Genomic DNA, 57671 nt, shown 5'->3' with positions numbered 1-57671 from the left:
ATACAATGTTTTTTACATCATATATTGGCTTTACGCTTATACCTTCTTGAATATTCACTTGTTTAGCTTCACGTTGCTCAATATTTTTAAGCATATTATTTATAACGCTCATAACCACTGCCTCCATACCCATATGGCAGCAATAGCTAAAACACTAAACATTAACGCGCTGTAGCTCCAATATTGACCGGTTCGATATTTTGCGCAGTCTTCGGTATCTTTTATGGCAAGCTGAATATGGCGATTTGTTATTGTATTTAACCCTTCCCCATAAGCTTGTAATAGTGCTTTGTGGCATAAAATATTAACTAACCTAGGAATTCCACGGCTTGCTCTGGCAATCTTAAGCCCCATACTATTATTAAATAAAGGAGGCCTATTAAATCCTGCAACTTGTAAGCGATGATTAATATAATAAACAACCTCAGCGCCAGTCATCGCCCGTAACTTATACGAAAAACTAATACGTTGGCGTAACTGCCTTACTTTATTGTTTGCCAGTTTTTCATCAAGTTCAGGTTGCCCAAATAACACAACTTGAATCAACTTTTCGCTTTCTGTTTCTAAGTTTGTAAATAATCTAAGCGCCTCTAGTGTCTCCCAACTCAAGCATTGCGCCTCATCTATCAAAAGCACTACGCGCTCATTATCTTCTTGTAAGTCGAGTAAGTGATGATTTATAAGCTGCCCTAGTGCTTGTTGATCCAATGCTTTATCTACATCCATACCCAGCTCAATTGCAATCGCCCATCTAAGCTCTTCAGGGCTTAAATAAGAGTTAGGCAAATAAGCCACAATGTAATCTGGCTCAAGTTGGTTTAATAGCTTTCTACAAAGCAACGTTTTACCTGTCCCAACTTCACCGGTGACTTTAATAAACCCTTCACCCATTTCAATGGCTGTTGTTAGCACTTGCATCGCTTCGTGGTGCGGTTCAAGTGCACAAAAAAATTGTGTGTTAGGGGTTAATGTGAAAGGCATTTCACTTAAATTAAAAAAGCTTAAATACATAGTTAGTTTTCATACCATGTTTTTAAAAGCTGACGGCTTTCACCTTGTTGTTTTTTCCAAGTATCGGGCATAACAACGGTTGGTTTGATTAAAATAATTAGTTCTTTTTTCTCTTGGCGTTTACGAATACTTTTGAATAAGTTGCCAAATATGGGGATATCACCCAGCACGGGTGTTTTTGATTCTTCATCCTGTGTTGACGTTTGCATCAAACCACCAATAACAACTATTTCGCCACTTTGAGCGCGAATAACGGTATCTGACTCTCGAATGTTGCTTTGCGCTAGAGGTAACTCAAAACGTTGATCGTCTAAAGTAATTACCTTTAGCTGCTCTTCTGTTTCAGTTACTGAAGGGTGAACATGCAAGATGACTGAGCCGTACTTGTCAATTTGCGGCGTTACATCAAGCGCAATACCAGAAAAGAACGGTGTTAAATCAATCTCAGGCGAGGTAGTTGTAGCAGTACCAGTTACCGTCGTACTTGATACATTAGTAACAAAGTATTCGTCTTGCCCTACTTTTATAACTGCTTTTTGGTTGTTTGTAGCCGTAACGCGAGGGTTAGATAACATTTGCACATCACCTTGGGTTTCTAGCAAATTAATAACCCCATTAAAGTCACCCTTTTGAATTGTCAGCGATGACGCTCCGCCAATGGCAGCCGAAATACTATTGCTAATTGTAGAACCCGCTGTTGTAGCAAACGAAATACCGCCTTCTAAACCACTGGCTATGCGCTCCCAGTTGACCCCTTGTTGGTACTCATCTTTTAAGGTTACTTCTATTATTTTTGCTTCTAGAATAACTTGGCGTTGTAGGTTTTCTTGGCTTTGACGTAAAAACTCTTTTAGCTGACTAATTTCGCTTGGTAATGCATTTACGGTTACCAAACTAGCTTGTGGGCTTGCAACAACATAGCGCCCATCGCTTGCGCCAATTAAAGACTTAAGGGCAACTTCTAATTCCTTCCAAAAATCGTTTTTATTAATTGTTTGGATTCGAGAACCATTCAAATCTAAGCTTTGATTATCGCCGCCAAATTCACTATTTTGCTGGTTACTATTACCTGAACTTGAACCACTCGAACCACTGCCACTTTGTGCAAATTGACTCACCCCACCAGCAACAACACTCACTGTAGACTGACCATGGCGTTGCATCATTAAATAATTTACAGGTATTGTTTCTGTGCGCATTTTGGCTGGTAGTACTTGTACAATTCGTCCTTCATTAACAATATCTAAAGGATACATACGCTTAATAACATTAATGACTTCATTAAACGTAACGCTTTTAAGATTTAAATTAATTGTGCCATTTACCTCAGGATGCACAGCAACACTAAAAGGGGTATCGTCTGTTAAGCCTGCAAAAAAAGCGCCTATTTCAACATCATTTGCTGCGACATCAAAACGCTTTATAGATAAATCATCACTTATAGTTTGCTCATTATTTATAGATGACAATAAGCTTTGTGTAAGTTCGCTTGGCATTTGTAAAGGCACAATTACTTTAGGCTCTGTAGGTCTTTCAGATAACTCTTGCTCTATATGATTTTTAACCTCTTTACCTGGTTTAAAGCTATGGCACGCAGTTAAAAATGTAGGTAACAATAGAAGAACAAGCCACGGATGAGATAAATTATTTTTTAATTTCATAGTCATATAATTCTAATTTTATTTGTTTATCATCATTTGCTAACACAACCTGTTTTGAGTTAATGCTTAGCACCCGAAAATCATCTACAGCATCACCAACTCGATAAATATGGCCTGAAATAATGGCCTTAAATGCTGTACTGTTTTTAATAATAGATTGCAATTTAAGTTCTGTACTTTGCTTAACTGGACTATTGTTACTCACAAACATATTTGGCTGAGTCGGATCGCGAAGTTGCGCAAGCGCACTCGGCGCAATAATGTAAAAAGCCAAAGTACAAATACTATAACGCGATAAATTTTTCATTAGCGCTCACTGTAGCAATTTGTAAAGTTAATTCAGCCTGAGGGTACTCTAGTACCTGATAACTAAACTCTTGTATTAATAACTTATCTTGATTATTTTTTAATGCGGCTAAATATTTTTGTAAGCTAAAGTAGCTACCTTGCAAAGTAACTACCATCTGATGCTCAAAAAATAATGTTTGCGTATCATGTTCACCTAGTTTTTCTACATCGATAGCCCGTGCTGGTTTTACATTAAAGCTACTCACTTTTACGTCGCTACTATCTACGAGCAAATCTTTTAAAACGGCAGGTACATTTTTAGCAGCTACAAAGCCTTGGCTAAAACTATTAAGTTGATTATTTATTTCGGCTAATTCATCTCTGGTTTGTGCAATTTGACCGCGTAAAACCTTAGTGTAGTCGTAGTTTAGTGCTTGGTTTAACATGGAGAGTTGCGCATTTATCTGCTGTAACTCTTGCAGCGTTGTATTGTGCTTTGAACGTATGTTGGCAACTTCATCTTGCTGTGGAAAAATAACGAACCAGAGACCGAGGTAAATCACTATAAACAAACCAACAAATAAGGTGGAATACTTCTCACGTTTTTGCAGCGATGCAAACTGAGCTTGGTATTTGACCCATAATGGCCAACCTTTATTTTTATTATTCTGGCTACTTGTTGTTTGGCTCATGGCTTATCGCCCTCATCACTAAGGTCTGTCGCTACATTAAATTCACTCACACCTGCTTGCGTAGATAACTCTAAAACTGAAAACTCTTTATCAATAAAAAATGGCGACTGTTTTAAATTATCAAACCAAATTGGTAAGAATTTTGATTGCGATGTTTGACCTTGAAGCGTCACACTTTGCCCTACAAACTTAATGTGGGTCAGCCAAATATTAGGTTCATGATACTTAGCTAAATCGTGCATTACCTGTGCGTAATCGGTTGCAGACTGATCTGAACTTTGCTCTAAATAGCTAAATATTTGCTGCTTGTGCAAAACCTCTTGCTGAAGTGTTTTTAGCTCATTAATAAAGAGTGTTTTATTTTGTTTCTCTGCTAACTGCTGTTTTACAACTTCTAACTGAGCTTTTCCTTGTTTTAGGTACTGCCTATTTTGTTCTAAATCAAGCTCACTAGAATATGTTTTATAACTGTAAAAAGCCCACGTGATTGCAATAATTAATAGCGCACCTAACCATAACGTAATCATTCCAGACAAAGGGACTGGGTCTCGCCGTACGCGTAAGGTTTTTTGATAAAAGTTAATCCGGGTTTTCATAGCACAGACTCAGGATCTGTTAATTGATAGGCTGCCCCAAGCGCATAATAAAAATTTGGCTCTAATTGCTGCGCTAATTCTAAGTTAGGCTCAAAATCTACAACTTTTACTTGTAAAAACTCTGCAAGCCCGGCTCTAAGAGTTAATGAGGATAAATCATCGCACTGTAACTGAATGCTGCGAATTGGTGGTTGCTTGAGCTGGCTTTCAAAAAAGTCCATAGAACGCTGAATTTCTAATCCTAACGCTTCTACCAATTCTTGATTTTGATCCTTATCTGAAATACCCAAAAAACCATTTAATCGCCTAGCTAATACTAATTGCCCATCACGAATAATTAAGATTCGAGGTTCATGATTAGCATGTTGCACAATCAGCATATGCGCCTCTTTGTATGAGCCAAACAAGGTAACTAAAACCATTTCTTCAGAGGTCATTGCACGCAAAACAGGTTTAGTTTGTTCAAAACTGTCTATAAACGGAAGTAGTTGCAGCTTATTCGTAATAAACACATTCATTTTACTGCTTTGCATCGGTAACGTTATTGGATAATCGATAAAATCAGCCACAATATTTTCAGAAGCTATATCAACTAAATCTTTTGTAGTCCAAGGGAGTGACTGAATAATTTCTTCATCACTAAGGTTTGGTTTATCCATTTGCACTATTTGATAAAAGTAGTGCGGTATGACTAAATTAACTGCACAAATATCAGTAGAAACCTCATTTGTACAAGCAACAATTGCAGCGGTATAATCGGTTTGCTCAGACACATTTACACTGTGAGAACTGTGAACCATCCATTGGTCGCGTTGTTTTTTTAAACATACTGCGTTAACAGTATCTGCGTAAGTTGCAACACCAATAGCTGTATTTGGATCTAAACTACGATTTAACCATGAAAACAGCTTTTCTTTCATATAGCTACTATTGTTAATTGTGTATGAAATAAGTGTCGTACATTTTAACTACTTTGCCAAATTGAAAACCAACAAAATGCATGAAATATTCAAAATAGATGAAAATAACTATATTCAACAAATAGATAGCTCGTTTCTAAAAAAGAGAAATCTTTATTTAGGTATAAAACGTGATGATTTGCTCCATCCGCTAATAAGTGGCAATAAATGGCGTAAATTGAAATATAATTTAGCGTACATGCAAAAGATAAATAAAACAGAACTTCTGACTTTTGGTGGTGCGTTTTCAAACCATATTCACGCCTGTGCAGCTGCCGGAAAAGAATTTAATATAAAAACTCGCGCGATTATTCGCGGACCTGAACTGGATAACAACAATCCAACAATCCAATTTGCAAAACATTGTGGTATGAACCTACATGTAGTTAATCGTATAGAGTATCGAAAACGCCACGACACCGATTACCTTAATGCTCTGCAAGAGCACTTTCCAAATGCTCATATTATTCCTGAAGGTGGTACAAACGAGCACGCCTTATTAGGGTGTAAAGAGTTAGTACAAAGCTTACCTGAGCATAACTACTTAGTGTGCCCTACCGGTAGTGGTGGCACGCTTGCTGGATTAATAGAAGGCAGTGCTTCAACAACACAAGTGATTGGTGTAGCAGTATTAAAACAAGCTAATTATTTAAAAGAAGAAATAAAAAAGCTGAGCGCTAAAGCTAATAATCAAAACAACTGGCAGTTACTCACAGAGTTTCATGGTGGCGGCTATGGTAAGTTTTCACCTGAGTTATGGCAGTTTTGCCAAGATATGAGCCGCACACATAATCTACCACTTGAGCCTATTTATAGCGGGAAAATGATGTATGCATTATGGCAGCTTATTGAGCAAGATTATTTCCCATCTGGGAGTAAAATTATTGCGGTTCATACTGGCGGGCTTCAGGGGCTAAATGGACTTAAATATAGAGGATTAATTTAATTAAATACCGCTTGCGTAAACTCTTGAAGTGGCTCTGAAAAGTAAAACCCTTGAGCTCCCACCACTCCCAATTTGGCAAGCGTAAACAACTCTTTTTGAGTCTCTACGCCAACTGCATACACAGGTAAATTTAAAAGGTTTGCGGCTTCAACTATCTTTTTTATTCGCCTTTGATTTTGAGTTTTTTCATTTAATAAATGAATTAGTTCGTATGATAATTTAAGTCCGCATACTTGATTATAATTAGCTAATACAGCTACTTTCTCACTACTTTTTACATTATCAATCACAACTTGTGAACGGCTTTTTTTAATTACATTAAGTGCATTAGTTATCGATTCTCTATGAGTAAAAAATTCTGCCTCACTTATTTCAAATTGTAATTTAGTATTTAACTTAAGCTCTGCCATTTGATTGGCTAACCACTCCCAAAATACAGTATTAAACCAATTTTTAGGGTGTAGATTTACACTAACTGTTAAGGCCGAAGGTTCACTCAGCATTAGCTTTTTAACTTGTGTTATTACTGCTTTATCTAATATTAAAGCGTCTTGATTACTATAAACCTGATTAATAAAATAACGAGCAGCTAGTAAACCAAGTTGGCTATGCCTAACCCTGATAAGAGCTTCATGTTCTAAAATTTCCCCGCTAGAGAGCTCAAATAAAGGCTGGAAGAATAATATAAATTTATTCTTTTTAATATTTTCGATAACTTGCTTACTAGAAAGTGGTTTTTCTTGACAGTAATTTAACGCTAAGCGGTGAAAGTGCTGTACTGAGCTGTTTTGCGATAGCATAAGTGCTGATTTTGCTAACTGATAAACCGCAATTTTATCTGCGCCTAATCGATAGTCGCACGCACCTATTTTAATGTTTTTATGAGTCATACTTTTTTGATAATTTTGGCATAGTAAAAACACGCTCTGATGGAGCTTTTCAACGTAGCTGTCTAACTCGGGAGTAGGAATATGTGGCAAGGTGACGGCCAAGTAACTGGAATTTAGTATTTTTACCGACACATCTTTAAATTCAGTCAATTTTCTAGTGATTAACACTTTAAAAATAGCTTCTTGATCAGTTTTCTTATCAAAGTCACATTCAATGAGTAAAAATAAGCTATGTGATGCTCTATTAACCCCATACAAAGAACTTAATTCACATTTTTTTACTTGTTTAATTAATCGTATTTTATTTTGTTTTTGTTTAATAATTTTAGTAGGTTGTATCATTGTATTTTTGGGCGTAATTCTACGGCTTACATTCAATAAGCCCCACCAACGATAAGACCAGCCAGCGGCGCCTAATATGATCAAGTTTAGCAATATAAATAAGTAACTTTGTGTTACCCAAGCAGGATAGTGATAGAGGCTCAAGCTTAATGTTTTGTAAGAAAAAACTTCGCGCTCTATATTCACTAAATGCCTAACATGCTCTGCAGGCTTTGGCACCTCCAACACAAAACCTTCACTTTTAGCTAATGCAGCCAACACTTCATTGTTTATAGAAGGGGATAAATTCAGCTCGTAAACGTGTTTAACGAACTGCTGCCCAGAAGCATGAACTTTTTGATGTAATGCATCATTTAAAACGAAATTAAAACTAATAAGCATCATTAAAAATAAGACAAAAGAGATACCTTTGAAGTACTTGAAAAGCCAGATTTTACTCTTTTGCATAGCCTGCCACCCGTTAAATTATTAACTAAAGTGTTGTTCAATATCTATAGAAGTACAAGGCTATAAACTAAGTTTAAACGTTTATTAATAGCACTAAACAAAAAAGCCCAAAATAAACGAGAACTTACAAAAACAAACAACTATGCCCTTTCTTTTATAAATAGATTAAATTTAACTCCTCAGGCTTAAGTTAATATTAGATGTTTCGCAATTGAAACCATCCAGCATAGCAATCATGCTCTAGCCCTAGTTAAACCAATGACGTGTTTTGTTAGCAAAATACACTAAGCTTAGCATTACAGGGACTTCAACTAACACACCTACTACGGTTGCAAGTGCAGCACCAGAGTGTAAACCAAACAATGAAATAGCCACTGCAACTGCTAACTCAAAAAAATTAGATGTTGCGATCATGCACGCTGGCGCAGCTATATTGTGCTCTAGCTTCATTTTTTTTGCGGCAAAATAAGCAATAGCAAAAATACCATAGGTTTGAATCAGTAGCGGAATAGCTATAAGTACAATCGCTTCGGGGTTGGCTAAGATAGTTTGTGACTGAAAACCAAATAATAAAGCGACTGTCGCTAATAAACCCACAATAGAATAGGGCTTCATAATGCTCAAAAACTGATTGAGTCGAGAATGATCCCCGGCTTTATCTAGCTTTTTACGCGTAACCGCCCCTAAAATTAACGGTATAAGTACATATAACACCACAGATAAAAATAACGTATCCCATGGTACTGTTATATCGGTTACACCCAGCAATAAACCTGCTATGGGTGCAAATGCAAATATCATAATAATATCGTTAATAGATACCTGCACTAGCGTATAGTTAGCGTCGCCTTTAGTCAGTTGGCTCCAAATAAAAACCATAGCCGTACATGGCGCAACACCTAGTAAAATCATGCCTGCAATATATTCAGTTGCAGTTTTTGGGTCGACCCAGTCTGCAAATATACCCTTAAAAAATAGCCAACCTAAAAACGCCATTGTAAATGGTTTAATAAGCCAATTAAGTACAACGGTTAGTAATAGTCCTTTTGGTTTTTTACCTACGTCTTTAATAGATGAAAAATCAATTTGAACCATCATTGGGTAAATCATTAGCCAAATAAGTACCGCTATTACTATATTTACATGCGCATATTCAAAGCCTGCTATGAGTATAAATAGCTCTGGTATTATTGAGCCTGTAAAAATACCAACAGCGATTGCTAAGGCTACCCAAACAGAAAGATACCGCTCAAATAATCCCATTTATCTCCCCTAAATAGAGCGTTGATTAACGCGTTGGCTAAGATCTTCTGCAGATTCCACTCGTTCAGAATAGCGATCTACAAAGTAATCTTTTTGATCTCGCAATAATAAAGTGAATTTAATCAGCTCTTCCATAACATCAACAATCCGATTGTAGAGCGCAGAGGGTTTCATCCGTCCATTTTCTTCAAACTCTAAGTGCGCTTGTGGCACTGACGACTGATTAGGTATTGTTACCATGCGCATCCAACGCCCTAATACTCGTAGTTGGTTCACCACATTGAATGATTGCGAACCGCCACTAACTTGCAACACAGCTAATGTTTTACCTTGCGTTGGCCTTACACCTCCTAGGTTAAGAGGGATCCAATCAATTTGATTTTTGAATATACTCGTCATTGAGCCATGACGTTCTGGTGAGCACCATACCTGCCCTTCTGACCAAAGCATTAAATCTCGCAACTCTTGTACTTTAGGGTGTGATTCATCTTCACTATCGGTTTGAGGTAAACCTTCAGGGTTAAAAATTTTAACCTCAGCACCAAAATGCGTTAATAAACGAGCGCTCTCCTCTATAACTAACTTGCTATAAGAACGCGCTCTTAATGAGCCATATAACAATAAAATTTTAGGTTTATGCTCAGAAAAACTAACGTTAAAATTTGATGTGAGTGGAACAACACTGTGTGCTTTATTTGTATTTAGTAACCCATTAACTTCTGACATTGATAACTCAACCTTTGGTAAAAATAAGTATATGGAAAATCGTATATATGAAATTTCACACATAAAGACCTATGAGTCAAACTCTATTTTATAAAATTTACTTTTAAGTTATTTAAAATTAGCTCAAGACAATGGGAGGTATTATGGTAGATATTTGATATAGTTAATTTTAATGGCTCAACTATTTACTCAAGCAGAGGATTATAGTTTCACATAATTTTTGCGCTTTAATTGGTTTTGCAACATGGGCATTCATGCCAATGGATAAGTATCGTGTAATATCATCTTTCATAACGTTAGCTGTTAAGGCGATTATTGGGATGTTTGCGATAGTTTCGTCATTATCACTACGAATAATTTGACTCGCCTCAACACCATCCATTATAGGCATATGAATATCCATCAAAATAATATCAAACGCTTCCGATTTTACTATTTGAATACATTCCAATCCATTGTCGACCAAATGAATTTGGGCACCAGCATTTTCAAGTATATTTGTAACGATTATTCTGTTGATCGAGTTATCTTCCACAACTAATATTTTGATACCCGCCAGTGACTTTTCACTGACGATATTGGCTACAGGTGCTTTATTTATAGAGCCCACCACTTTACGTTCAATCGCCTCATACAAAACACTCGTATATACAGGTTTATGCAAAATAGTTTGTATACTGACTTTCTTGCCTGCATCATTAATTAAACTTTCATCACTCATTGTAAGTACGATAATCTTGCTATAAAGCTGGGGGCTAATACTATGAATACGTATTAAAAAGGTTTCGCAACTCATCGCTGGCATTGCCCAGTCAACAATAATGGCTTTAAATTTTTCTTTATTCTGCTCAATAATATCAATAGCTTGTTTAGCAGATTGACAGGCCGTACATACCAGCCCCATAGCCGTTAGCTGATTTTCAATTACCTTAAGATCATCTTCATTATCATCTACAATTAATACCTCAAACGGATCAGTAAAAGTTAGGTCGGGAGTGTTATCAATCAACGCTTGGTTATTCAATTTCACCTTAATCGAAGCTATAAATTCACTACCTACACCTTGAGTACTTTTTACCGTTATATCCCCACCCATCGATTGGCATAAACGCTTACTTATAGTTAAACCTAAACCTGTGCCGCCAAACTTCCTGGTTGTAGAGCTGTCAGCTTGAGTAAAAGATTCAAATAAATCGGTAAGGCTTTGCTCAGCAATCCCAATACCGGAATCCTTAACAATGAAATACAAACAAACGCTCTTAGGATCAGCTAACGATCTTTTTGATTCTATTAATACAGATACAAAGCCGTGTGTAGTAAATTTAATTGCGTTAGAGCATAAATTTAGCAGTACTTGGTTTATTCGAACTACATCACCTATTAAATCAAGTTTAACCTCTTTACCAATGACAATATCAAATGTAATCCCTTTGCTTTGAGCTAGCTCATCAAAAGTTGCTTTTATGTAGTCAACAACCGAATTTACAGAAAAAGGAAATTCCTCAAGGTTAATATTTCCAGACTCAATTTTTGAAAAGTCTAAAATATCGTTAATTACAATGAGCAGCTGGTCAGAAGAATATTTTATTTTATCTAAATACTGTTTTTGTTCTGGTGGTAAATTGCTGTCTAATAAAATATTAGTAAGTCCAATAACACCATTCATTGGAGTTCTAATTTCATGGCTCATATTAGCTAAAAAGTCTGATTTTATTGACGCTGAATGTTCAGCTTCATTTTTTGCAATTAACAACTCTTCCGTTCGCTGCTCAACTCTATATTCTAATTTAAGTTTTTCGCTATCAAGTTCCTTTAATAATTGAACCCGCTTACTATTTAAAAGTAGTACAAAAGCTAAAAAACCACTCAATATTGTGATTACTGCAATTGCGCTATAAATAAGCATTTTATTTTGTTCGAAATATGAAGGTTGATTATTAATAATAATGGAATGTTCAGGAAGGTTTTGGGGGGCTATCTCAAACTTTTTTAATTGTTTAAAATCATAATAGTAAGTACTTAACTGATCGCTATCTACCGGTTCTAAATATTTATTATTATCAAAAAAAACTATTGATTCGGCAACTCGAGCGCCTATTTTTTCACCAGATAGCAAATATCCTCCAACAATCCCCGAACCTAACAGTGAATGCCAATAACTAAAAATAGGAACAGAGCTGTTACTTGTTAGTCGCTCCACAAATTGAAATGGGCTAAGTACCGTATCGTTATAACGTCTAAAAATCGGCGTAAATAGTATTATTGAATCAGCAGGCGCATTATTTACTTTATTTATTAACTCATCGGCAGGTAAATCAAACCATTTTTCTAGCGTTAAATGCGAAAAGTCTCTATTAATAATCGGCATAAGATGTTGGTAAAAATTAGACCCTATACCACTTTTTCTATCCAGGATAACAATTAACTTTTTAGGGTTTGTTAAGTTAACAGCGTTTATCACCCCTTGCTTATAATTTAGTTTGGGTCGAATAATAATTCCATTTTCATTTTTTGGTACTTTAAACTTACCACCCGGTGTTAGGTATATTATTGGAATCCCTGTAAATAAGGTGTCAAATTCAGATAATAATGAGGCAGCAGGAACGCCTCGACTAATAATTATATCTATTCTTTTATCGTAATATTTCTGTTGTAAATAAGCCTTCATCAATCGCTTTTGTCGCATTTCATTGAATCGACCAACGTCCATATTTTCAATAAAAAGATCAAAACCGGCATTGCGCTCTAATAATTCAGAACGTAATCCCCTCTCGACACTTTGCTGCCATGGAGAATCTTGGTTTAGAGAGTTTATAAGTAAAACTTGGGTTGTATTTTTTGAAGAGATTTTTTTTTGAATTATTTTTTTTGAAGCAATTGTATCTGAAATATTTGTTTGCGATATAAGCGCTTGTACATTAAGGCTCAGTAGCTGAAAAAAAAGAAATACAGTCGCTAAATAGGTTTTCATATTTCTCATAGATTCGTTCAAAAAAAGTCTGTAGAGGATAGATTGCAATCATTTATATATCAACTAATACAAGCCTCATAAAAACAAAAAGCCCCGTATGAACGGGGCTTTTCTATAATAAATCTTTACACTGTAAAAGTTAGAAAACTAGAACGGGATATCGTCGTCAAAATCAATGGTTGGTTCCATTGGGTTTGATGCGCCACCTTGCGGAGCACTTTGTGGTTTAGGAGCGAAACCACCTTGCTGTTGTGGTGCACTTTTTTGCTGTGGTGCATAACCACCTTGCGGCTGATATTGATTACTTTGCTGCTGTGGTGCTGGAGCCGGTTTTGGTTGTGCTGCTGGTGCGGCTTGTTGCTGCGGATTATAGCCACTTTGCTGTGCAGCTTGGCCTTGGTTATTTTGACCGTAACCACCGCTTTGTTGACCACCTTGCGGCTGATTACCTTGGTAACCACCACCTTGTTGTCCACCTTGCGGCTGATTACCTTGGTAACCACCACTTTGCTGATCGCCACCACGTGCGCCTAACATTTGCATTTGACCAGTAAAGCCATCTACAACTATTTCTGTAGTGTATTTTTCTTGGCCTTGTTGATCGGTCCACTTACGTGTTTGAAGTTTACCTTCAACATAAATTTGTGAACCTTTACGACAATATTCACCAACAATTTCAGCTAATTTGCCAAAGAACACAACACGATGCCACTCAGTTTTATCAACCATTTGGCCAGTGTTTTTATCTTTATAGCTATCCGAAGTTGCTAAGGTAATATTTGCTACACCATTGCCGTTAGGCATATAACGAACTTCAGGATCTTGCCCTAAATTACCAACCAAAATTACTTTGTTCACACCGCGTGCCATGGAACCATCTCCTATAAATGTTAGATTAAACCAGCTACTTTACGTGCTTGGTCTAGGTCAAATTCTTTATCATTAATCTTTAAATAGCTGCGACTTTCATCGCGAACCACAGTTGCTTCTATTACGCCTGGTAAAGCAACTAACTGAGAAGCAAGTGTTTGAGCATGCTCTTCAGAATCTAATTTGGTCATTAAACTAATAACTTTACTTTTGGGTGGGACTTGCATTTTCCACGCAATAATAAGCCATATTAACCCAACAAGTGCTGCTGCCGCAAACACAGCTTGTGTCGTTGTTGTTTGTGCTACATAGCCACCTAACATACCGCCTAAAAAGGCGCCTAAAAACTGGCTAGATGAGTAGCCACCCATTGCTGAACCTTTTTGGCTTGCAGGTGCTATTCGCGATACAAGCGCAGGCATAGTGGCTTCTAAAAAGTTAAACGCCACAAAATAAAGCAGCATACACACAGCAATGCCTACTACACTATTAACCCATACCGACATTGCTAGCATACTAATAGTTAACAAGGCTACCGAGCCAATAAATGCTTGTTTTTCTTTCTCTTTTTTAATGGCCACAATCATTATTGGTACCATTAATAAAAATGCTAAAAATAGCACTGGAATATATAAATACCAGTGATGGTCGGCAACTAAGCCATCTTTAATTAATTGACTCGGCAGTACGACAAATATTGTGGTTAGCGTTAAGTGTAATAGCAATACACCTGCATTTAATCGTGCTAACTGAGGGTGCTTAATTAGTTTTTTAATGTCGCTAAAGCTTGCTAATGTATCGCCTTTGGGCGCTTTATTTACCGCATTTGGCACTAGCATAGTCACTATAAATATACCAAAAACAGCTAAAATAGCAGTCAACCAAAATACACCCGCAATACCCCACGAAGCTGCAACAATTGGCCCAAGTAGCATAGCAAAGGCAAAGCTCATTCCTATGCTCATACCAATAACGGCCATTACCTTTGGTCGTTGCTCATCGCGGCTTAAATCTGAAGCAAACGCGAGTAGTGCACTGGCTATTGCGCCCATACCTTGTAGAGCGCGGCCTACGGTAACCATTTGAATAGAGTCAGCTAATGCAGCAACTACAGAGCCAATAGCAAATACGACTAAGCCACCAACAATAACCTTTTTACGACCAATTTTATCGGATAATCGACCCATAGGTATTTGCAATACGGCTTGCGTTAAACCATACGCACCAATGGCAAAACCAATCCAAATAGGCGAAAAACCTTCAAGCGATTGTCCATAAATAGCCAATACAGGCATCAGCATAAACAAGCCGAGCATTCTAAATGCAAACACACTCGCCAGCGATACTGCGGCGCGTTTTTCTCGTGAATTAAGTGAAGATGCGGTCATTATCTGCGTGATCTTACTCTATGAAAAATTGAGGTTGGGATTCTACCATAAGCTTGGCAATAATTAATCGCCTATAAGTAAGGATTTTTCATTGATCAAGGATTAATATTGCTTCGTATTATGCGATACTGAGTAAATAATTTTGGTAATAAACGAGATAGCATGGAAAACATTGAAGTCCGAGGCGCCCGTACGCATAATTTAAAAGACATCAGCCTAACCATCCCACGTGATAAATTAATAGTTATTACTGGTCTATCTGGTTCGGGGAAGTCATCACTTGCATTTGATACACTTTATGCAGAAGGACAACGCCGGTATGTTGAATCACTTTCTGCGTATGCAAGACAATTTTTATCGCTTATGGAAAAGCCTGATGTAGATCACATCGAAGGCCTCTCTCCTGCAATTTCTATTGAGCAAAAATCAACGTCTCATAATCCACGATCAACTGTGGGTACTATTACCGAAATTTACGATTATTTACGACTTATGTTTGCCCGCGTTGGCGAACCACGATGCCCTACACATGATTTACCACTTGCTGCGCAAACCGTTAGTCAAATGGTAGATACTGTTTTGGCACTGCCTGAAGGCAGTAAATTAATGCTGCTTGCGCCTATAGTAAAAGAGCGTAAAGGTGAGCATGTTAAGTTATTAGAGCAGCTATCAAGCCAAGGTTATATTCGCGCCCGTATAGACGGTGAAGTATGTGACTTGTCTGATCCACCAACACTTGAGCTCCATAAAAAACATACAATAGAAGTTGTTGTAGACAGATTTAAAGTAAAAGATGGCTTACAGCAACGCTTAGCGGAATCGTTCGAAACTGCACTTGAAATGTCTAATGGCGTTGCACATGTAGCATACATGGATGATAGCAGCGCTGAAGAAATTCTCTTCTCAGCAAACTTTGCCTGCCCTACTTGTGGCTATGCAATGACTGAGCTAGAACCGCGTTTGTTTTCGTTTAATAACCCTGCTGGTGCGTGCCAAACCTGTGATGGTTTAGGTATACGTCAATATTTTGATCCTAATCGCGTAGTGCATAACCCAGAGTTAAGCCTTGCTGGCGGTGCAATTAAAGGCTGGGATAAACGCAGCTTTTATTACTATCAAATGCTACAAGCCGTTGCTGAGCATTATAGTTTTGATTTAGATGTGCCTTATCAAGATTTAGACAGCGACTCGAAAAAAATTATTTTAGATGGCTCTGGTAGCACTAAAATTGCGTTTAATTACCGTAACGACCGTGGCGATTTAATTACGCGTAATCATGAGTTTGAAGGCGTTTTAAATAACATGAATCGCCGCTACCGCGAAACTGAGTCAAACTCAGTACGCGAAGAGCTTGCTAAATACCAAACAAGCCAAGCATGTCCTAGCTGTAATGGCTCGCGTTTACGCGAAGAATCTCGAAATGTATTTATTGGAAAAACCAACTTACCTGCAATCACGTGCATGAGTATTGGTGAAGCTATGGAGTTTTTTGAAGGGTTAACGCTAACCGGACAAAAAGGCCAAATAGCTGAAAAAATACTAAAAGAAATTCGCGACCGTTTATCGTTTTTAATTAACGTTGGCCTAAATTACTTATCACTTGAGCGCAGCGCCGACACACTATCAGGTGGTGAAGCTCAGCGTATTCGCTTAGCGAGCCAAATTGGTGCAGGCCTTGTAGGTGTAATGTACGTACTAGATGAGCCATCTATTGGGCTGCATCAACGCGATAACGACCGTTTATTACAAACATTGGTACATTTACGCGACTTAGGTAACACCGTTATTGTGGTAGAGCACGATGAAGATGCTATTCGTGCCGCTGACCATATTATTGATATTGGCCCAGGCGCGGGTGTTCATGGTGGGCATATTATTGCTCAAGGAACACGCGACGATATTTTAGCAAGCAAAGAGTCTGTTACGGGCCAGTTTTTATCAGGCGTACGTAGAATAGAAATACCAAAAGAACGTCACCCAACGAACGACAAATGGCTAGAGCTATTTGGCGCAACGGGTAATAATCTTAAAAATGTGGATTTAAAAATCCCATTTGGTTTAATGACCTGTGTGACAGGTGTATCGGGCTCAGGTAAATCAACGCTAATAAACGACACCTTGTTTAAACTTGCTCATACAGAGCTAAATGGCGCAACCACTGCCGAAGCGGCACCGTATAAATCAATTAGTGGTTTAGATCATTTTGATAAAGTGATCGATATTGATCAAAGCCCGATTGGTCGTACTCCGCGTTCAAATCCGGCAACCTACACAGGTATATTTACCGGCATTCGTGAGTTATTTGCAGGTACACAAGAAGCGCGCTCACGTGGCTACAAAGTAGGTCGCTTTAGCTTTAACGTTAAAGGCGGACGCTGTGAAGCTTGCCAAGGTGACGGCTTAATTAAAGTTGAAATGCACTTTTTACCTGATGTGTATGTACCGTGTGATGTATGTAAGAGTAAACGCTATAACCGCGAAACCCTCGAAGTACAATACAAAGGTAAAAACATACACCAAGTGCTTGAGATGACTGTTGAAGACGCTCACGATTACTTTGATAAAATACCGGCTATTGCGCGTAAGCTTAAAACGCTGATGGACGTTGGTTTGTCGTACGTGCGTTTAGGTCAAGCCGCTACTACTCTCTCTGGTGGTGAGGCGCAACGTGTAAAATTAGCACGCGAGCTATCAAAGCGTGATACTGGTAAAACGCTCTACATATTAGATGAGCCAACAACAGGCTTACACTTTGCTGATATTGAACAGCTGCTTGTTGTACTTCATCGCTTGCGCGATCACGGTAATACTATTGTTGTTATTGAGCATAACCTCGATGTTATTAAAACAGCAGACTGGGTTATCGATTTAGGACCTGAAGGCGGTGCTGGCGGTGGTGAAATACTTATTGCCGGCACACCAGAAGAAGTAGCTGAGTGTGAGCGTTCACATACTGGGCATTACTTAAAACCATTGCTTTAATATAGATTATAAAAAACACCAGGCAATTAAACTGCTTGGTGTTTTTTATGCATAATGCTCTACTTTTAGCTGCATTATAATTTTGTTATTCATCCCAACTAATTTGCACTATTTGCATGTCTTTATATTTAGATCCCGTAAACAATATTTCATTGTTTTCGTTCACTTCAAAACCAATAGGTCGAAAGTCCACGTGTATATCTTGTATGGTTTGATCGTGTAAATTTAGTCTAGCGACTCTAGAAATAGAATCTGAATAATAGAAATAGTCTTTGCTAACTCCATATGCAACTGACTTTTTGGCATTTTTAGGTAATTCCCAGCTTTGCCTATCTGAAAGGCGAATTAATTGATTATCATTGGTTACGTATCCGTTACCTTTACTATCTGAAATGAGTTTATTAGCTTTTATTCCTTCTATCACGCGTGTATCGCGAGTTAGTAAATTAAATTCTGCCAATATATTTTTTGAACCAAGTCGCTTAATATAAATAATGCTTTCGTTATTTTTTGACCAAATATAGCTTACTATTTTATGCTTATTAAATTCTTCAAATGGATAAAATTTTTGAGCGTTTACGTCATAAAGTGAAAAACCTTTATTTTTCATGAATATCATGCGTTGCTTATTAGGAGAGGCTCTTAGACCTCCTAATACAAAAGTTGATGAGCCATCATCGTAATTAAAAAAGCTAAGTTGCTTTGTAAGACCATTTTGAGAGAGCCACAATTGACTGCTGCCAGAACGCTCTGATACAAAAATATGTGCTGTCCCTTCCTTATTAATTATTTCAGCAATGTTGTACTCGTCTTTATCACTTTTATAAAGTGCTTCATACTCAGGATTATCACCAAAAGGGTCTGTAGCTTTAATAAGCGAGTATGCCTGTGTCATATTTTCCGAGTAAAATAGGCTGTTATCAGAGTGAACCGCTATATAATAAGGTGAAATTGCTGGGGTAATCGTTAGTGTGCGTTTAATAATATTATTTTCATCAAACACAATAGTTGAAAGCTCAGAGTCTTCAAAAACAATCACGCCTTTATCGTCTGCAAGCCAGTCAAACGCGAAGCTAATTATGCTTTTCTTTGCTTTAAATAACCGCTTGGTTTCATGGGTCTCAAAATTGTAGCTAAATACAGAAAAAGGCTTACCCTTTTGACTAAGTACATATGCTATTTTACTACCAGAATGAGATAAACGAGGCATGATTACGCCATACATGACGCCTGGTGGTGGAATCACTATGAATTCTTTCTTAAGTTCTAAATCATATTTATATAAACCTGAACCCTCATGCTCATTTTTATATTCGGTGTAATAAATATGCTCACCACTTTCGTCTACTTGCGCATAACCAGTGTATCTAAGGTCACACTTTTTAATTAAAGTAGCCTCTCCTATAACAGGAAACTGGCTTAAATCAACGAGTACCATTTCACACTTTTGCTGCTTTAAGTTGGTAGCTTGTAACAACACAGAGCGCTGATTTAACTGCCACGATAAAATGGATACTTGAAAGCCAGGATAGGTAATTTCAACTTCCCTTTGATCAGATAGTCGCTTTACAAATGCATGCATTACGTCATTTTCAGGTTCAACATTTGTATAAGCTAAATATTGTTTATCTGAGGACATCTCAGGGTGAACCTCACTGCCTATATTCCACGTGCTTGCTACCTTATTAACCGTGATCTGTTTAATCTTTTCACTAGAAGGTGTATTAATAAAAAACAACCCAAACCATACTAAAAAGCACAGGCAAATAATGGCGAATAAAGAATAAATCAAAAACTTTTTACTATTCGTTCTTTGAACTGGTTGCGAAATAGTTGCAGTAGCTATCTCTTCATTTTTGGCAGAAATACCCGGTGAGTCAGGCAAAATGTTTGCAGGCTCTTTCGAAACGTTTGCTTGCGTTAAACGCTCAGGTATTACCGTTAGGCTATATCCTTTACGGTAATGTGTTTTTAAAAGCGGCGCTTTTTCAATTGGGTGGGCAAGCTGCTTTCTTAACTCTGAGATTGCACGGTTAATCGCATTATCGTCAACAAAGCTTTGTTGCCACACACTCTCAATAAGCTCTTGGCGGGAAACGATTTGTTGAGGCTTATCTATAAAGTGGAGTAATAACTTTACTAAAAGTGGATCTAATTCCCTTTCTAAATGGTTTGAAGTAATCACACAGCGATTACTAATAAATTGCCAAGGTCCGATTTGATAATTCATAGTCTTTACGTATTTTTATTTTTATAAACCGTATCACATCTACACTTTATTTTATAGAAAAAGCATTTTAAACCTTATATTAGCATTATAAGGTTTAAAGCTAACATACTAAATTTAAACAATTATTTAGCTTTAAAAACCTTATCTATTAATTGCTCATAACTAGATAAGCGACTCTTAATAAATTCAGCGATATTCTTTAAACCGTCATCAACAAGCAGCTTAGTAAAAAATCATTTGTGATTCTAAATTGGCTGCAATCAAAAATATAAAAGGTTTAATTATGAACAACACAATGAAAAAAGTACTGCCAGCTTTACTACTAGCAACGGCTTTTAATACTACTTCAGTTATTGCAGCTGACGCTAAACAAGACACCATTCAAAATAATTTAGAGAAATGCATGATTAATGAAAGCATAAAGGCAATTAACCCTGTTAATCAAAAACTACGAAAAACAAACAAAATAGACGCTTCTGAGTCTTTAAAAAGTAATGTTGATAAGCAGACATTACTTTCTTCAATAGATGAAAAAATATCAGCTGAGCTTGACTCTTCAATGAGCAAAATAAACTCGCAAATTGATAAAAATCTTTCAAAGGTAACATCGTCAATCACTACATATTTCAGCAATGTGTTATCGAACTAAAAACAATAAAATTAAAAGTTATATTAAGGAATTATCATGAAAAAATTCACAAAAAAATTAGTGTCTGCTAGCGTATTACTTAGTTGTAGCCTTTTAGCAAATACAGCACAGGCTCAAAGCTCTGTATGGCAAGTAAGTAATGGCAATGACTCACTATTTATTGGCGGTACAGTTCACATACTACCTAAAGCTGAAATGCCTCTACCCGCTGAGTTTAACCATGCTTATGAACAAGCAGATACAATTATTTTAGAAGCACCGTTACCTGACCCAGCCGACACCAATGCACAAATGCAAATGTTAGGTGCGCTATCGTATACAAATAACGAAACGTTGAGTCAAAAGCTAGAACCCGAGATTAAGGCTTCACTTGAAAATAAGCTTAGCGAGTTTGGCGCTAACCTAGCTAAGTTAGATGGTTTTCGCCCTGCTATGGTTAGTATTGTTTTAATGTCGATGGAGCTTCAAAAGCAAAATTTAATGGGTGAAGGGGTTGATGCTTACTTTACTAAAAAAGCGACTGAAGATAACAAAACAAAAAATTACTTAGAAACAATGGAATTTCAGTTAGAGTTTTTTAAAACAATGGGTCAAGGCAACGAAAACGATTTCATTAAACGTAACTTAGCCGAGCTTCACAACTATGGCGATATGTTTAAAGGACTTTTAGCTGCCTGGCGCAAAGGTGATACAGACACACTGAATAAAGTGGCACTTGAAGATATGCAGCAAAATGATCCGAATAGCTATAAACAAATCATTACAGATAGAAATAATGATTGGTTACCAAAAGTAGAAGCCATGTTTAACAACGACAAAAATGAGTTTGTACTTGTTGGAGTTGCCCACCTTGCAGGACAAGATAGTTTACTTACCTTACTTGAAAATAAGGGCTATAAAGTTTCTCTAGTTGATATTGATAGCACGGCAGATATAACAGTAAGAGGGGCTGAATAATGGATAAAACAGACAAACTAGCGATATCGCTACTGTTTCTATTTGGGTCTATCATGTTGATATGTGCTATATAAAAAATGCCGCTAACAAGCGGCATTTTTTTATTTTAATAAACTTACCCGCGTGGAATAAATCCAACTGCATCATAAACGGCTTTTAATGTAACCTCAGCTCGAGCACTCGCTTTTTCAGCGCCCTTTTTCATGATGTTATTAAGAAGCGATTGATCTTCTCTAATCTCTTTAAAGCGAGCTTGAATAGGTTCAATCATGCTTACAACAGCATCAGCGGTATCTTTCTTCAAATGGCCATACATTTTATCTTCGTATTCTGGTACTAAGTCTTCAATTGAGCGCTTAGTTGCAACGCTTAATAAAGTAAGCAAGTTTGATACACCCGGCTTTTCTTTGCGATCAAAGTAGATACGCGCTTGTTCGTCTGAGTCTGTTACTGCTTTTTTAAGTTTTTTCTCAATCTTTTTAGGCTCGTCTAGCATCATGATAAAACCATTTGGGTTTTCATCTGACTTTGACATCTTTTTAAGTGGATCTTGTAGGCTCATTACGCGAGCACCAAATTCAGGAATATACGGTTCTGGTAGCGTAAAAATATCGCCATATACATTATTAAAGCGCGTAGCAATATCGCGAGTCAGCTCTAAATGCTGCTTTTGATCATCTCCTACAGGTACTTTATCTGCTTGATACAATAAAATATCCGCCGCTTGCAGAGCTGGATAAGCAAATAAACCCACGTTAATATTATTAGCGTGCGTTGCTGACTTATCTTTAAACTGCGTCATACGATTAAGCTCACCCATTTGCGCATAACAGTTTAAAACCCAACCTAGTTGAGCATGTTCAGGCACTTGAGATTGTACAAATAGCGCTGCTTTTTCTGGATTGATACCACATGCTGTATATAGTGCAACTCCGTCCAATACGCGAGCGCGAAGTAATTCTGGGTCTTGGCGTACCGTAATCGCATGCAAATCTGCAAGCATAAAGTAGCTATCATATTCTTCCTGTAGCTTAACCCACTGGTTAATAGCGCCAACATAGTTGCCTATTGTCATACCACCGGTTGGCTGCATGCCACTTAATACTACTGGTTTACTCATGATTTTCCTTTATTTTGCTTAATTAATAATATTTAACGCTGCGTTAGAACAGGTATTATATCTAAGAAGTTATCGCATAGGTACTGCGGATTATAATCTGCAAGGTTTTCACCTTGGTTATAGCCGTAACTAAGTGCAATTACGTCTATGTTAGCAGCTTTAGCTGCAAGTATATCGCTTTTAGAATCACCTATCATTATTGCTTTATTAGGTTCAACATTTAGCTTTTTACAGGCAAATAGTAAAGGCTCTGGCGATGGTTTTTTTGCCATGTCGTCACCACATACAATCACATCAAAATGGCTCGCTAGTGCTAGTTTATCAAGCAACTTCTCTGTAAACACACGAGACTTATTAGTGATTAATGCTTTGGGCATACCACGAAGTGCTGCAAGCCCAGTTTCTACATGTTGATACAACACACTATATTCACCCACATGTTGCTCATAATGTTTATAAAACTGCGTAATAGCTTTGCTGCTGAGTGATTCATCTAAATGCTCACTCACTTGCATATCGCCACTCAAGGCACGTTTAACTAGCACTTCAACACCATTACCTACCCAGCTTTCAACCAAACGTTGACTTACTATCGGGAATGCTAAGTCAGTTAATGTGAGATTTATGGCTATGTATAAATCGTAAATGCTATCAACCAAGGTACCATCTAAATCAAATAAGGCGATATCGTACTTCATTATTTTACACTTCCAAGCTGTTTACGCATTTGATCAATCACAACTTTGTAATCTGGCTGATTAAAAATAGCAGAACCTGCAACAAACATATCTGCACCCGCTTGAGCCGCTGCTGCAATGTTATCGACTTTAATACCACCATCAACCTCTAAGCGAATATCTCGACCTGATTCAATAATACGCTGTTTTGCTTGGCGTAGTTTTTCAAGCGTATGAGGGATAAAACTTTGCCCGCCAAAACCTGGGTTAACCGACATAAGTAAAATGGTATCGAGCTTATCAATAACATGATCTAAATAACTTAGACTTGTTGCAGGGTTAAACACTAAGCCTGCTTTACAGCCGTGATCTTTAATTAGCTGTATTGTTCGATCGACGTGCTCGCTAGCTTCTGGATGAAAAGTAATAATTGATGCCCCAGCCTCTGCAAACAGTGGAATAAGGCTATCTACAGGCTTAACCATTAAATGCACGTCGATAGGCGCTGTTACGCCGTAATCTCTAAGTGCTTTACACACCATTGGGCCAATTGTTAGATTAGGTACATAGTGATTATCCATTACATCAAAATGAACCACATCTGCTCCCGCAGCGAGTACTTTATCAACATCTTCACCTAACTTTGCAAAGTCAGCAGACAAAATAGAAGGGGCAATTAAATATTTTTGCTCTGGGTTAAACATGATTAACTCCATCAATAAATAGTGTATTGCGTTAATGTAACTTAATTGAAGATGTTACCCAAGTAATATGGCGTAATAGCCCCTATTTCAGGTAACTTTAAGTTTGATATTTAATCAATATTTGCTATGATTAAAAAAGTAACAAATTATTGGATTTCATCATGCGTGCTTTTAAAACTGGGATATTAATTGCGTCGGCATTACTGCTTATCGGGGCGTTTAGCTTTGATTCAAGCTCTGAGCAAGAATTAAGCTCAGTGGGTAATTGTCATAATACACAAGTGGTAAGTGCTCAAAACACATTAACTACAATCACGTGTATTAAAGCTGAAGAAGAGTCATCGTGGTTTTCGTGGTTAACTGGCGATAGCCGTAGCGCTCAGTTTCATTACCTCGATTTGCTAGAACTACTTACTAGTTCTGATGATTCTAAAAATACTCCTTCTTTAAAACCCTTATTTTAAATAATGCTGCAATTTTTTAGTGCGTTGCAAAGTGTGCTAGCAGCATTTTTTGGTGTTCAATCTGAAAATAAACGCCAAGTCGATTTTAAACAACACTCTCCTGTCTCTATCATCCTAATTGCGGTTGTACTATTTATTGCTTTTGTTATCGCAATTTACGCTGTGGTTGCTTGGGTGCTAAATACATAGCCATCAACTCGTCAACTTTATTTCTAGAGCCACCTTTGGGGCTAATAGTGCGCTTTACTTGAATTTGATCAAGTGATGCTTGGCTATAAATTTTTCGAGTCCATACGGTATCGTGATTAGAGATAAGCACTGGTGTATCATTTTCAAAGGCAGCCTTCTCAGCCAGATTAGCCAAATTAGCCTGATCATCTAAATTAAACCCCCCTTTAGCGTAAGACGTAAAAGAAGCGGTTTTACTTAATGGTACATAAGGTGGGTCGCAATAAATAACTGCATTGTTAGGCACTAACTTAAAAACGTCATCGTAATCTAAACAGGTGAAGGTTGCTTTTTGTGCTTTTTCAGCAAAAAAGTACATTTCTTTTTCAGGAAAGTAAGGCTTTTTATATTTACCAAAAGGCACATTAAAAATACCTTTTAAATTATACCTACAGAGTCCGTTATAACCATGGCGGTTCATGTATAAAAACAATATTGAACGTTCATATACATCACGACTTTGATTAAACTGCACACGATATTCGTAATAAGCATCTGCGTGATTATTCAAATCTACAAATAACTTTTTAGCGTCACTAATCAGCTCATCTGGAGAGCTTTTCAGCTCTTTATATAAGTTAATTAAGTCTGCATTTATATCGTTGAGAATATAGTGTTTAAAGTCACTATTTAAAAACACAGAGCCTGCACCAACAAAAGGTTCAACCAACGTATCAGCATGCTTGCTAGCTTGGTTTAATCGCGCATTAATATTTTCAACTAGGCTGTATTTTCCGCCGGCCCATTTAAGGAAGGCTCTACTCTTTTGCTGCATTGGCTCTTTACTTCAATCTGGTGTTGCGCGATTTTACACTAAAGCAGTGTGTTTTACTGATCAACGAGTGCTATTTCTTGCTTTATTTTACTAATTTTTTTATAGAAAGGTTTATTTTTTCTAACCTCAGCAGATAAAGTATCCATTGCTGATTTTGCTTCGTTTATACTTTCAAAACTGCCAAATGTAACAACCCACCATATTTTATTATTTCGCTTTGTTTGGTAAGTATGAGTTTGCTGCTGTAGATTGAATTGAGCAATAAAATTATCGCTAACTTCCTGCTGAGTTACGGCTAATAATTGAATAACACTATTTGTATCTATTTGCTGCATGTACCATATATTATCTTGGCTGATCTGAGTTTGCTCTGCTGTATTTACTTTTAGAGCTTCAGATTTAACGTCACTTGATACACTGCTTTTGTTTTTAACGCTATTATCAATAGCATTGTCTAATACGTTAACGGTGTTGCCAGGTTCGGTAAGGCTTTGCATTATGGCAGGCACATCATTAATGTGTACACGCTCTGGCTTAATATCTGGCTCAACTACTTCAAGTTCATTTAAGTTAATTATTGAGTCATTTTTCTTTATAGCCGGCTCACTTACTTGCTCTATAGATATTGCTGTATTTACTACTTGTGTTTCTTCTTGCTGATAATACTGTTGCCACCACTGCGTCATATCCGACTTATAAAGCAGACCAATAATTAAAAGCATAATCAGCAACATCAAAATCAATAAGTGTAATCGCCAAGACACTTTGTCTTTAACAATAATATCGGCTATGTGCTCACTAGGTTGCCAAGCAAGCAATAAGCTTGGATTACCATGAGCCTCAGCTAAAAAAGTACTAAATACAGGGTCTTCATCATAGGGTAAGTCTGTAAAGTACCACTGCAATAACATCTTGCTTTCTCGAAGCGTTAGCGGCTCCAGATAAATTTCAACAGCGTTATTTAAAGCCAGTTTGGACTGTGAAGCTATTATAATATATAGCGTATTTGGGCTGTTTTTAGAAAGTAACTCAAGCTCAATTAACATCTCATCAGATAATTGCCTACCGCCATCAAGTACCCATAAACATGGCCCGCATGGTTGCTGCTGCAGTAATTGGTAATAGTTTTCAGGTAAACTTAAGTTATGATCAATCAGGGGAGAGTTAAAGCTTTGCTCTAATAACTCACTCATTAGCTGAGCATCAGTCATTTGCGCACTTACTTGCACGAAGGCTTTATTAAAGTCGTTGTATTTATCTGTAATGAAGGTTTCGAGCATGTAACTTTTACCTAGCCCAGAAGTGCCAAGTAAAACAATTAAATTTTGCCCGTACTCAAATTGCAGTGCGATTCTATCCACCAAAGCCGCACGGCTTGGTAAAATTTGTGACTGCATTTACTGCTCGATTAAGTCTCTAACTTGATCATCAGATACATTATCAACTAATGCACACTGGCCAAATTGGGTAGGTAGAATAAAGCGGATAGTGCCTTTTTTATTCTTTTTGTCTTTACGCATATGCGTTAAAAACTGCTCGCTAGTCATTTGCTTTGGAATTTCTGTTGGTAAATTATATAGCTCAAGCAGCTTAATAATTCGATCAACTTCATCTGCGCTTAAATCTTGGCGTGTCTTGGCAAGTTTAGCTGCTAATACCATTCCTGTTGCAACAGCTTCGCCGTGTAACCAAACGCCATAACCCATCTGTGCCTCAATTGCATGGGCAAATGTATGGCCTAAGTTTAACAAAGCCCGTAAGCCGTGTTCTTTTTCATCTTGAGCAACTATAAGCGCTTTTATTTCACAACATCTAAAAATGATATGCTGTAAGCATGCTTCATCTAATTGCTGTAAATTAGTCACATTTCGCTCTAAATAGGCAAATAATTCGGTATCGTAAATCAGACCATACTTAATTACCTCAGCCATACCTGCTGCAAACTCTCGTGCAGGTAGAGTGTGTAATGTTTGCGTATCAATAAAAACCGCTTGAGGCTGATAAAATGCCCCTATCATATTTTTACCTAACGGATGATTTACTGCCGTTTTTCCACCTACCGATGAATCAACCTGTGAAAGCACTGTCGTTGGTATTTGAATAAACGGTACGCCGCGCTGATAACAAGCCGCTACAAAACCAGTTAGGTCACCTACAACACCGCCACCTAACGCAATTAAACACGTATCTCGGCCACAGTTATTTTGTAGTAAAAATGCTGATATTTTTTCAAACCATTCAAGTGATTTATATTGCTCACCGTCAGGAATAATAAAAGATAGCGGATTTAGATCAGCTAATGAATCAAGTAATCTTTGCAAATATAAAGGCGCTATTGTGTCATTAGTAATGATGATAGGCCGACAATCACCAATGTGGTGAACCAGGCGGCCATTATCTTGAAGTGCAGATTGCCCAATATAAATAGGATAACTTCGCTCGTCCAAATTAACAGTTAATTTAAGCATGCTTGGCTATTCCTTTATTATTGGTTTTTAAAAATCTAATTTCTCGATGATTTGGTTAGCAACAACTTTAGCGCTTTGCTCATCGGTACGTACAACAAAATCAGCAACTTCTTTGTATAGTGGCTCGCGTTCTTCAGCTAAGCGCTCTAGTACGTTACGAGGTGCTTCTTCAGTTTGCAGTAATGGACGACGCTTGTCGCGTTGCGTGCGTGCAACTTGCTTCTCTATAGGTGTCTCTAGGTATACAACGATACCTCGAGCCGAAAGCTTGTTTCGAACTTCTTTGCTCATTACTGAACCACCACCGGTAGCAAGTACAATACCTTGCATCTCGGTTAAATCGCCAATAACAGACTCTTCTCGAAGTCTAAAGCCTTCTTCACCTTCAAGATCGAATACCCATGCAATATCTGCACCTGTGCGGCGTTCGATTTCTTGATCAGAATCAACAAATTCAAGGTGTAATTGGTCAGCGATGTGACGACCAATCGTGCTTTTGCCAGCCCCCATGGGGCCAACTAGAAATATATTACGTTTCTCAGCCATATCTTTTAGTACAAACAAACTCTAAAATTTGAAATAAAACCCCGCCTAACGACCTGGCCCCAAAATTAAGGAGGGGATTATCTCAGTAATTGCAGGGGTATTTCAAGTCAATTAGGATAAAAAGCCATATAACGAGCAATTAATCTAAATAATCACCCGTTGGTTAACATAAAACCACTGTATTTTAATCAATTTGTATTTTTGGTGTCACGAAAATAAGCAATTCACGCTTTTCATTAAACTCACTTGTGCTTTTAAATAGTCTTCCTACATAAGGAATATCACCTAAAATTGGTACTTTACTTGTAGTATTAATGATTTGCTGCTGGAAAATACCACCGAGTACTACGGTTTGTCCATTCTCAACTAATACTTGTGTTTGGATCTCTTGGGTATCAATAGACACAGCTTCACCTGTACCCGTTTGTACGGTATCACCACGTGTATCTTGAGTAATCACTAAGTCTAGTATTACTTTATTATCCGGGGTTATATGAGGCGTTACTTCTAAACTCAGTACCGCTTTTTTAAAGCTTACGGTAGTAGCACCACTTGAAGCTGACTCAGTGTAAGGAATTTCAGTACCTTGCTCTATTCGCGCTTTTTGCTGGTTTGCTGCAATAATGCGCGGGCTTGCAATAATCTCACCTTTGTTCTCTTTTTCAAGCGCACTTAGCTCTAAATCAATTAACGTACCATTAGCCAGTTTTGCTATGTGTAAGCCAATACTTGCTGCTGGGTTTGATGTAGGTAAATTTACATTTAATCGATCTGAAATACTTGGCGCATTTGAAGTTGATGTCGCGTTATAAATGCCTTCTGCGCCTTCAAGTGAACCTGAAATACCAACACTACTACCTTGGTCACTAAAGCCCCAGCGTACGCCTAAGTCCTCAGTAACGTTATCACGCACAGTTACCATACGAGATTCTATTACAACCTGCTGTACTGGAATATCGAGTGTTTCAATCATGCGGCGGATATTTTCTATACTCTTTACCGTATCTTTTACTAATAAGGTATTTGTACGCTGATCAACCGATACACTACCACGGGCTGTTATAATGCTGTTTCTATCTGTTTTTAATAAATCAGCAAAATTTTCGGCTTTAGCATAGTTTAATCGAATGTATTCACTGTATAGAGGCTCTAAGTCTTCAACTTGCTGTTTAGCTTTTAAATCTTTAGCTTCACGTGCAGCTAGTTCTTCTGCAGGTGCTACCATTAAAATAGAGCCATCCATGCGCTTATCTAGCCCTTTAATACGCAATACTACGTCAAGCGCTTGATCCCACGGTACGCCATCTAAGCGCAGTGTTATATTACCTGTCACTGAATCACTGGTTACTAAGTTAAAATCGTTATAACCCGCAATAATTTGTAGTGCTGCTCGCACAGAGATATCTTGAAAATTTAAGGTCATAGGGCGACCTTGATACTCAACGCCACCATCTAAATAGGCGTTTTGCGTTTCATCTTTTTCTACCGTCAGCGTTAAAATATTATCTATTTGCTGGTACGTAAATGTAAACTGAGCGTTTGGCTCAATAACGACACGACTTAATCCGTCTTCTTTAAAAGTCTCGATATTACTTACAACAGTACCAAAATCTAATACATCTAATTCATAAAGTAGGTCATCTAAAATATCGGTGTGATGAAAGTCAGCGTAAATTTTACCGCCACTTTCATGGACTTCAATTGCAGCTTGAGTGTCTTGTAAAAATACGAGTACTTTCGCTTCGCCCTTTTCACCACGTCTAAAATCAATTGATTGGATACGGTTGATGTAATTTCCACTTACATCACCTGAGTCCATCGCTACATCTTCATTTTCAGATTCTGTAAGAGGATTATCAGACACGCGTATTGATACTAAGTTGTTATGAACTTCAGTTTCATAAATTTTTAATCTATCTAAGTTTACCGTTACCTTTAAACCACTGTTAGTTAAAACATTAGTAACACTGCTAATTCCAGCTTGATTAACTTCAACATCATTTAAACCAACCTCTAACTCTGCGGTATCAAAAAACATTTCGATTCGGGCTGGGCTATTAAACACCTGAACTTTTGGCTCAAGCGTTAACTCTTCATCAAAAACAAGCTGTAACTCAGTTTCGCCTTTAAGTAATGGATTATAACGAACATCATAAAGTAACGGCCCTGCAACGGCTGAATTTACAGTGACTAAAGCAACAGCAGCCAGTAATGTTTGTGAAATACGATGAAGCCAAAGTACATCCTTATGCATGCTATTTTTACCTTTTTTATTATTAATTTGCGCCATCTGTTGCCGCCTCTAACATTTCTAATTTAGTCAAGCGCTCTTTCCAACAGCCAGACCCATCAGGGATTAATTCCACTAACTCTATATAGTCGTTACTTACTGTTTTTACTTTGCCATCATAACTACCAAGGTAATTCCCTACCGTTACACGATGCAAAGTAGCGTCAGCTGCTGTTATTAATGCCCATATTTGTCCACTAGAACCAATTGTGCCTTTCATTGCTAAGTTATCTAGCGGGTATTTTTCTAACGGTTCGCGGCGACGCTCTTGATCTGGGTGCAAACAGTTTTTTACTTGCGTTAATTTATTTTGGATTATCTCAGGCTGAGGCGCTACAAACGGGCTACGTAGCTGACCAGCACTGTACTCAAATATTTCAAACTTTGTCAGCTCAGGAATTGATTCAACCTTTGGTGTTGTGCTTGCTTTTACTTGATCAATAAATTCTTTTTGCTCAGACGTATCATCATTACAACCACTCAAAACAAACACCATTACTACAGGTACTACGCGAAGGAGCTTCATTTTTTAACCCCTTCTTCATAGCGATATGTTTTTGCAACAACACTAAATGTTAACTGTTTATCGCCCGATGATAAAATAGAAAAGTCATGTAAGCTTACAATTCGTGGTAACTGAGCTACTTTACCCACAAACTCACCAAATTCATGGTAGGTCCCTATCACTTCTATTTTAATCGGTAATTCAGTATAAAATTCTTTCTCGACTTCTGGTAACCAACCTATTTTTAAAAAAGTCAGACCACTTGTTGTGCCAACATACGACAAATCATCAAGTAAACCAGGGGTTTCGTTAGAGGTAGGTAAACGTTTTAATAATTGTGAAAACTTATCTTCCATTTCAATCATTTGTTGACGGTAGATCTCAAGCTTACTCGCGACTGCGTATTTAGTGCGATAAGTTGTGCGTAACTCGACCTCTTTCGCAACTGCACTGTGGTAACTATCAATTTCATCAGAAACTAATAGGCTATAACTAAAAAACAATACAAGTCCGGCAACAAACGTACAGCAAATTGCTTTAACTGCAATAGGCCAATCGCCAATGTTATCAAGCTCTATTTCATTCCAATCAATTTCACTCAGTGCTTTAAAATCAAGGCTCATCGCTAACCTCACCAATTTTATCAAATGGTTTTACATAAAATTCCATATTAAAATCACTAAGTAAACGCGAAGATTGATCGCCTGCAACAATGCCTTGCATTGAAGGATTCTCTAGTAAATATGAGCTTTGTACTTGGCGCAGCATTGTTGATAAACGGTTATTAGATTCACTACGTCCCAATACATGTATTTGGCTGCCTCTGCGCTCGAGTTTTGTTAAGTAAACCCCACCCGGCACTATTTTGGCAACTTCATCCATTATTTGCGTACCCAAATTACGGCTGCTTTGTAATTCTTCAATGAGCCTCATACGCTGTTGTAAGTTTTCTTTTCTTTTATCTAAACTTCTAATTTCACTTATTTTTTTATCTAGCATGCTAATTTCTGAGCTTAAATAGTTATTCTTTAAGTTTTGACCGTCTTTTAATGCACTATAAAAAGAGCTTAATAAGTACATACTCGCAAAACAAAGTATAACGACACCAATAAGTATAGTTACAAATTTCTTTTTCGATTCTTCGCGCTGCGATTCACGCCAAGGAAGTAGATTTATATGTGGCATGTTGAAAAGCTCCTTAATGCCAACCCTGTCGCAATTGCAAACTGCGTTTTGTGACGCTGCATTACATTACGATCTACTTTTGGAGAAATTTCCATATTTTCAAAAGGCTCAGCAACGACAGAGTGAATACCTAGTTCTTCAATGAGTAATCGGTCAATACCTTTAATCATCGATGTACCACCCGTTAATACAATATAGTCGATTTGCTCTTTGCCACTGGTTGTTAAAAACATTTGCACCGCGCGTCGCACTTGTTGGAGTAACGAAGTTTGAAAAGGGGCTAATACTTCAAAGGTGTAGTTTGGCGGTAAATCACCTGATGTTTTACCAATTTCAGCTTCATCAAATCCTTTATTATAATAAGCAACAATACTATTTGTATATTGGTCGCCACCAAAAACTTGGTCTCGTGTATAAATTGTTTCCCCAGCTTGAACAACGCTCACGAGCATTAAAACCGCACCAATATCAACCACAGCCACACATTTATTAAATGCGTCGCTAGGTAATTGCTGGTAATACACATCCATTGCACGACTTAATGCATAGCTTTCTACATCAACTATTTTAGCTTCTAAATTTGCAGCTTCTAAAGCGCCAACACGCGCTTCTACACTCTCAGTACGAGCAGCTGAAAGCAAAACATTCATTTTACTAGGATCGGCCTCATTCGTCGAAAGCTTCTCAAAGTCGAGGCTCACTTCATCAAGAGGATATGGAATTAAACTATCGGCTTCAATTTCAATTTGCGACTCAAGTTCAGCATCAGTTAACGATACATCCATGAAGATCACTTTTGTAATGACTGTTTGGCCAGAAACAGCCACTGCTGCAGATTTTAACGACTTTGGTAATTTTTTTCTTAATTTTGTAATTACGTTACCAATCGCTTCAATATCTTGAATTGTGCGCTCACTCATTGCGCCTTTTGGCATCGGCTCAATTGCAAGTGCTTCGAGTCGAAATCCAGTTTCAATTTCACGTAAAAGCACAGCCTTAATAGAGTGTGATCCAATATCAATTCCTACCATCATTTGGGACGGTTTTTGAAATAGTTGACTTAGCATGTTTCAACTTGGCCTTTGTTTTAATAATAAACAAGTTATAATTTTTATATGAAAAAATATTATTCATTTTTTAATCAATATATACTAGCAGTCAAAACTCGCAATTGGGAGTCCATTTAGGGAAATATAAGTGATTTTATTAAAACGAACTTTACAATTTTTTATCATTTGTGTGTTAATTGGTCTGATTACTTTGATCAGTCTTTATTACTACGTTAAACCTGATATCCCCAGTGTGCAAGTTTTAAAAGACGTGCAATTACAAACTCCTATGCAAGTATTCACTAAAGATGGGCTTTTAATCAATCAATTTGGTGAAAAACGTCGTATTCCAGTGACTATTGATGAAATTCCTCAAACACTCATTAATGCATTTTTAGCGACAGAAGATAATCGATTTTACGATCATATAGGCATAGACCCTATTGGTATAGTACGTTCGGCTGTTGTTCTTATATCTACTGGCGAGAAAAAACAAGGTGCAAGTACTATTACTATGCAGCTTGCTCGTAATTTCTTTTTAACACGCGAAAAAGCGTATATCCGTAAAGTTAAAGAAATATTTATAGCGCTTCATATTGAAGGAGTGTTAACAAAAGACGAAATTTTAGAGCTTTACCTTAATAAAATAGAATTAGGTAATCGTGCTTTCGGTATTGGTGCAGCAGCGCAAGTTTATTACGGTAAAGAGCTAAAAGATTTAACACTTGCGCAAATGGCGATGATTGCAGGTTTACCTAAAGCACCTTCAGCTTTAAACCCAATTCGTAACCCAACGCGTGCAAAAGCGCGCCGAAATGTAGTTTTAGGCCGTTTACTGACCGAAGACTATATAACACAAGAGCAATATAACGAAGCAACTAGCCAACCTATTACAGCTTATTTTCACGGTGCAGAAATAAACTTATACGCACCGTATATCTCTGAAATGGTGCGCGCTGAAATGGTTTCGCGCTATGGGGTAGATAAAGCTTACAACTCTGGTTTTAAAATTTTTACCTCAGTAGAGTCAAAGGTTCAAAAAGCAGCGCAAAACGCACTTGTAAATAACTTACACAGTTACGATATGCGTCATGGTTTTAGAGGTCCAACTGATGTTTTATGGAATCCTGAAACACAACCAGCTTTAACTGAGCAACAAGTACTCAATAAATTACAGAGCGTAAATGAGTTAGGCACTTTAAAAGTTGCAGCAGTACTCAGTGTTAATAATAAAACAGCTACAGTACTACTTAAAAACGGTGAGCAAACAACTCTCAGTTGGGATAGTTTAAAATGGGCGCGTAAGTATATTACTCGCTACCGCCAAAGCTTTGCTCCAAAAGCAGCTACTGATATTTTAACGCCAGGTATGCAAATATGGGTACGTCAAAACGAAGATAACAGCTACTTATTAAGCCAAATACCAGAAGCATCAAGCGCTATTGTATCCCTCGATCCACAAGACGGTAGAATAAAAGCTATTGTAGGGGGTTACAGCTTTGAGCAAAGTCAATACAACCGAGCGATACAAGCTAAGCGTCAAGTGGGTTCTAATATAAAACCTTTTATATATTCAGCAGCACTTGAAAAAGGTTACACGCTTGCGTCTATATTAAATGATGCACCTATAAACCAATGGGATAAGAGCCAAGGCGTAGCATGGCGCCCTAAAAACAGCCCTGCTGTTTACAACGGTCCTATTCGAATTCGCCGTGCTTTAGCACAGTCTAAAAACGTTATTTCGGTGCGCTTACTACGTGGTGTTGGATTGCAACGTACAGCTGATCACTTACTAAAATTTGGTTTTAAAGACGCTGACATTAATCGTAGTGAATCATTAGCACTTGGTAGTGCTTCTATTACCCCGCTTGAACTTGCAAGAGGCATGAGCACATTTGCCAATGGCGGTCATTTAATTGAACCTTACTTTATCTCAGAAATTCAAGACGCTTACGGCAATATATTGTTTAAAGCAAACCCTGCTCTTGCCTGTGACGAAGAGCCTTTGCCAACACACAATGCTCTCTCGATGCATAATAGTGATGATGAAATGGAGCAAACGAAAAAATGTGCGCCGAGAATTATTTCTAAGCAAAATGCATTTTTAATTGCTGATGCTATGAATAGTGCAATTTGGGGGGGTGGTAGCTGGGCTCATAAAACAGGTTGGAGTGGAACCGGTTGGCGAGCACAAGCGCTAGATCGTCGCGATATTTCAGGTAAAACAGGCACAACTAATGACTCAGTAGATACCTGGTTTAGCGGTTTTAATAGTAATGTGATGACCTCAGTTTGGGTTGGCTTTGATAATCCGGGCAACGCTCTTGGTCGCTCTACATATAACAACAACCTAGATAGCAGCCAAATATCAGGTGCGGAATCTGGCGCTAAAACCGCGCAGCCAGCATGGGTTGAATTTATGAAAGCGGCACTTGAAGGCAAGCCTGAAGCCCCAATTGAGCCGCCTGAGGGACTTGTTTCTATTCGTATTGATTTAGCTACCGGCTTACTTAGCCATAAAAATGATTACACGAGTCGATTTGAATATTTTGAAAAAGGTACTGCACCTACAAAGTATGTGCTATCTCAGCCTAACGATATATTTGAAGAAGACACTAAAACAGAAGAAGAGCTATTTTAATAATATGTATGTAATACAAAAACGGCAGCTTATTTAAGCTGCCGTTTTTGTTTAAACCAAAGGTTTATTTTAAGTTTTGAACAAGCCAATATAAATCAGAGTGCACACCCGCGGCGGTCACTTCTCTACCCGCTCCTGGCCCCTGAATCACTAATGCGTTATCGCTATACCATTTGCTATTAATTACAAAAATATTATCGCCAGGTGTAAGGTTTGCTAATGCATCGCCATTAGGCACATACGCTATTCCCACTTTAGCAATTACTTCACCTTGTGTGATTTCTAACAAGCCCGTATATCTAAGTACTAAATTTTTAGACTTTGCTGTCACTGCATGCTCTTCGATGAACGCGTCTAGCTGTGCTTTTTTATTTAAAAAGTCATCCCAACTTCCCAGCGCAAGTTCATCTGGCATCAATGCCGATAAGCTAATATCGTCAAGTTCAAGCTCAACACCTAGCTCTCGAGCTAAAATAAGTAGCTTACGCTGCATATCTCGCCCAGATAAATCTTCGCGAGGGTCTGGCTCTGTGAATCCCATTTTCTGAGCTTCCAGTAGCAACTCAGAAAATGGCCTTGTTCCATCATATTTACTGCATAACCACGAAAGCGTGCCTGAGAAAACACCTTCTATACGTGTTATTTTATCGCCACTATTTTGCAAATCAGCCAAAGCAAAGTTAATAGGTAAGCCAGCGCCTACACTGGTGTTATATCGCCAATGTAAATTACGTTCTTTAATATTACTACGAAGTGCTTTATACCAAGTAGTAGGTGCTGTTCCAGCGTATTTATTAGCACTAATTAAATGACAGTTTCTATCTACAAAGTCTGGATATAACAAGCTAAATTGTTCACTTGCGGTAATATCAATTACAATTTTATGCTCGTAATCGAGCTCATTTATAGCATTCAGTAAATCTGCAGATTGATAGCTATTTGCCTCATGCTGCCATTGAGTTTTCCATTGCTGTGTATTAATACCACTTGCATTAAACAGCATTTTTTTAGAGCGAATTAGACCGACTAATTTAATACTAAAGTCATCCGATAAACGCTCAAATTGTGCCGATAACTGTTTAATGAAAACGTCGCCAACGTTACCAAGCCCCGCAACTATAATTGCGATTTCTTGGCCTTTATTAATTAGCTTATCGTGTAAGTCACTTTGTATATCACTATCTATAAATTGATCGGTAAGCAATAAAGCATAGCCAGTATCTTGATGGACAAAACGAGGTTTTATGCTGTGGAGTTTTAATAAATCTAATGCTTGTAAGCTTAATGTATTAACGTCTTGCTCAAGCGCTACAATTGCACAACCGTTTAAATTTGACTCGCTAATATTTGCCCTACCCGCAAAGTAATTAATAACTTGATATGTTTGTGCAGCCGGTACTACTAAATACACTTCACCATTATGGTTAAAGTGATGAAGGCTATGCTGAATAAGCTGACTAACACTTGCAACCTCACCTTCACTTAACCCTTCAACCATTAATAGGTCAACATTTTGCAACGTGGTTATAAAGCGCTTTTTCTTCGCTGAACCTTCTTTTACTATATCTGTTGGACTTGCTTGTACGTCAAAACTACTGCGAACAGCTAGCTTAATATCTGTGTTTTTAAGTGGCGATAGTGTTTTTGCATGTAATACAGGGTTACCCAAACGAGCTAATAAATTAGCCTGTCCACGGCAAATTTTGCCGTACTTAATCGCTTTTTGTACCTTGCGAGGATCAGTGCTATACACCCCCTGTGTATCAGTCCAAATACATACTTGCTTAGCATGGCAATAATTTGCAAGTAGTGTTGCACTGTAGTCACTGCCATTTCGGCCAAGCGTTACTGTCTCGCCTTTGATATCTGCGGCAATAAACCCAGTAACAACATTTATTTTATTAGGCAAAATTAACTGCCCACATTGCTGCGCATTTTGCGCATGCATTAATTCGCCATCATTTAAGGTAAAAAGAGTACGTGCATCTTGAGCGCATGCCTCAATATTTAGCTGCTGTAAATAAGTAGCGAGTAAACGTGCTGACCACAGTTCGCCATGTGCAAGCAATGCAGCCTCTTTTAGCTGCTCAGCTTGAGCAAGTTCTGCAATATAGCTAAGTTCGATACTTAGTGTTTTAAGTGCACTTCGTTTTAAATCGGCTTCTAATAGCTGCTCTATTAAATCACTTTGATGGTTATTTAACTGCAGTAAAATATCAGCTACTGCTTGAGTATCTTGTTTTTGATAGCTTTGCCAAAGTAATACTAGCGTATCGGTTGTCTTACCCGCAGCCGATACCACAACACAGTCGCCCGTCTGAGTATGCCCAATAATTATTTTAGCTACGCTTTGATAGCGCTCACTTGAGCTTAAGCTTGAACCACCAAATTTATGTACACAATTGACCATATTTATACCAATTCGCTTAATTAAGTTGTCTATTTTGAGGATAAGAAAACCGTGTCGATAACAAGGCAAAAATTTCGTTGTTTAGTTGTTCTATATGAGAAATTTTTAACGAAGTTAGCGTGCGGTTTAATCCCTCAAATTGATTAGGTATTATTGCGGATTGGTATTACTTACCAAAGCGCCGGACGGGCTGCACTTAATTTAACGTTACCACCAGGAGTGCCTGCTCCTTTGCCTACACGGCCAACATTTTTATTTTGCCCTGGTTTTACAAGTTCAAACACGCGCTCAAAATCAGCGACTAAATCGTGTATATCTTCAATACCTACTGAGATACGAATAAGCGTATCGCCAACACCCGCTTCTAAACGTGCTGTTGCATCCATGCCTGCATGCGTCATAGTTGCAGGATGACAAATTAAGCTCTCTACGCCACCTAATGACTCAGCTAAACTAAACGTTTTAAGGCTAGTTAAAAATGCTGCAGCGTCGTTTATATCGCCTTTAATATCAAAACTAACCATGCCACCAAAACCAAGCTGCTGTGCTTTAGCGAGTTCATGTTGAGGATGTGACTCAAGACCTGGGTAATAAACTTGGCTTACAAATTCAGAGCTTTCTAAGTACTCTGCTATTGCCAGTGCATTTTCTTGATGCTGCCTTAGGCGCACATTTAAAGTACGTAAACCACGCAGCGTTAAATAACTATCAAAAGGTGCGCCCGTAATACCAATGTTATTAGCCCACCAAGCAAGCTCATCGCCTAGCTCTTGTGTTGCTGCAATAACAGCGCCACCCACAACATCTGAGTGTCCGTTAATGTATTTAGTAGTTGAATGCACCACAATATCTACACCAAACTTAATAGGATTTTGTAAGGCCGGTGACAAAAACGTGTTATCTGCAGCCACCAATGCACCGCATTTTTTTGCAACCTCAGTAACCGCTTTAATGTCAGTTAAACGAAGTACTGGGTTACTTGGGGTTTCTATCCAAATAAGCTTAGGTTTAATTGCTAAAATTTGTTGCAGGCTTTCTGCTTTTGTTAAATCTAGTATTTCGAGCTTTAGTAAGCCGCGTTTTTGTAAAGATGTAAATAAACGATAGCTACCACCATAACAATCATGTGGAATTACTAGCGTATCGTCATTATTAAGTAGCTGAGTAGCTAAATGCACGGCAGCCATGCCTGTAGCTGTAATTATGCCACGAGCGCCACCTTCAAGCTTAGCAAGCGTCTCAGCTAAAATATCACGATTAGGATTACCGCTACGACCATAATCATACTCACGCTTAGTATCAAAGTCGGCAAACGAATAAGTAGTCGATAAATAAATTGGCGGTACCACCGCACCATGATGTTTATCAGCATCAACGCCGTTACGTACAGCAATGGTCGCTTTGTTTTTTTCGCTCATATTCGTCACCTGATTAATTTGGATGTTTAGACGTCTAAAAGAGTAAGTTATCCGTTTTGATAAGTCAAAGTATTTTAAAGCTCTAGATGGCTAAAAGTAGAAGGGGCTTCTGCGAATAACACATTTTAGCTCACAAAAGTGTGCTTATCTTTACACCTACAATAGGCTTATTAAGATAGATCGGTATCTATTATTTGACTATCTTTTTTAAATCGATAGAATTTCACGCATATTTACACGCTTTTTATACCGTGTGAGAAATTAATAATCTGAGGCAACGATACATCTTATGGCTAAATGGAATGGTGAGTATATTCACCCATACGCAGAACACGGTAAAAAATCAGAGCAAGTTAAAAAGATCACCGTTTCGATCCCGCTAAATGTATTAAAGGTATTAACTGACGAACGTACACGTCGTCAAATCAATAACCTTCGCCATGCTACAAATAGTGAATTGCTATGTGAGGCATTTTTGCATGCTTTTACTGGCCAACCTTTACCAAATGACGATGACTTACGTAAAGATAACGCCGAAAAAGTACCAGAAGAAGTTAAAAAAATAATGCAAGAAATGGGTCTAGAAGTACCCGTTTTAAACGAAGAATAAATATTACAAAGACAAAAAAACCTCAGTAATTACTGAGGTTTTTTTATGTCTAAATTTTATTGCATAGCTCTACTGTATAGATTTACTGCATATAGTTTTCAGGTAGCTCAATTTGTGCAACACCTGACTCAATAGCAGCAAGTGCAACAGCTCTTGCTATACGCGGCAGTAAACGTGGATCCATTGGTTTTGGAATAATATACTGCGCACCAAATTCTAGTTTATCTACTCCAGCGGCTTTTAAAACTTCTGCAGGTACTGGCTCTTTGGCAATACTTCGAATAGCATCTACTGCAGCAATTTTCATTTCATCGTTAATAGCACTTGCACGTACATCAAGTGCACCACGGAAAATAAACGGGAAACATAAAACATTATTAACTTGGTTAGGGTAATCAGAGCGCCCTGTTGCCATGATTAAATCGTTGCGTGCGCCGTGCGCAAGTGCAGGATCAATCTCAGGATCTGGGTTTGAACATGCAAACACAACTGGTTTTGCAGCCATTAGCTTTAAATCTTCAGCCGCTAATAAGTTAGGACCAGAAACACCCACAAACACATCAGCATCTGCAATTACATCTTGCAATGTACGCTTATCGGTATTGTTAGCAAAAAGCTGTTTATATTCATTTAAGTCATCGCGGCGGGTATGAATAACACCTTTGCGGTCAAGCATATAAATGTGTTCACGCAGTGCACCACACTTAATTAACAGCTCCATACACGCAACAGCGGCAGCGCCTGCACCTAAACATACAATAATTGCATCTTCAATTGACTTACCTTGTACTTCTAGCGCATTTAACATACCAGCAGCCGTTACAATGGCAGTACCGTGTTGATCATCATGAAAAACAGGAATGCTACAACGCTCTATTAATGCTTTTTCAATTTCAAAACACTCTGGTGCTTTAATATCTTCAAGGTTAATACCACCGAATGTGTCGGCAATATTGGCAACCGTATTAATAAAGTCTTCTGTTGTTTTGTGCTTAACTTCAATATCGATAGAATCAAGCCCTGCAAAACGTTTAAACAATAGCGCTTTACCTTCCATTACAGGCTTAGACGCTAAAGGACCTAAATTACCAAGGCCTAGAATTGCAGTACCATTAGTAATAACCGCAACCATGTTACCTTTACCCGTATATTTATAAGCATTTGCAGGATCTGCAGCTATTTCACGTACAGGTTCGGCAACACCTGGGCTATACGCAAGTGCAAGATCATGAGCCGTTTCAGCTGGTTTTGTAAGCTCAATGCTAATTTTACCTGGTACGGGATGTGAGTGGTAATGTAGTGCTTGTTCACGAAAGTCAGACATAACGCGATGGTATCCTGCAATTTAAGTTAAAGTGAGAGATGGAGTCTTGGGGTACGATACCCTTATTATTTTTAAATTCCAAGCAATATCAGGTCTATCCTGTTATATGCTATATCCTATAATTTTAAGAGGTTTTTCAGTAACTTTGCAGGATTATATCAACATTTAATAAATAAAAATTCACCTAAAAAGTAAGTTTTAAGGTGCTTTTATGCCTATCAAAATCTTATAAAATGTATACTTAAAGTATCAGCATAAACTTAGAATAACAGCCTACTACCCTACTTTAAAAACAGATAAGCCCACGTTAGATACTTTTATCAACCTAGTTAAAAATTGTACTATTTAAAATATAGAGAATATCTATCGATTTGTCTGTAAAGGATTATGCATACTCAGAATAAGAATAGGAAATAGTTATGCAAAAGGAGGGGATAGTTAAAATCAACGAAATAATACCAATCTGCTTATATATGGGGTCTATTTAACGTTAAGAAAATTACGCTAGAACTAGGCAAAAATTTTTGTATCTAGTTGTTCTAAATAAAAATTTTTTAACGACGTTATAGTGCAATTTAATTCGTTAAATTGCTCAAAGATTTATGTAGGTTAGTTTAAGATAATAAATAACAAATTTTAGGCACAAAAAAAGCACCCTAAGGTGCTTTTTTTAACTAAACAGCAATAATTACTTCTTGCTGGCAAGTGCACCAAAGCGCTTGTTGAAGCGATCAACACGTCCGCCAGTGTCTAAAACTTTTTGCTTACCAGTGTAAAACGGGTGACACGCAGAACATACGTCTAAGTGAATGTCTTTACAAAGAGTTGAGCTAGTTTCGAATTTATTTCCACATGAACATGTTGCAGAAATTACTTCGTACTTAGGGTGAATACCTTCTTTCATAGGAACCTCTAGTTAAGGCCGCATCGCTCTCCAAACCCGGAGTTTGGCACCATACGTCGTTAAAACAAATTTGTTGGTGGCGGATTTTATCCAACAACCTCCCCCCACACAAGTATTTATTTATATTTTTGCCAAAAAAGTGAACAATCTCTTTCTCAAGCACTATTGCTAGTAGGTTTTTAGCGTTATTTTTAGTACATTACAGCATTAATTTTACGGGTTGAGTTGTTATGAGTTTTGTTGAAGTTGCTATTAAAGTCCCGCTTCCACGCACCTTTGATTATAAAATAGAAGAACAGCTCAGTGGCTTATCAATTCCCTTACTACCTGGCATGCGAGTTTTGGTACCTTTTGGTAATCAAAAAAAAGTAGCGGTTGTTTTGGGTATTAAAAGCAGTACCGACGTCCCTTTAAATAAAATTAAAAATATTATAGAGGTAATAGACGACGCCCCTATTTTAAGTGCCCAGCATTTAGAACTCCTTAGCTTTACTGCCCGCTATTATTGCTATCCATTAGGCGAAACTATTCATATAGCGCTACCTGGTGCACTTCGCCAAGGTGAATCGCCTGATAAAACCAGTATTAATATGGTTGCCCTGACAGAAAAAGGTGCAAAAGTACCGTCATTAAAAGCTAAAACACAGCTCAACCTATTAAAGCAGTTATCGCAATCAGGTAAGTCATCATTAACTGAGTTAAAAGCACTGGGCTTTAGTAAAAAAACAATAGATAGCTTAATAGATAAAGAACTCATAACACAAACTATTGAGCACGATAACCAATGGCAAAGTGTTGCTCCAACCGTCGGTAGTAAACCAGTACTTAATAAAGAACAAGCGGTTGCTTGCACAGCTATAAATCAAAGTACTGGCTTTAGCAGCTTCTTATTAGAAGGCGTAACGGGCAGCGGTAAAACCGAAGTGTATTTACAGTGCCTAGAAGAAGTACTCAAACGTGGCGAGCAAGCCCTCGTACTCGTGCCCGAAATCGGCCTAACACCACAAACCGTAAACCGTTTTCGCCGCCGCTTTCCTGATACACCCATTATGCTTTGGCACTCAGCACTTACCGACAACGAACGTTTACAAACATGGCGTTTTTGCGAAAAAGGCAGTTGTGCGATAGTTATTGGCACACGTTCGAGTATTTTTCTGCCATTTTTAAAACTCGGTATGATTGTTGTTGATGAAGAACACGACTCGTCATTTAAACAACAAGATACCCTTCGTTACCATGCTCGTGATTTAGCCGCTTACAGAGCTTTTCAGCATAAAATCCCGCTTATATTAGGCAGCGCCACACCCGCGCTTGAAACACTTCACAAAGCAATTAATAACAAATACCAGCTATTAAGTTTAACGGAGCGTGCGCAAACAGCGACTGACAATCAGTTTAAGTTACTCGATATGAAAGGTCAGCCCGACCAAGCAGGTATTGCACATGCAAGTCTTGCTACTATGCGTCAGCACTTAAATCGCGGTAAACAGGTTATGGTATTTTTAAATCGCCGAGGTTTCTCACCCACCCTTATTTGCCATGAGTGCGGTTGGTTGAGCGAGTGTAAACGATGCAGTACCAGCGCTACATTTCATAAAGCGATTGGGCAAATGATCTGTCATCACTGTGGCGACCAGTACCCTGTCCCTCACCAATGCCCTGACTGTGGAAGTACGCAAATATTTCCTAACGGTAAAGGCACAGAGCAAATTGAAGAGTTTTTATCGACCGAATTCCCTGATACACCTGTTACTCGTATAGACCGCGATTCAACTCGCCGTAAAGGTAGCCTTGAAAAAGCACTTGATGAAATAAACCTAGGCGGCGCACGCATTTTAGTGGGCACACAAATGCTTGCCAAAGGCCATCACTTTGCAGATGTAAGCCTTGTTATAATTTTAGATGTAGATAGCGGCTTATACTCATGCGACTTTAGAGCGACAGAGCATTTAGCGCAATTAGTCACCCAAGTAGCGGGGCGTGCTGGACGTTCAGGTGAGCCTGGTCAAGTGTTATTACAAACACACTTTCCAGAACACCCTCTTTTGCAAGACTTAGTTAATAATGGTTACCAAGACTTTGCCCGCTTTGCTCTTAGTGAGCGCGATGATGCTGACTTACCGCCCATTACAAATATGGCCATTGTGCGTGCACAAGGACATAGTATTAAACTAGTCGTCGATTTTTTGACGGATTTGGTTCCTGTGAATGGGGTATCTGGTATACAATTGCTCGGTCCGATCCCTGCCCCACTTGAAAGAGTCGCAGGTATGTATCGTTTTCAATTGCATATTCAAGCGCAAGATCGTCGCATATTACATCAGTACCTTGCGCAAATGGTTGATTATTTAAGTACCAGTAAACTTGCACAAAAAGTACGCTGGAGCTTAGACGTAGACCCTATAGACATGATTTAGGTTAAGGCCAAAATAACACCATGGCACAGCACGATTATATTAATAAAAAGCCTGCAGGCAGAAACAGTAAAAAAAACGCCCCCGCTAAAAAACCATTTCCTATTCTTTTAGCCGTTATAGCCATCTTACTTGTAGGTGGTTTTGCCTACGCACTATGGTTTATAAAAAGTAATGCCGATCCAAAGCTTGTCGAAAAACAAGCTAACCCAACTGCACCCGCAAAAGTAGAAGTTGTTATTCCACGTACACCGGAATTTATTAAAGAAATTAGAAACCACGAGATTCAAGTTGAAGTAAAAGAACTTGAGCAAAAAGGTCCTTATGTTATGCAATGCGGTTCGTTCAGAACTCATGCACAAGCTGAATCATTAAAAGCTAAAATCGCATTTGCAGGGCTCATTTCTGAGATCAAACAGGCTGAAGGCAGCAATGGCACTTGGTATAAAGTACGTTTAGGCCCTTATAAAACCAAACGCCAAGCCGAAAGCGATAAAAACAAACTTAAACGTGTAAAAATAGTCGGCTGCGGAATTTGGGGCTGGACTTGAAAATAAACCATTCACCCATATAACCTCATCATAATCGTTTTTTACGAGTTGCCTCTGCAGCTCGATGATGAGGAATAACATGACTACTATCGTAAGTGTTCGCCGCGGCGACAAAGTTGTAATTGGCGGCGATGGCCAAGTTTCACTTGGTAACACCGTAATGAAGGGCAACGCCCGCAAAGTTCGACGTCTTTATAATGGCAAAGTAATCGCTGGTTTTGCCGGCGGTACTGCTGATGCCTTCACTCTTTTCGAACGTTTTGAAAGCAAATTAGAAATGCACCAAGGTAACCTAACTAAAGCCGCAGTAGAAATGGCTAAAGATTGGCGAAGTGACCGTGCACTTCGAAAACTCGAAGCGCTGCTCGCTGTAGCAGACGAAACAGCCTCTTTAATTATTACCGGTAATGGCGATGTAGTTCAGCCAGAAAACGATTTAATTGCAATTGGTAGTGGTGGTAACTTTGCGCAATCAGCTGCAACCGCCCTTTTAGAAAATACAGATTTAAGCGCTCGTGAAATAGTAGAGAAAAGCTTAACTATTGCAGGCAACATCTGCGTATTTACTAATAACTTCCAAACAATCGAAGAATTATAATAGGAACTATTATGTCTGATATGACCCCAAGAGAAATTGTTCACGAGCTAGATCAGCACATTATAGGTCAGGCTAAAGCTAAAAAAGCAGTCGCTATTGCGCTTCGTAATCGCTGGCGCCGCATGCAATTAAATGAAGATTTACGCAGTGAAGTAACACCAAAAAATATATTAATGATTGGTCCAACAGGCGTAGGTAAAACAGAAATTGCCCGCCGTTTAGCAAAACTTGCTAACGCACCATTCATTAAAGTAGAAGCGACTAAATTCACTGAAGTTGGTTATGTTGGTAAAGAAGTAGATACGATCATACGTGACCTCGTTGATGTTTCAATTAAAATGACTCGCGAACAGCAAACTAAAAAGTTTAAACATCGCGCCGAAGAAGCAGCAGAAGAGCGTATTTTAGATGCACTTTTACCACCGGTTAAAGATCAATATGGCGAAAGCCAACGCGACGATACTTCATCTACTCGCCAAACATTTCGTAAAAAATTACGTGAAGGTCAATTAGATGATAAAGAAATCGAGATTGAACTAGCGCAAGCTCAATCAAACGTAGAAATTATGGCGCCTCCTGGTATGGAAGATATGACCAACCAGTTACAAAGCATGTTTCAAAACATGGGCGGCGATAAACGCACTAAACGTAAGTTAAAAATTAAAGAAGCCTTCAAACTATTAACAGAAGAAGAAGCCGCTAAATTAGTAAACCCTGAAGAGCTAAAAGAACAAGCTATTTTTGCAGTAGAGCAAAACGGTATTGTGTTTATTGATGAAATAGACAAAATTTGTAAACGTGGTGATTCTTCAGGCCCTGATGTGAGCCGAGAAGGTGTTCAGCGCGACTTACTACCGCTAATTGAAGGCTCAACAGTAAACACTAAACACGGTATGGTTAAAACTGACCATATGTTGTTTATTGCCTCAGGTGCGTTCCAAATGTCTAAACCATCAGACATGATACCTGAGCTACAAGGTCGCTTACCGATTCGAGTAGAACTTGAGCCACTAACTGCAAATGACTTTAAACGTATCCTGACAGAGCCGCATGCATCGCTTACTGAGCAACAACGAGAGCTCCTTAAAACTGAGCAAGTAACGATTGAGTTTAGTGATGATGCTATTGAGCGTATTGCTAAGGCTGCGTGGCAAGTTAACGAAAAAACCGAAAACATCGGTGCTCGTCGCTTGCATACTGTGATGGAAAGATTGATGGAAGAAATTTCATACGATGCTTCTGAAAAAGCAGGTTCATCACTTGTTATTGACGCCGCTTACGTTGAAAAACATCTAGGTGCACTTGTTGAAGATGAAGACTTAAGCCGCTTCATTCTATAAAACGAATATAAACGTTATACTAAAAGCCTCCAGATTGGGGGCTTTTTAATGGGGTATATAAAATGAAACACGTTACAAAAGTGCATTACCACAGCGTGAGTAAAAATTTAGATGTTTATTTTGACGACGATAGCCAAGCAGTCTTTAGCTGTGAATTTTTACGCGTTCACTCTCCCTCTGCTGAAGTGCAAGGCCATGGCTCTGGCCCTATGAAATTGGTTTTAAATAAACAATCTGTAGGTATAAAAAACATAGTACCTGTTGGGCATTATGCACTGCGTTTAGATTTCGATGATGGTCACAATAGCGGACTGTTCAGTTGGAGTTACTTTGAAAAACTACAAGCGCAGCAACAAACGTTGAGCGATGAATATTCGGCACGCGTAGCCGAGCACGAACAAAACAAAAACAGTGTACCAATAAAGTTTATTCCTTAAACCTTATTGGTAACTTTAGGTGGGTATTTTTAGATTAGTTAACCTAAACCCTGGTTAAAATATTTACTATCCAGAGTTCAGGTTAGTTACACTTTAAACTTATCAATAGCGCTAAATAACACTCTAGCTTGCTCAGATACTTCTTCGCTAGTTTGGGCGTTTTTAGCAGCATGTTCAGTTGCATCTTGCGCAATGTCGCGAATTCTTACTACATTTTTATTAACCTCTGATGCCACTTGGCTTTGCTCGTCAATAGCAACCGCTATTTGAGAGCTCATTTCCATTATTGTTTGTACATCTTCAGTAATTGCGCCTAATAACTCACCTGCTTTAATTGCTTGCGAGGCACTTTCATCGCCTTGAGAACGACATTTGTGCATAATACTCACCACTTCTTGAGTACGCTGCTGTAAGGTACTTATAATACCTTCAATCTCACTCGTGGACTCTTGAGTACGCTTCGCTAATGAACGAACCTCATCTGCAACAACAGCAAAACCACGACCATACTCACCAGCACGTGCCGCTTCTATTGCCGCATTAAGTGCGAGTAAATTTGTTTGATCTGCAATCCCCCGAATTACATCAAGCACTGAACCAATTGTTTCGCCATCTTTTTCAAGTTGCGATACTACATTTGATGCATTCCCTAACGAATCAGATAGGGCTCTAATGTGCTTAACGGTAGAGTCAACTTCACTGCGCCCTTGTTGAGCACTTAAGTTTGTTGACTCTGCTTTTTTAGCAGCCGCTTCAGTATTATGTGAAATATCCTGAATCGTCGCCTGCATTTCGGTGGCTGCAGTTGCAACCATGTCGGCTTCATGTAATTGCTCTTGCATACCGGAGCTTGTTGCTGCGGTACTTTCTGATAAATGCTCTGTTGCTATGTTAAGCGTATTTAAAGCACCATTAACTTCGTTAATTAAGTTTTTAAAATCGCCTATTAAACTATTAAAGTCGACCGTCATGGTGGTAATTTCGTCTTTACCTGTTTGCTCTATCATCACGCTTAAATCATTATTACGACGAATGTCGTTAATGGTGTGATAAACCCGCTCTATAGGCACAATAATCGAGCGGCTCGTGAAATAAACCAACATTAAAACAATAATGCCAGCAATCACAAAAATAAGAATGGCTAAAAATTGTGCCTGTTCAACGCTTTTATCTACCTGCTGCTTAGTGCTTAATAGTATCTGCGCAACGATTGCATCACTTTGTTCAACACTTTTACGCATTTTTCCAAGTGCTCCTGAATTTAAATCTAAGCCCAATTCAACCTGTGCCTGGACCAATGCTTGAAATTGCGTTTGGTAGGAATTTAAAAAGCCATTTAATTGAGCTGTATACCCCGTATCAAATTGAGCCTGAGCGATTTGCTGCTTTAAAGTATCAACCCCTTCATCAAATCGAGTTAAATACTTAAGATCAAAACGTAGCATAAAATCTTTTTCAGCCCGTCTTAATTGTAATATAGAAGATAAGAGTTTGTAATTATCTTGCTCTTTGAGCAAGCTTTCGACCTCGTGTACTGCACTTCTTAGTTCGCCATACAGCCCATCTTTTGGGTGTAATCCTATGCGTTTTTGTAGCACAACAACACTCATAAAGTCATTGCTATAAGCACTTACCAAATTATCGAGATTACTTATTTTTTGGGTTTCGATACCCTGCTCTTGCATAATTACATTCAACTTAGCAATTTTACTTTTAAGCTGGTTATAATCTTGTTCAAATAAGTCTAATGCTTCTTCTTGTTTATAAAAAAGAAAGTTTTTTTCATGTTTACGCAGTTCTAATTCATGGATATTAAGCTCTTCAGCAAGCTGAATTGTTTTATTTAAGCTTAACGTTGTTCTCGCTTCATAAATTATTACGCATAAAAGGACCACCATTGCTAAACCAACAACGACTGCGTTTAACTGTAAACGTCGTTTGATTGTTAAGTTTTGTAAAAAATTCATCGCTAACGCCTTTTTTAAATATGCATTTGTATTATAGCTGATAGCTCAGGAGCGACTCATTAATTTAACTTTTTATTATTGGTTATTCTAAGCTACTTAATTATGATGGCTATAAAGCGACACTATCCCACAAACCTTTGTGTAACGATTGTGTGTTATTCCACTGTTGTTTAACCAACCAATCAATTAAAGGCTCGGGATCGCTAGGGTAATTTATTTGCTTATTTTGCGGGGCGCTATTCCAGTCATCAAGGGCTTGCGGGTTTAAATAGTTCATAACATGCGCCATGCCCATGGCAAACAAAGTTTGTGCATTTGCGGTTTGCTCAAACTGCCCATCTAAAGGCTTTAATAGTAACTTCTTACCTAACTTAAGCGCTTCACTGGCAAGCTCAAACCCCGCATTACCAATAACGCCACTCGTGTTTGCTAAGTCATTTAAAAAACCAGAACGTGAGGGGGGTCGCAAATGTATATGTCCAAAAGACTGATTGCAGGCATTTGGGTGATAACAATAAAATTCTTTTTCGGGAAAGTCTTTTAAGTAATCAACAATGCTATCTAAGTTTTCAAACGGTAAATATACCAATACCTTATTTAGTACCGCGACAGGATTCTCATGATTATGATGAGCAATAAAAGGCGGGATTATATTATTTGCAAATGGCTTCCAGTGTACGCCTAAGTAGGTAGATGCTGGTGCATAATGCTTGATGAGCGATTTTCTAAGTACACCACGACCAAATATAGGTGCGTTTTCTGACAAAAATGCGGCTTGGTGACTAATACCGATAACGGGTATATCGGCCCGTTTTGCAGCCCATGCTGTGACTGGCTCAAAGTCATTAAGTACAAAATCGTACTGTTTTATATCAAGCGATTTTATATCACTCACCAGCTTACAAACTCGCATGTTTTTAAGTGTTTTTAAATTTTTGACTTGCCCATTTTCAGTACTAAACGATAAGCCCCGATACGCTTTATAATCTGAGAATTCGTGCATATCAAAGTAATCTTTATTTGCTCGCCCTGAAAACACATAATCAACATCAATACCAAGTTTATTAAAGCAGCTTGCCATAACCCTAGCCCGCGTTATATGACCATTACCGGTACCCTGCACTCCATACAATATTTTCATACAGGTACCACGAGCGCTAATGCGAATAAGCCACAAACACTGCCAATAATCGCACCTATAATAATATCAGCAGGAAAATGTACGCCTAATACAACACGAGAAATAGCCACACCAGCAGCCCAACTAAGTAGTAGCCATATATATTCAGGGAAAAAGTGACTTAGTATAATCGCAACTAAGAACGCTGCAGCGCTGTGGCCCGAGGGCAAACTAAATTTATCACTTGGTACTATGTAAGCATTTGTTACTAAGCAGTCGCATGGACGGATGCGGGCAAATCTATTTTTGGCCAGTAAATAAATGGGCCTTTCTATAGCAAAACCAACTAATATCGTTACAGGTAATAATTGTTGCTGCTCATTATTACTAAGCCACCACACCGCTAAACACACAAGTATGTAAAGCCCTCCATCACCGCTTTTAGATAAGCCAAACGCCATTGTTTTAAACCACTTCGGTGAGTTGCAATTAAACAGAGTTAAAAATAATTGCTCATCTAGCAGAGCTGCCCTTTTAAACATATTATTGTTATCCATCACTTCCCCCTCATTGCATAATATATGAACACCGATTTAGCTTATGTGTTGTAAATAACAATTGAGTGACGCTTTTAAGACACTATTATTGCGATTAATGATTTAGCGCTTGTTTTGTCTAAATTTACTGCGATTAAGTCGTTGTTATTGCTTATAAGGAGGGTATACTGAGGTATAAATTAATGTACCTTTTGAGGATAAAATAATGGATTACAGCACTTCTGATTTATGTGACCACTTTGCTGATGTGGTTGACGTGCTAGAGCCAATGTTCATCAACTTTGGTGGTCGACACAGCTTTGGTGGCCGCATTAAAACGGTTAAATGTTTTGAAAATAATGAACTGATCCGCGAATTACTTTCTCAAGACGGTACAGACTTAGTGCTTCTTATTGATGGTGGTGGCTCAACTCGCCGTGCACTTATTGATATTGAATTGGCCGAACTTGCACTTGAAAATAACTGGAATGGTATTGTTGTTTACGGCGCAGTACGCCACGTTGATGAGCTTGAAGAACTTGATTTAGGCATTCAAGCAATTGCTTCTATCCCTGTTGCAGCTGACAGTGAAGGTGCTGGCGAGGATGCTATAGGCGTTAACTTTGCCGGTGTATCATTTTTTGATGATGACTTTATTTATGCCGATAGTACTGGCATTGTTTTATCTGCAGAAGAATTGGAAGTTGTAGAAGTATAACGTGACCTCCCATTTAAAAGTATATGATGAAAGCGCGGTTAGAGCACTTTGCTCTAACCGCGTAAATGAAAAAAAAGCATGGCAATCAATGGCCTTGCTAGACACTCAAGTAAACCTGCAACAAGCACTTATTGACGCAGCTCAATTTGGCATTCGCTACGTACTTCTTGGTATTTGCGAAGATATTGGCCCAAAAGCAAATTTAGGAAATGGCGGTGCAAACGAAGCATGGTCTGCTTTTTTAAAACGTTTTTTAAACCAACCCCATAATCAATTTATCGCCACTCAAAAAGTACTTTTATTGGGTGAAGTAAATACTGATGATTTAATGGCGCAAAGCAACCAACTTAATAATCAGCAAGCCCAGCAGTTAACTCAATTACGAGATTTATGCCAACAACTTGATGAACGCGTAGAGTCAGTATTAAGCCTTATTTTTAAAGCAGGGCTTGAGCCAATCGTCATTGGCGGAGGTCACAATAATTGCTTAGGTATTATTCGCGCGCTAAGTAAGTCAAAAAACACGCCTGTTAATGCTATCAATTTTGACCCTCATGCCGATTTTAGAGAATGTGAAGGTCGCCATAGTGGTAATGGTTTTCGCTACGCGTATAACGAGCAACATCTAAGTAATTACCATGTTATTGGCTTACATGAATTAAAAAATAATCAAGCAATTATAGATGCAATGAGTGAAGCTAACTTTAAATTTGATAGCTATCAATCTATACAAGTTAAGCGAAAAATTACACTAACGCAGGCAATTGAAAATGCACTAAGTAATTTTAATGATTTACCTCTGGGTGTTGAAGTTGATTTAGATAGTATTACTTATATGCCAGTTAGTGCGTATACATATTGCGGATTTAGTGTGAGTGACACTGAGCACTTTGTGCATTTAGCTGCAAGCCACCGGCACTCTAAGTACTTACACTTATGTGAAGCAGCGCCTAACCAGCATCCTAACGGGTTAGATGCCGGTGCTGCCCATGTAGGGCAAGTGATTAGTGCACTTGTAAATAGCTACCTACAAGCCAAAGAAAACACTTAACGTTGTTGAACCGATCGCCACTCTTTTAGCCAGCTCATTAAACCGATACTACTTAGCGGGTGACCAAAGTAATAACCTTGGGCAGCATAACCTTTTAAGCTTTTTACAAACTTAAGTTGCTCAAGTGTTTCTACTCCTTCAAAAATCACTTTTGTTTTTTGTTGGCTATGCATATCAACCATTCCACCAACTAAACTGCGTATATTGTTTTGATTACTAAAGTCAGCGGTAAGTGAAGGTGAAACCTTAATATACTCAACCGCTAAACTTGGCAACTTAGAAAGTAGTACCGGGTTATCGCCCAGTCCATCCACACATACTTTTAAGCCTATGTTATTAAGCCTTGCGATCATGCCTCGGCCTTTGTCATCTAAACCAGCAAAAATATGTAAAGGGCATTCAACAATTAAGTCTCCCGCCTCTAAGTGATGTTCATTTATAACAACATCAACAAATTCAACAAACTCTTCATTTAGCATTTCAGGGCCAAATACGTTAATGCTAAGCGGTATGGAAATACCTTCTACTCTAAGCGCCATTGCAAGCTCAGCGGCTCTCTCCATTACAAATTTAGCAAGCGGATAACCAAGCCCAGCTATTCTTATGTCGTCAATAAAACGATTAGCCGATAAAATCCCTTGCTTAGGATGCTGCCAACGCAGTAGTAATTCTAAAAACTCAATTTGACCGTTTTCGTTACAAATTATAGGTTGAAAATAGAGTTCTAATTCGCTCGAAAAATCAATATTTGCTAATTCTTTTAGTCGCGCTTGTTGCTCTCGCAGTTCAATCATCATTTGTTGATGATAAGGCACAACCTTGCGATTTGGGTGGCTATCGAGTGCTAGGTATGCGTACGATATTAAATTATCAAAGTTATTGTCTTGCTCATTACAATCAACATAACTCGCCCTCGCTTTTACCTCTACAGTGCAGTTAGCAACATTAAATGGCTTAAGTGTTGCACCCAGTATTTGTTCAATAACCAACTCATGTAAATGTTTTTGATTCGCGAAACTACAAATAAATGCAAAGTTAAGGCCCCCTAAGTGGGCTAGCTTTTCTTGCCCAACTAAAGTCACTATTTCGTCACTTGAAAGCAGTTCTTTTATTCGATTAGCCGATTGTGCTAAAAGTATATCGCCAAAGTCACGTCCTATATGCTGGTTAACTTGCTCAAACCCTTCAAGACGAATAACGATTAACGCTGCACTTACTTGCTTGTTGTCGCACCATGCATAGTAACCTTGGCGTAACTGTTTTCTATCTGCAAAAACCGAAAGCGGAGACTCTTCTATAAATGTATCACCTGTAGGTTCTGGCTCTATCACGACTTCTATTTCAGCGCTTTCGTCATTTAAAAAGCCAACAATAGCTAATAATAATATTGCTAACACAACCCAAAATAACGGAACTTCCAATAATAAATGAGCTGAAAATAGAACAACAAATAAAAGACCAGCCATTGAGCTGGTAATAATCATGCTCCAATTATTTCGCTCAAAGGCTTGCCATAAATGAAAGCAAAATCCAAAGGCAAGTAAAATGGCAAGCCAAGCTGCGCCCGTACTCAAAATAGCCAAACCAACAGCTGCTGTGCATAAATAGCTAAATTTAATACTGGCATTTTTAACGGAAAATAAAGTGGCAATCATCGCCATCAATAGTGCACCACTAAAAAATATTGGGAAGTTACTGTCGGTTAGTATGTTCAAATTAACGGCATCCGTATTCGCTAAAAAAGTTTAAACCAGATTATATGTGGGCAAAAATAATACAAACTAGTTAATTCTACCCAAAATCCATAAATTTAACAGTTTATTTACGCCAAATTGGTAACTTAATTGTGATGGATGACTTATTTGCCAATGCGCAATATCAGCTCTTGCACCAACCTTTAAAATACCACGGTCGTCTAACCCTAGTGCTTTAGCAGCATTGCGAGTAACACCTGCCAATGCTTGCTCGGGTGTTAATCTAAACAATGTGCATGCCATGTTCATCATCAAGTGCACTGAGCACAGCGGTGAAGTGCCAGGATTAAAATCACTCGCAATAGCTATAGGTACTTTATATTGATTAAGTAACTCAATAGGTGGGAATTGTGTTTCTCTTAAAAAATAAAATGCACCGGGCAATAACACCGCGACCGTCCCAGCGTTTGCCATGGCTTTTACACCCTCTTCATCGAGATGCTCAATATGATCTGCCGAAAGGCCATTGAACTGCGCCACCAGCTCAGCACCATGTTGATTAGATAACTGCTCAGCATGGCATTTTACTGGGAGGTTATGCTTTTTAGCCGCCTGGAAAACACGTTTGGTTTGCGAATAACTAAAGCCTACATTTTCACAAAATACATCGACTGCATCAGCAAGATTATTAGCCACTACCTGATCAAGCATGTCAGTACATACCAAATCAATATATTCATCAGCACGGTCTTTGTATTCAGGCGGTAGAGCATGCGCCCCTAAAAAAGTAGTTTTAATATCAATAGGATGATGCTCACCTAATAAACGAGCTACTTCTAATATTTTTATCTCGTTTTCAGTATCTAGCCCATAGCCTGACTTTATTTCAACAGTGGTTACACCTTCTTTTAACAACGTATTTAAGCGATCTTTTGCATCAACAAATAATTGCTCTCGATCGGCTGCTCTCGTCGCTTTAACCGTACTTGCTATGCCACCGCCTTGTGCCGCAATTTGCTCATAACTTACACCCTGCAAGCGCTGCTCAAACTCTTGCGACCTTGAACCTGCAAACACTAAATGTGTATGACAATCTATTAAGCCCGGCGTTAACCACTGCCCTTTTATACTCAATGTCGGCGTTGCAAACACATCAAAACTGGGCAATGTTGATTGCTCTCCAATCCACGCAATTTTACCATTTTTGATAGCTATAGCAGCATTTTCGATTGCGCCATAAGGGGCATTTATATTGCTATCCATAGTGGCAATATTGGCATCAGTTAAAAGTAAGTCGATTTCTTCCAACTCATAATTTTTTGTTGTGCTTTGCATTTTTCAGCCCTTTTTACGCCCAGAGTGATGAAAATATAGTCTAACAACCCATCTTGTATATACAAGACAATTGTGTCATCTTATTTATATAGTTTATTTTAATGTAACCATAAATTTAATGACGACACCTAAATTTGCGCAAATAAAACAATTCATTGTTGATAAAATTCGCAGCGGTACGTGGCAAGAAAACCAACGTGTTCCCTCTGAAAACGAACTTAGTAGTCAATTTAGCGTCAGCAGAATGACAGCCCGCCGAGCACTAAGCGAATTAACCGAGGCAGGTATTTTAACCCGCAGCCAAGGGTTAGGTACGTTTGTAGCCACATTTAAATCGCAGTCATCGTTACTCGAAATAAAAAACATTGCTGATGAAGTAAAAGAGCGTAACGGCAACTACACCTGTAGTGTACTCATACTTGAATCAATAAATGCAGTCGCACCTATTGCCATTGCACTTGGTGTTGAGGTTGACAGTGTTGTATATCGAAGTGTACTCGTGCATAACGAAAACGACAGCCCCTTGCAGCTAGAAGAGCGTTTTGTAAACCCTGCACTTGCGGCTGGTTACTTACAACAAGACTTTAGCACGCTTACACCTCATGAATATCTATCTAGTGTTGCACCACTTACCCAAGCGAGGCATACCGTAGAGGCTATTATGCCAAACAGCGAAATGTGTCAATGGTTAAACTTATACAACGAAGAGCCATGCTTACAAGTT

Annotated in this window: 51 protein-coding genes (2 of these 51 cut by a window edge); 16 read left to right on the top strand and 35 right to left on the bottom strand. The window is 38.3% G+C overall.

Going from position 1 to position 57671, the window contains the following annotated elements; all coding sequences use genetic code 11:
- The 7 genes in view from GQR52_RS08390 to GQR52_RS08360 are tightly spaced (at most 2 nt apart) and all read right to left on the bottom strand, a layout consistent with a single transcriptional unit that may run on beyond the window.
- Positions 1-112: the beginning of a tetratricopeptide repeat protein gene (locus GQR52_RS08390; protein WP_165728123.1), read on the bottom strand. Its footprint begins 1031 nt before the window's first position; only the first 112 of its 1143 coding nucleotides appear in the window; its start codon is at positions 110-112; the stop codon falls past the left edge of the window.
- Positions 109-1011: an AAA family ATPase gene (locus tag GQR52_RS08385; RefSeq protein ID WP_007586321.1), complete on the bottom strand. Its 903-nt coding sequence runs from the start codon at positions 1009-1011 to the stop codon at positions 109-111. The genes GQR52_RS08390 and GQR52_RS08385 overlap by 4 nt, the downstream gene beginning before the upstream one ends.
- Positions 1012-1013: 2 nt before the next feature.
- Positions 1014-2678 carry a pilus (MSHA type) biogenesis protein MshL gene (mshL, locus tag GQR52_RS08380; protein ID WP_101217852.1) on the bottom strand — a complete coding sequence of 555 codons (1665 nt, stop codon included), beginning with the start codon at positions 2676-2678 and terminating at the stop codon, positions 1014-1016.
- Entirely contained in the window at positions 2656-2979 is a 324-nt protein-coding gene (locus GQR52_RS08375; protein ID WP_007586318.1) for a hypothetical protein, read from the bottom strand. Before GQR52_RS08375 ends, mshL begins: the two co-directional genes overlap by 23 nt.
- Positions 2957-3652 (bottom strand): hypothetical protein, encoded by a 696-nt coding sequence (locus tag GQR52_RS08370; protein ID WP_010553778.1) that lies wholly within the window; start codon positions 3650-3652, stop codon positions 2957-2959. The genes GQR52_RS08375 and GQR52_RS08370 overlap by 23 nt, the downstream gene beginning before the upstream one ends.
- On the bottom strand, positions 3649-4248 hold the full coding sequence (locus tag GQR52_RS08365) for a PilN domain-containing protein (RefSeq protein ID WP_225305713.1): 600 nt from the start codon (positions 4246-4248) through the stop codon (positions 3649-3651). The genes GQR52_RS08370 and GQR52_RS08365 overlap by 4 nt, the downstream gene beginning before the upstream one ends.
- Positions 4245-5168 carry a hypothetical protein gene (locus GQR52_RS08360; protein ID WP_007586312.1) on the bottom strand — a complete coding sequence of 308 codons (924 nt, stop codon included), beginning with the start codon at positions 5166-5168 and terminating at the stop codon, positions 4245-4247. Before GQR52_RS08360 ends, GQR52_RS08365 begins: the two co-directional genes overlap by 4 nt.
- A 76-nt stretch (positions 5169-5244) precedes the next feature.
- Between GQR52_RS08360 and GQR52_RS08355 the strand changes: the two genes are divergently transcribed.
- A complete protein-coding gene (locus GQR52_RS08355) occupies positions 5245-6153 on the top strand; it encodes a pyridoxal-phosphate dependent enzyme (RefSeq protein ID WP_165728122.1) in 909 nt (302 codons plus the stop codon).
- On the opposite strand, the gene GQR52_RS08350 is transcribed toward GQR52_RS08355, so the two are convergent.
- The 6 genes from GQR52_RS08350 to GQR52_RS08325 form a co-directional block, all read right to left on the bottom strand.
- On the bottom strand, positions 6150-7832 hold the full coding sequence (locus GQR52_RS08350) for an EAL domain-containing protein (RefSeq protein ID WP_231611838.1): 1683 nt from the start codon (positions 7830-7832) through the stop codon (positions 6150-6152). The genes GQR52_RS08355 and GQR52_RS08350 overlap by 4 nt on opposite strands.
- Before the next feature lie 246 nt (positions 7833-8078).
- Positions 8079-9095 carry an ACR3 family arsenite efflux transporter gene (gene arsB, locus GQR52_RS08345; protein ID WP_165728121.1) on the bottom strand — a complete coding sequence of 339 codons (1017 nt, stop codon included), beginning with the start codon at positions 9093-9095 and terminating at the stop codon, positions 8079-8081.
- A 9-nt stretch (positions 9096-9104) separates the two neighbouring features.
- Complete coding sequence (arsH, locus tag GQR52_RS08340; protein WP_165728120.1) at positions 9105-9821, bottom strand: arsenical resistance protein ArsH; 717 nt, start codon at positions 9819-9821, stop codon at positions 9105-9107.
- A gap of 181 nt (positions 9822-10002) precedes the next feature.
- Positions 10003-12792, bottom strand: coding sequence for a response regulator (locus tag GQR52_RS20520; protein ID WP_231611839.1), 2790 nt, complete (start codon positions 12790-12792; stop codon positions 10003-10005).
- Positions 12793-12939: 147 nt separating this feature from the next.
- A complete protein-coding gene (gene ssb / locus GQR52_RS08330) occupies positions 12940-13662 on the bottom strand; it encodes a single-stranded DNA-binding protein (protein WP_007586300.1) in 723 nt (240 codons plus the stop codon).
- A 20-nt stretch (positions 13663-13682) separates the two neighbouring features.
- Positions 13683-15050, bottom strand: a complete 1368-nt coding sequence (locus tag GQR52_RS08325) for an MFS transporter (protein ID WP_010553785.1) — start codon at positions 15048-15050, stop codon at positions 13683-13685.
- A 162-nt stretch (positions 15051-15212) separates the two neighbouring features.
- Between GQR52_RS08325 and uvrA the strand changes: the two genes are divergently transcribed.
- Complete coding sequence (gene uvrA / locus GQR52_RS08320) at positions 15213-18032, top strand: excinuclease ABC subunit UvrA (protein ID WP_165728119.1); 2820 nt, start codon at positions 15213-15215, stop codon at positions 18030-18032.
- 85 nt (positions 18033-18117) lie between these two features.
- Here the strand turns inward: uvrA and GQR52_RS08315 are convergent, their stop codons facing one another.
- Positions 18118-20262 carry a winged helix family transcriptional regulator gene (locus GQR52_RS08315; RefSeq protein ID WP_165728118.1) on the bottom strand — a complete coding sequence of 715 codons (2145 nt, stop codon included), beginning with the start codon at positions 20260-20262 and terminating at the stop codon, positions 18118-18120.
- Between the two features lie 283 nt (positions 20263-20545).
- Between GQR52_RS08315 and GQR52_RS08310 the strand changes: the two genes are divergently transcribed.
- A complete protein-coding gene (locus GQR52_RS08310; protein WP_165728117.1) occupies positions 20546-20911 on the top strand; it encodes a hypothetical protein in 366 nt (121 codons plus the stop codon).
- 36 nt (positions 20912-20947) lie between these two features.
- Positions 20948-21868 carry a TraB/GumN family protein gene (locus GQR52_RS08305; protein WP_165728116.1) on the top strand — a complete coding sequence of 307 codons (921 nt, stop codon included), beginning with the start codon at positions 20948-20950 and terminating at the stop codon, positions 21866-21868.
- A gap of 115 nt (positions 21869-21983) precedes the next feature.
- On the opposite strand, the gene trpS is transcribed toward GQR52_RS08305, so the two are convergent.
- Genes trpS through rpe form a run of 3 tightly spaced genes read right to left on the bottom strand, consistent with a single transcriptional unit; the run spans position 21984 to position 24369 of the window.
- Complete coding sequence (gene trpS, locus GQR52_RS08300) at positions 21984-22988, bottom strand: tryptophan--tRNA ligase (protein ID WP_165728115.1); 1005 nt, start codon at positions 22986-22988, stop codon at positions 21984-21986.
- 32 nt (positions 22989-23020) lie between these two features.
- Positions 23021-23686, bottom strand: coding sequence for a phosphoglycolate phosphatase (locus GQR52_RS08295; RefSeq protein ID WP_165728114.1), 666 nt, complete (start codon positions 23684-23686; stop codon positions 23021-23023).
- Complete coding sequence (gene rpe, locus GQR52_RS08290) at positions 23686-24369, bottom strand: ribulose-phosphate 3-epimerase (protein WP_024607213.1); 684 nt, start codon at positions 24367-24369, stop codon at positions 23686-23688. The genes GQR52_RS08295 and rpe overlap by 1 nt, the downstream gene beginning before the upstream one ends.
- A gap of 161 nt (positions 24370-24530) precedes the next feature.
- Here rpe and GQR52_RS08285 point away from each other — a divergent pair, with 161 nt between their 5' ends.
- Positions 24531-24833, top strand: a complete 303-nt coding sequence (locus GQR52_RS08285) for a hypothetical protein (protein ID WP_007586287.1) — start codon at positions 24531-24533, stop codon at positions 24831-24833.
- Positions 24834-24836: 3 nt separating this feature from the next.
- Positions 24837-25022: a DUF2970 domain-containing protein gene (locus tag GQR52_RS08280; RefSeq protein WP_007586286.1), complete on the top strand. Its 186-nt coding sequence runs from the start codon at positions 24837-24839 to the stop codon at positions 25020-25022.
- Here the strand turns inward: GQR52_RS08280 and GQR52_RS08275 are convergent.
- The 9 genes from GQR52_RS08275 to GQR52_RS08235 all read right to left on the bottom strand — a co-directional run bounded on the left by GQR52_RS08275 (position 24979) and on the right by GQR52_RS08235 (position 33897).
- On the bottom strand, positions 24979-25836 hold the full coding sequence (locus GQR52_RS08275; protein WP_007586285.1) for a Dam family site-specific DNA-(adenine-N6)-methyltransferase: 858 nt from the start codon (positions 25834-25836) through the stop codon (positions 24979-24981). The genes GQR52_RS08280 and GQR52_RS08275 overlap by 44 nt on opposite strands.
- A 53-nt stretch (positions 25837-25889) precedes the next feature.
- A complete protein-coding gene (locus tag GQR52_RS08270) occupies positions 25890-27233 on the bottom strand; it encodes an AAA family ATPase (RefSeq protein WP_165728113.1) in 1344 nt (447 codons plus the stop codon).
- A complete protein-coding gene (aroB, locus tag GQR52_RS08265; protein ID WP_010553793.1) occupies positions 27234-28304 on the bottom strand; it encodes a 3-dehydroquinate synthase in 1071 nt (356 codons plus the stop codon).
- Between the two features lie 27 nt (positions 28305-28331).
- Entirely contained in the window at positions 28332-28850 is a 519-nt protein-coding gene (gene aroK, locus GQR52_RS08260; protein WP_004589350.1) for a shikimate kinase AroK, read from the bottom strand.
- Between the two features lie 184 nt (positions 28851-29034).
- Positions 29035-31140, bottom strand: a complete 2106-nt coding sequence (locus tag GQR52_RS08255; RefSeq protein ID WP_165728112.1) for a type IV pilus secretin PilQ family protein — start codon at positions 31138-31140, stop codon at positions 29035-29037.
- The gene (locus GQR52_RS08250) at positions 31127-31666 is read right to left on the bottom strand and encodes a pilus assembly protein PilP (RefSeq protein WP_007586272.1); all 540 of its coding nucleotides are present in this window, start codon (positions 31664-31666) and stop codon (positions 31127-31129) included. Before GQR52_RS08250 ends, GQR52_RS08255 begins: the two co-directional genes overlap by 14 nt.
- Positions 31663-32268 (bottom strand): type 4a pilus biogenesis protein PilO, encoded by a 606-nt coding sequence (locus GQR52_RS08245; protein WP_007586270.1) that lies wholly within the window; start codon positions 32266-32268, stop codon positions 31663-31665. Before GQR52_RS08245 ends, GQR52_RS08250 begins: the two co-directional genes overlap by 4 nt.
- Positions 32258-32830, bottom strand: coding sequence for a PilN domain-containing protein (locus GQR52_RS08240; RefSeq protein WP_007586268.1), 573 nt, complete (start codon positions 32828-32830; stop codon positions 32258-32260). Before GQR52_RS08240 ends, GQR52_RS08245 begins: the two co-directional genes overlap by 11 nt.
- Positions 32818-33897: a pilus assembly protein PilM gene (locus GQR52_RS08235; RefSeq protein ID WP_024589891.1), complete on the bottom strand. Its 1080-nt coding sequence runs from the start codon at positions 33895-33897 to the stop codon at positions 32818-32820. Before GQR52_RS08235 ends, GQR52_RS08240 begins: the two co-directional genes overlap by 13 nt.
- Before the next feature lie 130 nt (positions 33898-34027).
- Between GQR52_RS08235 and GQR52_RS08230 the strand changes: the two genes are divergently transcribed.
- Entirely contained in the window at positions 34028-36520 is a 2493-nt protein-coding gene (locus GQR52_RS08230; protein WP_165728111.1) for a PBP1A family penicillin-binding protein, read from the top strand.
- Positions 36521-36584: 64 nt separating this feature from the next.
- On the opposite strand, the gene metL is transcribed toward GQR52_RS08230, so the two are convergent.
- Both metL and metB read right to left on the bottom strand, forming a co-directional pair.
- Positions 36585-38930, bottom strand: a complete 2346-nt coding sequence (gene metL / locus GQR52_RS08225; protein WP_165728110.1) for a bifunctional aspartate kinase/homoserine dehydrogenase II — start codon at positions 38928-38930, stop codon at positions 36585-36587.
- A 170-nt stretch (positions 38931-39100) separates the two neighbouring features.
- Positions 39101-40348 carry a cystathionine gamma-synthase gene (gene metB / locus GQR52_RS08220; RefSeq protein WP_165728109.1) on the bottom strand — a complete coding sequence of 416 codons (1248 nt, stop codon included), beginning with the start codon at positions 40346-40348 and terminating at the stop codon, positions 39101-39103.
- Between the two features lie 289 nt (positions 40349-40637).
- Between metB and metJ the strand changes: the two genes are divergently transcribed.
- Positions 40638-40958, top strand: a complete 321-nt coding sequence (gene metJ / locus GQR52_RS08215) for a met regulon transcriptional regulator MetJ (RefSeq protein ID WP_007586263.1) — start codon at positions 40638-40640, stop codon at positions 40956-40958.
- Positions 40959-41040: 82 nt separating this feature from the next.
- Here metJ and GQR52_RS08210 read toward each other — a convergent pair whose 3' ends face one another.
- Positions 41041-42282 carry a malic enzyme-like NAD(P)-binding protein gene (locus GQR52_RS08210; RefSeq protein ID WP_007582028.1) on the bottom strand — a complete coding sequence of 414 codons (1242 nt, stop codon included), beginning with the start codon at positions 42280-42282 and terminating at the stop codon, positions 41041-41043.
- Between the two features lie 688 nt (positions 42283-42970).
- The gene (gene rpmE / locus GQR52_RS08205; protein WP_007582029.1) at positions 42971-43186 is read right to left on the bottom strand and encodes a 50S ribosomal protein L31; all 216 of its coding nucleotides are present in this window, start codon (positions 43184-43186) and stop codon (positions 42971-42973) included.
- Between the two features lie 230 nt (positions 43187-43416).
- On the opposite strand from rpmE, the gene priA reads away from it, so the two are divergent.
- From priA to GQR52_RS08180, 5 genes are all read left to right on the top strand, one after another.
- Positions 43417-45603, top strand: a complete 2187-nt coding sequence (gene priA / locus GQR52_RS08200; RefSeq protein ID WP_007582030.1) for a primosomal protein N' — start codon at positions 43417-43419, stop codon at positions 45601-45603.
- Between the two features lie 20 nt (positions 45604-45623).
- Positions 45624-46151 carry an SPOR domain-containing protein gene (locus GQR52_RS08195; protein WP_165728108.1) on the top strand — a complete coding sequence of 176 codons (528 nt, stop codon included), beginning with the start codon at positions 45624-45626 and terminating at the stop codon, positions 46149-46151.
- Positions 46152-46230: 79 nt separating this feature from the next.
- Entirely contained in the window at positions 46231-46749 is a 519-nt protein-coding gene (hslV, locus tag GQR52_RS08190; protein WP_002958366.1) for an ATP-dependent protease subunit HslV, read from the top strand.
- Between the two features lie 11 nt (positions 46750-46760).
- Positions 46761-48089, top strand: a complete 1329-nt coding sequence (hslU, locus tag GQR52_RS08185; protein ID WP_024594430.1) for an HslU--HslV peptidase ATPase subunit — start codon at positions 46761-46763, stop codon at positions 48087-48089.
- A gap of 62 nt (positions 48090-48151) precedes the next feature.
- Complete coding sequence (locus tag GQR52_RS08180; protein WP_010553804.1) at positions 48152-48526, top strand: gamma-butyrobetaine hydroxylase-like domain-containing protein; 375 nt, start codon at positions 48152-48154, stop codon at positions 48524-48526.
- Between the two features lie 86 nt (positions 48527-48612).
- Here GQR52_RS08180 and GQR52_RS08175 read toward each other — a convergent pair whose 3' ends face one another.
- From GQR52_RS08175 to GQR52_RS08165, 3 genes are all read right to left on the bottom strand, one after another.
- A complete protein-coding gene (locus tag GQR52_RS08175) occupies positions 48613-50493 on the bottom strand; it encodes a methyl-accepting chemotaxis protein (protein ID WP_165728107.1) in 1881 nt (626 codons plus the stop codon).
- A gap of 109 nt (positions 50494-50602) precedes the next feature.
- Positions 50603-51634 (bottom strand): MJ1255/VC2487 family glycosyltransferase, encoded by a 1032-nt coding sequence (locus GQR52_RS08170; RefSeq protein WP_165728106.1) that lies wholly within the window; start codon positions 51632-51634, stop codon positions 50603-50605.
- Positions 51631-52170, bottom strand: a complete 540-nt coding sequence (locus GQR52_RS08165) for a phosphatase PAP2 family protein (protein WP_033026551.1) — start codon at positions 52168-52170, stop codon at positions 51631-51633. The genes GQR52_RS08170 and GQR52_RS08165 overlap by 4 nt, the downstream gene beginning before the upstream one ends.
- 205 nt (positions 52171-52375) lie before the next feature.
- On the opposite strand from GQR52_RS08165, the gene rraA reads away from it, so the two are divergent.
- Entirely contained in the window at positions 52376-52867 is a 492-nt protein-coding gene (gene rraA / locus GQR52_RS08160; RefSeq protein ID WP_007582040.1) for a ribonuclease E activity regulator RraA, read from the top strand.
- Between the two features lies 1 nt (position 52868).
- Positions 52869-53918 carry a formimidoylglutamase gene (locus tag GQR52_RS08155; RefSeq protein WP_165728105.1) on the top strand — a complete coding sequence of 350 codons (1050 nt, stop codon included), beginning with the start codon at positions 52869-52871 and terminating at the stop codon, positions 53916-53918.
- Here GQR52_RS08155 and GQR52_RS08150 read toward each other — a convergent pair.
- Both GQR52_RS08150 and hutI read right to left on the bottom strand, forming a co-directional pair.
- On the bottom strand, positions 53915-55579 hold the full coding sequence (locus GQR52_RS08150; RefSeq protein WP_165728180.1) for a GGDEF domain-containing phosphodiesterase: 1665 nt from the start codon (positions 55577-55579) through the stop codon (positions 53915-53917). The two genes, GQR52_RS08155 and GQR52_RS08150, sit on opposite strands and share 4 nt — an antisense overlap.
- Before the next feature lie 120 nt (positions 55580-55699).
- Positions 55700-56947, bottom strand: coding sequence for an imidazolonepropionase (gene hutI / locus GQR52_RS08145; protein WP_165728104.1), 1248 nt, complete (start codon positions 56945-56947; stop codon positions 55700-55702).
- Positions 56948-57065: 118 nt separating this feature from the next.
- Between hutI and hutC the strand changes: the two genes are divergently transcribed.
- Positions 57066-57671, top strand: partial view of a histidine utilization repressor gene (gene hutC, locus GQR52_RS08140; protein WP_165728103.1) — the 5' portion only. It continues 102 nt past the right edge of the window; the window shows 606 of its 708 coding nt (coding positions 1-606); it begins with the start codon at positions 57066-57068; its stop codon lies off the right edge, out of view.

It is taken from the genome of Pseudoalteromonas sp. 31A1 (assembly GCF_011378815.1).
GTDB classification, from domain to species: domain Bacteria; phylum Pseudomonadota; class Gammaproteobacteria; order Enterobacterales; family Alteromonadaceae; genus Pseudoalteromonas; species Pseudoalteromonas arctica.
Note: the sequence above shows the minus strand (reverse complement) of the source record. Positions and strands in the feature narration are given on the sequence as shown.

Coding starts and splice junctions, on each gene's coding strand:
- GQR52_RS08170 (WP_165728106.1), bottom strand. CDS start 51,634: ATGAAAATATTGTATGGAGTGCAGGGTACCGGTAATGGTCATATAACG.
- GQR52_RS08275 (WP_007586285.1), bottom strand. CDS start 25,836: ATGCAGCAAAAGAGTAGAGCCTTCCTTAAATGGGCCGGCGGAAAATAC.
- GQR52_RS08270 (WP_165728113.1), bottom strand. CDS start 27,233: ATGCAGTCACAAATTTTACCAAGCCGTGCGGCTTTGGTGGATAGAATC.
- GQR52_RS08375 (WP_007586318.1), bottom strand. CDS start 2,979: ATGAAAAATTTATCGCGTTATAGTATTTGTACTTTGGCTTTTTACATT.
- hslU (WP_024594430.1), top strand. CDS start 46,761: ATGTCTGATATGACCCCAAGAGAAATTGTTCACGAGCTAGATCAGCAC.
- GQR52_RS08295 (WP_165728114.1), bottom strand. CDS start 23,686: ATGAAGTACGATATCGCCTTATTTGATTTAGATGGTACCTTGGTTGAT.
- GQR52_RS08150 (WP_165728180.1), bottom strand. CDS start 55,579: ATGGCGATGATTGCCACTTTATTTTCCGTTAAAAATGCCAGTATTAAA.
- hslV (WP_002958366.1), top strand. CDS start 46,231: ATGACTACTATCGTAAGTGTTCGCCGCGGCGACAAAGTTGTAATTGGC.
- GQR52_RS08280 (WP_007586286.1), top strand. CDS start 24,837: ATGCTGCAATTTTTTAGTGCGTTGCAAAGTGTGCTAGCAGCATTTTTT.
- GQR52_RS08180 (WP_010553804.1), top strand. CDS start 48,152: ATGAAACACGTTACAAAAGTGCATTACCACAGCGTGAGTAAAAATTTA.
- GQR52_RS08240 (WP_007586268.1), bottom strand. CDS start 32,830: ATGCCACATATAAATCTACTTCCTTGGCGTGAATCGCAGCGCGAAGAA.
- GQR52_RS08235 (WP_024589891.1), bottom strand. CDS start 33,897: ATGCTAAGTCAACTATTTCAAAAACCGTCCCAAATGATGGTAGGAATT.
- GQR52_RS08350 (WP_231611838.1), bottom strand. CDS start 7,832: ATGCAAAAGAGTAAAATCTGGCTTTTCAAGTACTTCAAAGGTATCTCT.
- GQR52_RS08255 (WP_165728112.1), bottom strand. CDS start 31,140: ATGGCGCAAATTAATAATAAAAAAGGTAAAAATAGCATGCATAAGGAT.
- GQR52_RS08175 (WP_165728107.1), bottom strand. CDS start 50,493: ATGAATTTTTTACAAAACTTAACAATCAAACGACGTTTACAGTTAAAC.
- GQR52_RS08210 (WP_007582028.1), bottom strand. CDS start 42,282: ATGTCTGACTTTCGTGAACAAGCACTACATTACCACTCACATCCCGTA.
- aroK (WP_004589350.1), bottom strand. CDS start 28,850: ATGGCTGAGAAACGTAATATATTTCTAGTTGGCCCCATGGGGGCTGGC.
- GQR52_RS08195 (WP_165728108.1), top strand. CDS start 45,624: ATGGCACAGCACGATTATATTAATAAAAAGCCTGCAGGCAGAAACAGT.
- GQR52_RS08365 (WP_225305713.1), bottom strand. CDS start 4,248: ATGAAAACCCGGATTAACTTTTATCAAAAAACCTTACGCGTACGGCGA.
- GQR52_RS08325 (WP_010553785.1), bottom strand. CDS start 15,050: ATGACCGCATCTTCACTTAATTCACGAGAAAAACGCGCCGCAGTATCG.
- GQR52_RS20520 (WP_231611839.1), bottom strand. CDS start 12,792: ATGAAAACCTATTTAGCGACTGTATTTCTTTTTTTTCAGCTACTGAGC.
- ssb (WP_007586300.1), bottom strand. CDS start 13,662: ATGGCACGCGGTGTGAACAAAGTAATTTTGGTTGGTAATTTAGGGCAA.
- rpe (WP_024607213.1), bottom strand. CDS start 24,369: ATGTTTAACCCAGAGCAAAAATATTTAATTGCCCCTTCTATTTTGTCT.
- GQR52_RS08245 (WP_007586270.1), bottom strand. CDS start 32,268: ATGAGCCTTGATTTTAAAGCACTGAGTGAAATTGATTGGAATGAAATA.
- hutI (WP_165728104.1), bottom strand. CDS start 56,947: ATGCAAAGCACAACAAAAAATTATGAGTTGGAAGAAATCGACTTACTT.
- GQR52_RS08285 (WP_007586287.1), top strand. CDS start 24,531: ATGCGTGCTTTTAAAACTGGGATATTAATTGCGTCGGCATTACTGCTT.
- GQR52_RS08370 (WP_010553778.1), bottom strand. CDS start 3,652: ATGAGCCAAACAACAAGTAGCCAGAATAATAAAAATAAAGGTTGGCCA.
- GQR52_RS08315 (WP_165728118.1), bottom strand. CDS start 20,262: ATGAATTATCAAATCGGACCTTGGCAATTTATTAGTAATCGCTGTGTG.
- metL (WP_165728110.1), bottom strand. CDS start 38,930: ATGGTCAATTGTGTACATAAATTTGGTGGTTCAAGCTTAAGCTCAAGT.
- aroB (WP_010553793.1), bottom strand. CDS start 28,304: ATGCTTAAATTAACTGTTAATTTGGACGAGCGAAGTTATCCTATTTAT.
- GQR52_RS08310 (WP_165728117.1), top strand. CDS start 20,546: ATGAACAACACAATGAAAAAAGTACTGCCAGCTTTACTACTAGCAACG.
- arsH (WP_165728120.1), bottom strand. CDS start 9,821: ATGTCAGAAGTTAATGGGTTACTAAATACAAATAAAGCACACAGTGTT.
- GQR52_RS08355 (WP_165728122.1), top strand. CDS start 5,245: ATGCATGAAATATTCAAAATAGATGAAAATAACTATATTCAACAAATA.
- GQR52_RS08385 (WP_007586321.1), bottom strand. CDS start 1,011: ATGTATTTAAGCTTTTTTAATTTAAGTGAAATGCCTTTCACATTAACC.
- GQR52_RS08305 (WP_165728116.1), top strand. CDS start 20,948: ATGAAAAAATTCACAAAAAAATTAGTGTCTGCTAGCGTATTACTTAGT.
- uvrA (WP_165728119.1), top strand. CDS start 15,213: ATGGAAAACATTGAAGTCCGAGGCGCCCGTACGCATAATTTAAAAGAC.
- priA (WP_007582030.1), top strand. CDS start 43,417: ATGAGTTTTGTTGAAGTTGCTATTAAAGTCCCGCTTCCACGCACCTTT.
- metB (WP_165728109.1), bottom strand. CDS start 40,348: ATGAGCGAAAAAAACAAAGCGACCATTGCTGTACGTAACGGCGTTGAT.
- arsB (WP_165728121.1), bottom strand. CDS start 9,095: ATGGGATTATTTGAGCGGTATCTTTCTGTTTGGGTAGCCTTAGCAATC.
- GQR52_RS08250 (WP_007586272.1), bottom strand. CDS start 31,666: ATGAAGCTCCTTCGCGTAGTACCTGTAGTAATGGTGTTTGTTTTGAGT.
- GQR52_RS08360 (WP_007586312.1), bottom strand. CDS start 5,168: ATGAAAGAAAAGCTGTTTTCATGGTTAAATCGTAGTTTAGATCCAAAT.
- mshL (WP_101217852.1), bottom strand. CDS start 2,678: ATGACTATGAAATTAAAAAATAATTTATCTCATCCGTGGCTTGTTCTT.
- GQR52_RS08165 (WP_033026551.1), bottom strand. CDS start 52,170: ATGGATAACAATAATATGTTTAAAAGGGCAGCTCTGCTAGATGAGCAA.
- metJ (WP_007586263.1), top strand. CDS start 40,638: ATGGCTAAATGGAATGGTGAGTATATTCACCCATACGCAGAACACGGT.
- trpS (WP_165728115.1), bottom strand. CDS start 22,988: ATGAGTAAACCAGTAGTATTAAGTGGCATGCAGCCAACCGGTGGTATG.
- rpmE (WP_007582029.1), bottom strand. CDS start 43,186: ATGAAAGAAGGTATTCACCCTAAGTACGAAGTAATTTCTGCAACATGT.
- rraA (WP_007582040.1), top strand. CDS start 52,376: ATGGATTACAGCACTTCTGATTTATGTGACCACTTTGCTGATGTGGTT.